Raw genomic sequence first — 57671 nt, forward strand, 5'->3', positions numbered from 1 at the left:
AAATATGTCCCACTCACCATAATAGGCATAACCCACGGAACCATAATCAGTGCTTGCAAAAAACCTTTAAGCGGAAATTCGTAATTGAAAAGAAGAGCAATCCCAAAACCAATTGTCATTTGAAAAAACAATGATAACCCCGTGAAAACAAGAGTATTCTTGAAAGCTCCCCAAAACAGAGGATCCTTCAGCACCTCTAGGTAATTAGAAAACCCTATATACTTCGCTGTACCTCTTATGTAGGTTATTAGGTTTACATCTTTAAAACTCAAGAGTAAGCTATAAATGGTGGGATACACTCCAAAAGCAACAACAAAAAGGACAGACGGTAAAAGAAAGACAAAAAGCGCTTTTTTTCTCTTTATTTTCATGAACTCCCCTCCCGATAAAATGAAGGGGAGGGAGGATATACCTCCCCCTTATTTTCCTTCCATCATCCTCTTACGGGTGTTGTCCAAAATTTCTCTAGCCATTTTCTTATATTTCTCGAATTCCTCCTTTGAGAACAGTTTTCTTATATTAGCTGCAGCCTCTTTAAATGCTTCTTCGGGTGTCTGGACTCCCGTCAAAGCTCGCTGAATGGCCATAATAACTTCGTGTGATACGTCTGGATACTTGTCGATCCCGCCGACCAAAGGTCTTGGAATAGCGTATTTTGCTTGCTCTATGAACGACCTCAGCTCCGGTCTGAGTTGTGCGATTTTTTCTGCGTAAGAAGCTCTCGTGGGAATATGTCCTGTCCATTTTTCATAGAATTCTCCTACTTTCTCAACATAGAAGAGTTTCAAAAATTCCCAGGCGTATTTGAGTTTCTCGGAATCTATGGTAGCAGAGATACCGTAGCATTCCCCTCCGAAAGGTACTAGTGCTTTCATGCCCTTTTTCGGAACAGGAAGAGGAGCTACCTCGACATCACCCAATTCTTTCAACACATCAGGTGTCAGATGCCAGCCAAATTCCCAATTTCCGTTAACCATCATCGCAACTTCTCCGTTAATGAACCAGATAGTGAGGTCACCCTGTCCGCTCACATTGACCACATCTCGTGGCATGTAGCCTTCCTCCACTAGCTTGACCAAGAATGAAAGTGCTTCTATTGCTTCTGGTTGATCCAGTTCAAAGAGACTCCCACCATTAGTCCATAGGAACGGCTCGAACTGCCACGTTCCTTCTTCACTTGCCGTTGCACAGAGAGCAAAACCATAGATTCCGAGTTTTTCTTTGATCTTTTTACAAGCTTCTAGGAGTTCATTCCAAGTTTCTGGCACTTTTGTTACTCCTGCTTTTTCCAAAAGACTCCTTCTGTAGAAGAGCGCCAGGTTGTTCGTATGTAACTGTAAGGCGTATATTCTGCCATCCTTACTTGTCACTAATCTATGACCCTCAAAGAAATCAAGCCAGAATTCTTCTCCGAGGTCGTTCATTACCAGATCTGTAATATCTTTGAAAACTCCTGCTTCAATTAATTGTGGTACCCAAGGGTTGTCAGCCATGATGATTTCGGGCAGTGTTCCTGTGAGTGACTGTTGAAGAATGGTTGGGAGGAGTTCTGCAAAGGGTATATAAACGTGCTTCACTTCTACTTCTGGATATCGTTTTTGAAACTCCGGAATTAAGACATTTTCAATGAATCGGGCAGTTCCTTCCCCTGGATGGAAGTAATCCTGAATGGTTATTGTAATCTTTGCTGAAAATAGGAGAGGAGTTAACACTAAAAATGATAGAAACAGTATCAAGAACGTTCTTACCCTCATGCGACCACCCCCTTAGAATGATTGGAAGCTCTTTCTGGTCAATTATATCCACACTAATTCTGCTCTGCATTGTCAAGACAAAATATTGACATATTGACATGATGTTATGACTTTTGATATACTACACGCAAAAGGGGGGATTTTAATGATCAGAAACCTGGAAGTTAAAGAGTTGTCAAACGAGCTATTTAAACCGTATGGAAGCGTAATAGATCCCGAAAAGTTGGAACCAAAGATGAAAGAAGATATTTTCACATTCTGGGATGGCTTGGCAGAGATGAAAGTGGACGGAATTTTAACAGTGGGTTTCTTAGAAGTTTACGAGCGCTCGAAGGAATTCAGCAAGATGGAGAGACACATCAGAACAAAGGAAATATTCTTTGTCATTGATAATTCCGTGATAGCTCTTGTGGGGAAACCCACTCCTGATCAAGATTTTCCAGATCCAGAAACTGTGAGAGCTTTTCTCGTCAAGCCGGGACAAGGAGTTCTGTTGAAAGAGGGAACTTGGCACTGGATACCTTATCCTCTTGCAAAAAAAGCAAGGCTTCTGGTTCTTTTCAAGAAAGGCACTCCCGACGAGGATCTTGAAATAAAAGACTTGCTCGAAAAGGGCCTTTCGTTCAGGATAAATATCTGAAATTTCCACATAGGGGGGGTTGTCATGAGAAGAGTTTTTCTGGTGCTTGTCCTCTCCATATTCGTGGCAAGCGTACTAGTAGGGGGTCCTGCGTGGTTCGAAGAGTTCAAAAAGGCGCATCCAAACCTTGATGATGAAGCGCTGAGAAAGGAGCTAGCGAAAACCTATGCCAACGCAAAGCCTGGAGAGAAGTTCGCAATAGGTTACATAACTTGGGGACTGGCTCAGGAGTATCTCATGATATGCTGGCAGGCCGTAGAACAAGCGTGCAGACAGCTTGGGCTAGAATTCATAGGTGCCGTGGCGGAAACTGATGCTGCGTGGATAGAGACAACAGAGAACATGATAGCCGCGGGTGCCAAAGCAATAATCTACAACTGTCCATCAGCTGCGGTTATGCCAGAACTTGTTAGAATTTGTAACGAAAACAAGGTATTCATGGCTACGTTCTTCGGTTACACTGGTGATTTCCTCCCGGGCGATTTTGGACCATACTGGGTTCTTGACAACACTCCCATGTCCGATGAACAAACGTACTTCCCGGTCATGATCCTCATGGAAAAAATGAGGCAGAATGGAAAAACCAAACTGTTGCATCACCAGGCTTCCAAAACAGTTGCCACCGTTTCAACCGTGTACATAAACCTGGGTGTCTTCATGGCTTGGAAAAATTATCCAGAGATCCAGCTTCTGGGCCACCAGTACGGAGAGTGGACCTACGAAGGAGGAAGAAAGGCAGCTCTCGCCTCCCTCGCCATCAGAAAAGACTACGAGGGACTCTGGGGAGCCAACGATTCTCAGACAATGGGAGCTCTGAGAGCTCTCGAAGAGCATGGATTGAAGATAGGACCGTTCACAGCATCTAGGGATATGGAGTACAGCACCGCCTTAGAGATTATGAAAGGGAATTTCCTGTGCACTTCAGGTTTCGACATTCCATACTTTGCTGGGAGAATGGTACCCATGCTTTACGACATGTGTGTGGGAGAATGGTACCCGCTGCCGGAAGAGATGATACAGGCTCCCAGACTAACTGTTTACGGAAGGCTCGAAGAAATCGAGCCACTTGCTAAAGCGGCCGGAATCATAGATCATCCGAGTTTCGCCATGGCAGATCCTGGAGAGTACTTCGACAAGATATTGGCGGAGATGAAGAAGGAGAAACCAAATTATCCTTTCGATTTCAGACTGATGTCGCTTGCAAAGTGTAAAGAACTGGGATTGAAATACGACAGACACGCAGGGGCGGAGCAGTTCGGCATTAAACACCTTGGCCGGTTCGATTACTACTACCCTGTTCTGAGTCCCAGATTCGGCGGAAGCTTTGAAGCATTCAGAGCTCATGTTAAAGCCCTTCACGAGTATTTCCTCGACTTCAGCTGGGCGGACACATGGGAAGAAGCCGAAGAGTATGCAAAACGCTTCCCGCCCGAGCTGAAAATTGAACCAGTCTGGTGATGAACCGGGAGGGGCAACCCCCCTCCCGTTGATCGGAGGGAAGTTATATGATGAAAGCAGAAACCCCCTTGCTGGAGGTATGTAACGTCAAAAAGACGTTCGATGGGAGTGTGGAAGCCCTCAAAGGAGTGAGTATCTCTGTTTTCCCTTCTGAGGTGCTCGGAATAGTGGGAGAGAACGGAGCTGGAAAATCCACCCTCATGAAAATTCTGGCAGGAATTTTCCCACCGGATTCCGGGGAGATCTTTTACAGAGGAGTGCCTATTTCTTTTCCCAGGAATCCCAAGGAAGCGGTCCGAATGGGTATCGCTTTAGTTCCTCAGGAGCAGGGAGTCGTACCTCATTTGAAAGTGTATCAGTTTGCACTTCTGGGTCATGAAGAAAAATTTTCCACAGTATTTGGTTTAAAAAAGAAAGAGATGAAGTCTGTGGTTCGAGAAATTTTGAAAGAGTTGAAGATAGACTGTGATGTAGACTCGTATATGTACGAGCTTTCCCTCTCTACTCGCAAACTGGTCGAGATAGCAAAAGCATTTCTTTCAATTAACCTTGAGTGCGAAGAAGAGAGATACCCTATCATCATTCTTGATGAACCAACGGCTCCACTTGCGATTGAACAGAGGGAAAACCTGTTCGAGTTTATTATGGAATCAAAAAGAACCGCTTCCTTCATATTTGTTTCACATATCATCCCTGAAATACTCAATTTTGCAGACAGAGTTTATGTATTACGCGACGGTATGTTAATCGCTCATCATGATTTAAGGAAAGAAGCTCTCACGGAAGAAGACCTGTTCAGGGAAATTGTGGGAAGAAGTTCTTCCGAGTATATGAGAAGAAGTGCTTTGAAAAAAGTCCAGAGAGAAAGAGAAGAGATCCTCAATGTCCAAAATATTTCGAAGAGAGGCTGTTATTACAATATTTCGTTTACTCTGCACCGTGGGGAGTGTCTGGGGCTTTTTGGGGCGTCCGGATCAGGAAAAGCAGATATTTTGCATACGCTAGCGGGAATTCAAGATTTCGATGAAGGCATCATCAGAGTTGAAGGTAAGGTGATTAAAAAAGGAGAGGCGCCATATGTGAGACTCGAGAAATACGGAATAGGATACTTCTCCGGTGAGACGGGGAAAGAATTGTTCCTGAACTGGTCTGTTGCCCGAAATATCTCCACATTGAACCTTGAGAAAGTGACCAATTATTTTGTTATCGATTCTAGAAAAGAGGAGGAAATCGCGACTCGTGTGGTGAAAAGGTTGAGAATAAAATGCCCTTCTGTTCACACCGAGTGCTATTCCCTGAGCGGAGGTAACAAGCAGAAAGTCTCGGTGGGAAAGTGGATGGAAAAGAGCCCCAAAATACTACTTCTCGAGGATCCAACCATAGGAATAGACGTGGGAGCAAGAGAGGATATATATGACGCACTTTTGGAAATGAAAGAGAAGGGTATCTCGATGATACTGGTGAGTGATGATCCGAAGGAGTATTTGCTGCTTTGTGACAGGGTACTTTACATAAAGGGAGGAAGAGTAGAGAAGGAACTCTTGCCTGAAGAACTGGAGGTCATAATGAAGGAGGAATGAGGTGTGCGGTTTTTCAAATTCCTGAGAGATAACTTCGTATTATTGGCACTGATCGCCTTAATTGTGGTTTTCTCCTCCGCATACCCGGATAAATTCTGGTCTCGTATGAATCTCTCCTCAATAGTTAGGCAGTTCCTCAGGCTTTCTCTTTTCGCTTTGGGACCCACCATTGTGATCATCACGGGTTCCATGGATCTGTCGTACATCGGTATATGGATGTTAGGGGGTATTCTCACCTGGTACCTCCACTCCCAGGTCGGACCCCTGGCTATCTTGGTCTATCCCCTGATAGGAGCTCTCACCGGTCTGATAACCGGTTTCTTACAGGTGAAGGGAAAGATCCCTTCCTTCATTCTCACCCTGAGCATCACAGTCACTTATTGGGGGATAACCGCCTGGATGTCAGGAGGATACCCAAGAGTCGTCAGGGGATATCGTTTCATAACGGCTTCCATCATCCCATTCTTTCCGGCAGCGTTCTTCTGGGCGCTCCCCCTGATGTTCTTTGTCATCTTCCTGATGCACCGCACCAGAATCGGCACGTACTTCTACGCAATTGGTTCAAACGAGGAAGGAGCACGAGTAAGTGGAATAGATGTAGAGAAATACAGAATTCTTGCTTTCACTTTGAGCGGATTGATAACAGGTACTGGTATGATCATACTGTTTCCTCTAATGGGAGGATCTGTTCCAACGGAACTTAAACTTGGAAGCCTCATAGATCCACTGATAGCCATCGTATTGGGGGGAACCTCTCTCGCGGGAGGAGTGGGAAGTCCTGCCAAGACCCTGCTCGGTGCTATTACATTCGCTGTTATTCAAAGAGGAATAAGCCTTACCTTCTGGAAACCTGAGCTGATACAGCTGATTCTGGGATTGATAGTGTTGGGTGCCATTTTAACAGGTACCAGAAGGCTGAGGGGGATGATCGTAAAGTGAGATGGACATGGCTGAAGAAGAACATCACAGCCCTCTATTCACTCGCAACTGTTTTGATCATAATTTTCATTTTTCAAGCTTTGAATCCTTCATTTCTGAGTTATGAAGGATTCCGGGCACTCATATATGCCATGTCTTACTTCCTCATAGCCGCATGTGGATTGACTTTCGTCATTTTGATGGGTTCGTTCGATTTTTCAGTGGTGAGTCTGCTCAAACTTGCCGCGATGTTTTGCGCCGTTTTCTTCGATAAATACGGAATGATGGTCATCCCTATCTCCCTGCTCCTTACAACGGCATTTGGTTGTCTCAACGGTCTTCTGGTATCCCTCTTCAGCATTCCTTCCTTCATGGCAACACTGGGTGTTTCCATTGTTCTGGAGGGTATTGTTCTTTATTTCTCAAAGGGAAAATTATTTTTAATCTATGACGAGACCTTCAGGGCACTGGCTGTCAAACAAATACTGGGACTGCCGGCTGTATTTTTCTGGGCCTTGATGGTCTGGGCGATATGTGTTTTTGTGGCACTCTACACTCCTTTTGGAAGAAAAACGTATGCTATAGGGGAAAACATTGTGGCGGCCAGACTTTCAGGGATAGATGTGGAAAAGCACAGAATCTTGGTTTTTACGCTGAGTGGTTTTCTTTCCGGGCTGGCAGGTGTGCTTTACATGGCTCAGTACGGAGGTGGATCTGTCCAGCTGGGAGCGGATATGTCAGTACCCCTGTTCGCCAGTATTGTAGCTGGAGGAACCGCTCTGACGGGAGGTATAGGGGGGCCCCATCTTACGTTGATAGGCGTGATCATCATTACATGGACGCAGACGGGTTTGCTCATGCTGGCCGTCGGAAGAGACGTTCAGATGATCATTTTTGGAATCATCGCCATTGCCCTGGCTGCTGCCACAGTGGATAGAAAGAGGGTAAGGATAGTGAAATGAAAAGAGAAAAAGAGAAAATGTGAGATTCCGGGTGATATTTACTGATAATCCTCTGTCTTCGCTGATAATGTCCAATAAAGGTCCTTTTCACAACTTGAAGTTGAAAGTGATAATGTTATAACATTACTACTGGATCACCGGAGTGGGACACCACATTTTGAGGGGGTGAAGTCTTTATGAGAGGGTTGCTGGTTCTGGCTGTTCTGATGCTGTCGGTTCTGCTGCTGGCACAGGAGATTCCTGAGATCGTCATAGGTTGGGCCCCACCTGACATCACTGGAGTTTTCAAGACCGCCACAGACTTCTTTAACAAAGCTGCCGAAGAGGCCAAGAAACACGGTATTCCTGTGAAGGTTATAACAAAAGCACCACAATCACACACTGCGTTCGCTGATCAAATCAAGATCATTGAGGATTTCATCCAGAGAAAGGTGGATGTTATAGCCATCTCCCCCATCGAAGTTGAGGTTGTAAAACCCGCTCTGAAAAAGGCTAAGGAAGCAGGTATTCCCATTATCGTCGTTAACTTGCTTGAGCCGATTGAAGGGCTCGATGTGGATTGTTACATAGGATTTGACAACACCGTAGCTGGTATGATCTCTGCTTACGCTGTTATCGATTACTTCGGAGGGCCTGGTGTGCTGGGAGAGGGTGAAAACCTCAACGTTCCTCCTGAAGCCTACTTGGATCTCGGTTTCTGGCAGGCAATCTATTCACCTCCGATGATCGAAAAAATCAAGGATAAGATAAAGGCACGTGGAGCCATCATCGAGGGAATAGCCGGTGGATTCTTCTCGACTGCCAGGCTCAGAGGATTTCACGCGGTGATCGATCAATTCCCAGGAATAGAGATAGTCACAACGCTTCCCGCAGATTGGAACAGGGAAAAAGCCATAAAGGTGGCGGAAGATATTCTAACAGCTCATCCAAAAGGTACTCTGGACTTCATATGGGCCGCCTCCAATGAAATGGGACTCGGTGCCATGCTGACGTGTGAAAGAATGGGAAGAACGGAAGTCAAAATTTTCACAAACGACGGCACCCCAGAATCTGTACAGCGAATACGGGAAGGAAGAATCATTGCGGAAACATGGCACGGGTTCCCGGAGTGGGGCTGGTACGGTACCAAGTACGCCGTGATGCTCGCTCTCGGGTTGAAAGATCTGGTACCACAGTTTGTGGATATCAGACCAAGAACAGAGTGGAAAGGAAACGCGGATATGTTCTATCCGAACACTTACTTGGAACCAACAGACTGGGAAGCGATCAAAGCAGAGTATCTTAAGAGACAGAAGAAATGAGAGGGGAGGGATCCCCTCCCCTTTAACCAAGGGGGGAGAGAGATGGATTTAAAGCTGAAGAATAAGGTAGCAATCGTGACTGGTGGAGGCGCCGGGATTGGTGAGGCTACATGCAAACTCTTAGCTGAGGAAGGAGCCATCGTAATAGTAACCGATATGGATGAAGTGAATGGAAAAAGAGTCACTTCCGAGATATCACGGATGGGAGGAAAGGCTGAGTTTTTCAAGATGGATGTGAGCAATGTTGACGAGATTGAAAAGGTGGTAAAAACTGTTGAAAAGGAATATGGAACGATAGATGTCTTGGTGAACAACGCGGGTATCTACGCAAAGGGAAACGTCCTGGAAATCACGGAACAAGATTTCGAGAAGCTGGTGGCGGTGAATGTCAAAGGTGTTCTTTTTTGCACAAAATATGTGGCTGAGGTTATGAAGAGAAATGGAAGAGGAACCATTGTGAACGTAGCCTCAGAGGCAGGTCTGGTCGGAATAAAAGGACAGGTGATATACAATCTGACGAAGGCTGCGGTGATATCCATCACCAAAAGTTGCGCGGTGGATCTGGCTCCATATGGAATAAGGGTTAACGCTGTATGTCCGGGAACCACTATGACTCCGTTGGTCGAGAAAGCCCTGAAGATGGAAAAATCTCCCGAGATGGTGAAGAAACAACTGGAATCTTCTCGCCCTCTGAATCGATTGGGGGATCCTTCGGAGATAGCGGCAGCTATTGTTTTTCTCGCGTCTGATGTGCCCGGGTATGCTACAGGTGCGATTTTCCCGATCGATGGGGGTTACACCGCATGGTGAAGGAACCGATACTTGTTCTGAAGGGAATCACGAAAGAGTTTCCCGGGGTGAAAGCTTTACAAAGTGTAGATCTGGAAGTATTTCCAGGAGAAATACATGCTCTTCTCGGAGAGAACGGAGCCGGAAAAAGCACCCTCATGAAGATCATCAGTGGGATAATAGAACCGGATAGTGGTAGCATCGTACTGGATGGAAAGAAAGTCAGGTTTAGAACACCTAGGGAGGCTTTGAACGCTGGTATAGCTCTTGTGCATCAAGAACTCTCACTGATACCTTCTCTTAGCGTCGCTGAAAACATATTCCTGGGACGGTGGCCGAGGGGGATCTTTGGGATAGACTGGTCTTACATAAACGATCGAGCTCAAGAACTTTTGAAAAAGTTCGATCTCAGGATCAATCCTAGAGCTCTCGTGAGAGACCTGAGCGTAGCAGAGCAACAAATAGTTGAAATCTTAAAAGCGATCAGTCAACCCCATGTGAAACTACTCCTTCTGGATGAACCCACATCGGCTCTCAGTGAAGACGAAGTTGAACGGCTCTTTGAACTTCTCTTCGAGATTAAGAAAGAAGGAAAAGCCATCATATTTATTTCGCACAAACTTGATGAGGCCCTGAGGATAGCGGACAGAATTACTATTTTGAGAGATGGTAAAAAAATAATCACAGCCCCTAGAGGAGAGCTAACAGAGAGAGATGTTGTCTTTTATATGACAGGAAAACACCTTGAAGAGGAAGTGATTACACACGACTCTGTAGAAGGATCCCCCCTTCTATCTGTTCGCAATTTTTCAGCCGGTGTTGTAAAAAACGTGAATCTAGATCTCTACGCCGGTGAAATCCTAGCAATATTTGGACTGCTGGGATCAGGTCGTACAACTCTTGCACGTGGATTGTTTGGCTTAGAAAAAGCGGAGGGAGACATTCTCATCGAAGGAAATAAGGTGAGAATTTCTTCGCCCATCGATGCGATAAATGCTGGCATAGGATACTTACCGGAGGACAGAAGAGAAGCTCTTGTCTTCCAATTTTCGGTGTCCAAAAACATCACCCTTGCTAGCTTCAGAGAAATCTGTAGAAAGGGAATTCTCGACTTTAGAAAAGAGAGGGAACTGTCTTCTTCCCTTGTTGAGAAGCTGAGAATAAAGACACCCAGCTTAGACAAGAGAGTGATGTATTTGAGCGGTGGTAATCAACAGAAAGTTTTGCTGGCCAGATGGATATGCAGAAAACCCAGAGTACTCATTCTCGACGAACCGACCCGGGGAATAGACGTGGGTGCAAAGTATGAAATAAGACAACTGGTCAGGGAGCTCGCAAAAGAAGGAATGGGCATTATTTACATCACTTCAGAAGCACAAGAAGCTGTTGAGGTGGGAGATCGTATTGCTATTATGAGAAATGGTAAGATAATCAAAACTTTGAAAAATATTAACTTATCGAAGGGAGATATTCTTGCAGAGGCGGGAGGAGCTGTGAGAGCATGAAGGAAAACGTTTTGAAAATGACAACCGGAACCAGCAGATTAAAAGTGATGAGCAACATCCTTATTAGAGGAGGATCACTGGTAGGACTTTTGGGATTGGTGATAGTCTTCTCTGTTCTCTCTCCATATTTCTTCACCATCAGCAACTGGCTCAATATTCTCAGACAGGTTTCTGTACTCTTGATCTTAGCATCCGCCCAGACGATGGTGATCATCTCTGCGGGTATAGATCTTTCCGTTGGAGCAATACTGGCTCTTGGTGGGTGCTTGGCTGCTGTTGCGATGAGTTATTGGGGTTGGAATTTCCTTCTTGGCTCACTTCTTGGTGTAGCTGTCGCCACACTGGTTGGATTCTTCAATGGTTCCATCATCACAAAAGGAAGAATACCTGATTTTATCGCCACATTAGGAATGTTGGGAGCTGTCAGAGGAGTAGCACTCCTCATAACAGGTGGTCTGCCCGTACCTTCACATTTCACAGCCACTGCGCTCAAGGGATACCTTCCAGAAGCTCTCATCTGGTTAGGAAGTGGTGACATAGGACCGGTACCAGTTCCCGCCCTGGTCGCTCTCATAATGGTACTTATTACATGGTTTGTGCTATCACGAACATGCCTCGGTCGCTCGATTTATGCGGTGGGAGGAAACAGAGAAGCAGCCAGAGAATCAGGAATAAATGTTGACAAGGTGAAGACGATAGTTTACACCTTGTCGGGATTGTACGCCGGTATAGCAGGATTGGTTATGGTGGGAAGGATGAATTCGGCAAACGCTCTGATGGCAGAGGGTATAGAGCTAAACACGATAGCAGCCGTTGTTATAGGAGGTACCAACCTCTTTGGCGGTGAAGGAAGTGTCCTTGGAACATTGATAGGTGCTCTGCTGATCGGTGTGTTGAGTAACGGCTTGAACCTCCTAGATGTAGAACCTTTCTGGCAGAAAGTAATCAACGGTCTTCTCATCATAATCATTGTTGTGTTCGATCAATGGAGGAGAAGAAGACTCACAGCATGAGGGGGTGCAACGATGGTTAACCTGTGTGTCATAGGTGCTGGAAGGGTGGGAAAACATCATACAAGTGTTATCACTCGCAGAATACCGAAGGGGAGAGTAGTTGGTATTTACGACAAAGATCAGGAACTCACAAGAGAGGTGGCAAGCGAATTCGGTATAAGAGCGTACAGCAGTATTGAGGAAATAGGAGAGGATCCCACAGTAGACGCTGTGATCATCACAACTCCTACATTCACTCATCACTCGATAGCTACCTACTTTATGAGCAAGAAAAAACATGTCTTTTGTGAAAAACCCCTTGCTATCACTTTAGAAGAAGCGTACGATATGAAAAGAGTGCTCGAAAACTCAGGAGTCAAGTTCCAAATAGGTTTTATGAGACGTTTCGATAGTGGATTCAGAGAAGCCAAAGAAATCATAGAGAACGGATTACTTGGCGATATCATGTCCATCAGAAGTATCACGAGGGGTCCTGGTTTACCTCCGGAGTGGGCATGGGATGTCGAGAAAAGCAACGGCTTCCTGGCGGAAGTGAACAGCCATGATTTTGACAGTGTAAGGTGGCTCTGCGACTCCGAGTTTGTGGAAGTATTTGCCTACGGGAAGGCCAGAAAGGAGAAAAAGATTCTTGAGAAGTACCCAGATTTTTACGACACATCGGTGGTCAGCTTTCTCCTGGAAAACGAGACGATAGGAGTCATAGAGGGAAGCTGTCCTGTTGAGTACGGTTACGATGCAAGGGTAGAAGTACTGGGAACAAAAGGGCTGTTGATGATCGGTGATGTTCAGGATCATCAATCAGTACTCTTCTGTGAAACGGCGAAGAAGTCCGTGAGAAAGACTATAGGAGGATGGAGGGACAGGTTCAAAGAAGCCTACATACTGGAACTGGAAAACTTCATAGAGTCCATTTTGAATGATAAAGAGCCTTCACCCAGTATAGAAGATGGAATAAAAGCGTTAGAAGCGGTGATAGCTGCAAATAAGTCCATCAAAGAAGGAAGACCGGTGAAAATTGAGGAGGTACGAAAATGAAGGCCTTTGTTTTTGAAGGTGTTAATCGAGTTGCCTTGAAAGAAGTGAGCGAACCCAAGTTGTGCGAAGAAGGAGCGGTGATTAGAGTTGTCTCTGCCGCAGTCTGTGCCACCGATGTGAAGATATACAAACACGGCCATTTCAAAATAAAAGACGGAGAAAGCAGAATTTTAGGGCACGAGATTTTTGGTGAAATATATGAAATTTCCGATGGTTTTTCTGACAGATTCCCCGCTGGTACAAAGGTGTTTGTGGCTCCGAACATCGGATGTGGTAAATGTAACTACTGTCTGGTGGGTAAGTATAACTTGTGCCCAGATTATGACGCCTTCGGTATAACGCTAGATGGAGCATTAGCTGAGTACATGTTCATACCTGCCAGAGCGTTTGAACAAGGAAATGTTATGAAAGTTAAGGAAAATGAAGATGAGGTGTTTACACCCCTCGTTGAGCCCCTCTCCACGTGCGTTTATAATTTGAACAACATCTCGATAAAACCGGGAGATAAGGTTTTAGTGTTTGGGGCAGGATTCATGGGATCACTGAACGCCCTGGTCGCAAAACACATGGGGGCTTCGTTTGTAGCAGTGGTAGATCCGAAGAGAGAAAGACTCGAAAAAGCGAAAGAGATCGGTATCCATTATCGCCTGGACCCTTCTGTTGAGGATATCAAGAAAGTTTCCTGGGAGATCACCGAAGGTCAGGGCTTCGATGTGGTGATTGTCACTGCGCCACTCCCAGAGGTGCAGGCTCTCTCTTTGGAAATCGTCGCAAAACTAGGAAGGGTGAGTTTTTTCGCTGGTCTCCCAAAAAAATCTAACTTCCCGAGTATCAACACGAACCTGATTCACTACAATCAACTGGTACTCACCGGTACTACAGGAGCAGATGTTGAGTACTACAGAAGGGCACTCGAAATGTTTCATCATCGGGACGATTTAAGGGAGGACATAAAGAAATTAGTGACTTCCGTGGTTACTCTTGAGGAGTTGCCCGAGGCTTTCGAGAGATTGACACAGGGAATTGAATTGAAGGTTGTTGTAAAAACAGAGTGATTGAGGTGGGATGTTTCATGTTCTACATTATGGGGGTTGATTTGGGAACTACGAATGTTAAGGCGGCAATTTTCGACGAAAACGGAAAACACGTAGCAGAAGATTCATTGGAAGTTCCTCTCAGACAGCCCAAACCGGGATGGGCTGAACAAGATTTGAACGAGATTCTGTCCGTGGCAACATCGTGTATTCGAAATACACTCGAAAAAGCAAATATAGATCCATCAAAAATCGTCGGAATAGCCTTTGATGGCCAAATGTCTGGCCTTGGAGCTGTTGATAAAAATCTTGAACCTGTCATGCCCTTCGATTCGTGGTTGGACACACGTTGTACTCCTTATATAAAGAAAATGTACAAATATGCTGATTTGATCATTCAGAGATCCGGTGGTGCTCCTGGCTACTCTCATGGTCCCAAGATTTTAAGGTGGAAAGAAGAAATGCCGGAACTCTTCGACAAAATATCAAAGGTTGTGGTACCAGCAACTTACGTTGCTTCAAAACTCGCAGGCCTGAAAGCGAGCGATGTCTTCATTGACTACACGTATCTTCATTTTTCAAATGTATGTGACTTGAAAAATATTCGATGGGACGAGGAATTGTGCCAAATGTTTGGAATCCCCGCAGAAAAACTTCCTCGCATAGTGAAACCGTGGGAAATCGTTGGAAAGTTATCAAAAGAAGCCTCCTCCAAAACGGGTTTGCTTGAGGGAACACCGATAATAGCTGGATGTGGTGACCAAGCATCTGCCATGTTGGGTGTTGGTATTGTAGAACCATACATTCTATTTGATTCCGCTGGAACAGCGAGCGTTCTGGCTCTCTCGATAGACGATTTCAGGCCAGATATGAAACATAAAGTGTTACTCACAGCTCGTTCCGTACTGCCTGAACTCTGGTATGCGATTGCTTTTATAAACGGTGGAGGGCAAAATTTGAGGTGGTTCAGGGATGTATTCGCATTCTCTGAAAAGGAAGTGGCAAAACACCTGCAAAGAGATCCCTATGAAATTCTTAACGAGGAAGCGGAAAGACTCTCTCCAGGGAGTGATGGTATCATTTTCGTACCTCATCTGGGAGGACGAATGTGCCCACCACAACCACACTTCAGAGGTGTCTGGTTCGGGTTCAACTGGGGCCATAGCAAAGCGGGTTTTTACCGTTCCATCCTCGAGGGTATAGCTTACGAATACAGCTTCTATCTGGAGATCATAAAAGACCTTTTCCCCGATGCGTCCTTCAAATACACCATTGTCGTGGGTGGTGGAGCGAAGAGTGATCTCTGGAATAAGATCAAGGCGAGTGTTCTAGAAATGCCTTACGTAAAAGTTAACAGAAGGGAAGGAGCAGTCTTCGGAACAGCCGTCCTGGCAGGGTACGGTTCCGGGCTCATAAGGGATATAAAAGATTTCATAAAAAGAGTAGTAACAATAGAAAAGACCATGGAACCTGTCGAAGAGTGGAAGAAAGTTTATGAAAGATACAGAAAGTTTTACAGAAAACTTCTCATTGAAACAGATCACTTATTCTTGGAGTTTTTGGAGGGCGAGTGTGACCATGACAGAAGAAATTAAAAAACTCAGTTTCAGTTTGAAAAAGGATTCTCCTGTTCCTCTGTACCATCAGGTCGAAGAGATACTTTACCGTTGGATAACAGAACATATGAAACCTGGAGAGATACTGCCCAGCGAAAAAGAGCTCTGCGATATCTTCCAGGTGAGTAGAAGCGTCATTAGACAGGCGCTAGGGAATCTGGTGAATCGTGGTGTCATAGAGCGTCAGAGAGGAAAAGGTACCATTGTCGCCAGACCAAAGATAAATGAATATTTGATGGCTAAACTGATTGGTTTCTACGCAGACATGAAAGCGCAAGGATTGACGCCTGTCACTAAACTCCTCTCCCAGGAGATCATAGAAGCTGATGATATACTAGCCTACTATCTGGATCTGAACGTGGGAGACAAGGTCGCCAAAATAGAGAGATTGAGATACATAGAAAACGAACCTATTCTTACGGTGACCACCTACATTCCATACAATCTTTGTCCCACTATACTAGAAGAAGACCTTGAAAATAATTCACTCTACGAAATCTTGAAAAGTAAATACAACATCAATCTCATATGGGGAGAAAGAATCATAGAGGCAATCACCGCTGAAAGTCGGGATGCGAAGCTGTTGAAAGTGAAGAAAGGAGCGCCTCTTCTTTTCCTGAGAAGTATAACCTACACCGAAAACAACGTACCAGTTGAATACTATGAAGCGAAGCACAGAGCAGATCGCACACGATTCATAACTCGTCTATTTATGGTGCCTGTTAGCAATGAAACACTCACCAAGGCTCTCAGTGCGCATTCAAAGCTCTCGAAATTCTTCAGTAAGGATTATGAATCCTTAACATAGAGGGAGGGAAAAGCATGGTTTTCAAATGTATCGTGAACGGAAATCTCATCGAATCAAAGACTGGTAGAGTCTATGAGGTAAGAAATCCCGCCAACACCAAGGAGATAGTGGGAAGAGTACCTCTCCTGTCCGGCGAAGAAGTCGAACAAGCCATAGTATCTGCTCATAGGGCTTTTAAAGAATGGAGCACCACGCCTCCCGCAAAGAGAGCCGAAATCATAAAGAAAGGTGTAGAAATAGCGCGGAAAAAATTGGAAGAAATCGCAAGGCTCTTAACATTAGAGAACGGAAAGACCCTGAAGGAGGCTAAAGAAGAGGTAAAAGCTTCTCTTGACTCAATAGAATATTTTGCAGAAGGTGCTCTGAGAATCCTCGGTGAAACGTACCCAACCAACAGCGAAAACAGGTTGAGTATAGTTGTCAAACAACCGGTGGGTGTTGTATCAGCTATCGTCCCATGGAACTATCCTTTGTTACTTCTAGCCTGGAAAATCGGGCCTGCTCTGACAACAGGTTGTACGGTAGTTGCAAAGCCCGCTCATGTTACTCCCCTGTCGACATTGAAAATGGCTGAGTGTTTCTTGGAAGCAGGTCTACCCGCCGGTGTGCTGAACATTGTCACGGGTGACGCAAGAGAAATAGGAAAAGTTTTACTAACGCATCCACTGATCGCGAAGATAGCCTTTACGGGAAGTACGAACACAGGAAGGATGATCATGAAAGAAGCCGCAGATACAGTGAAAAGGTTAACTCTGGAACTGGGAGGAAACTGCCCTCTGGTGGTCTTCGAAGATGCCGATCTCAAAGAAGCGGTAAAAGGCGCCGTGAGGAGAGCCTTCAGGAACGCGGGACAGGTTTGCAATGCCATCAACCGCATCTACGTACATCGGTCCATCTACAAAGACTTTTTGGATCTTTTCCTGGAGGAGACGAAAAAAATAAGGGTGGGAAATGGCCTGAGAGAGGACGTGGACATGGGGCCTTTAACCACCGAGGAGGGGTGGAAGAGGGTTAAAGAGTACGTGGAGGAAGCCGTGGCAAAGGGTGCAAAGATACTGTATGGTGGTAAAAAACCAGAGGGTGAAGAATACGAAAAGGGCTATTTCTTCGAGCCCACGATTCTTGTTGATACAGATCACTCAATGAAGGTGGTGAAGGAGGAAGTGTTCGGCCCCACGGCTCCTGTGATGACTTTTGATACATTCGACGAGGCGATAGAGAAGGCTAACGATACGAATTACGGTCTTGTCGCATATGTTTATACGAAGGATCTGGGGAAGGCTCTCAGGGCTTCCCTGTTGATTGAGAGTGGAACGGTGGGAGTGAACAATGTCTCTGGGGGAGAGTATCCATATCCTTATGGAGGGTGGAAACAGAGCGGATTCGGAGTGGAAAATTCTCATCACGTTTTCGATGAGTACTTGAACATCAAACACATCAGGATTGATTTCTAAGGAGGGAAAAGACATGAAACCGTTTGTGGTCAATTTCAGCGATATTGGTATAGATTTTAAAGGCAATCATATTGTGAGGAAATACAATGACATAAAACATATTTTCAAAACCACAGATCCTACATTGGAGAGAGAAAATCCTGTGATTTACGAGGTTTTTGAAGGGCCCATTCAAGAAAAAGAAGGCGAACTCATGTTTCTAATCACTATTCTTTATCCGGGCACTGTGAACGGAGAATTTTTCATGACAAAAGGACACTACCATACAGTAGAAAATACAGCCGAAGTTTATCTGGGTCTACGTGGTAAAGGATTGATTCTCTGTCAGACGAAAAAAGGTGAATTTGAAGCCGTAGAGATAGGGCCGAACAAGGTGGTATACATCCCACCATTCTGGGCGCACAGGACTGTGAATATATCGGACGAACCCCTGATCTTTTTCGCCGTTTATCCTGCTCACGCAGGTCACGACTATGAAACTGTTGAAAAAGAAGGTTTTAAAAAGAGAATCTTTAGGGGAGATAATGGTATTTTGTTTGTGGAACAATAAAGGCGCCGTCCGGCGCCTTTTATTCATTCAGGATCTTTTCTATCTCTTCCATTACTTCATCTGTGAGTTTTTCTTTGATCTCGACTGCTTTCAGGTTCTCTTCGAGCTGTTCTGGTCTGCTCACTCCGAGAATGACACTGCTGACGTTTTTGTTTTTCAAGATCCACGCGATGGCAAGCTGTGGAAGGCTCGCTCCGAGCTGGTCCGCTATATTCTGGAGTTTTCTGAGCTTTTCGAAGGTTTTTTCGTTGAGAAGACCTCCCTCTTCAAGCCACTTCCTCACCTGCGGGAACGTGGCAAGTCTTGAATTCTCTGGAATTCCGTTGTTGTATTTTCCAGAAAGAAGGCCAGACGCGAGAGGTGAATAAGTAGTCAGCCCCATGCCGTACTTTTCGTAGAGAGGTGCGTACTCTTTTTCCACCCTTTCTCTCACGAACATGTTGTACTGCGGTTGCTCCACGATGGGAGGCATGACGCCCAGTTCCTTACAAACCCTGTGCGCTTCCTCTATCTCCTTTGCACTCCACTCAGAGGTTCCCCAGTAGAGTGCAAGCCCTTCTCTCAAAATGTAGTCCATCGCGAAGACAACTTCTTCCATGGGAACGTTCGAATCGGGTCTGTGACAGTAGAGGATATCCACGTAGTCCATCTGAAGCCTCTTCAAAGAGTTCCAGGTCCCCTCGAGAAGATGCTTCTTCGAAAGCCCCAGATCGTTCGGGCCACTTCCACCCCAGAAGATCTTCGTGGAAACGACGAGGTCCTCTCTTCTGAAGTTCTTGAGTATTTTTCCAAGCATCGCCTCTGCTATTCCACCCGCGTACGCCTCTGCCGTGTCGAAGAAGTTTATTCCACTGTTGAATGCCTTTTTCACCACTTCTGTGGCAGTATCGAGGTCGAGCTGTTTTCCAAACGTGAGCCAGGATCCAAGAGAGAGTTCGCTGATCTTGACACCCCATTTTCCTACTTTTCTGTACTCCATCGAAGACACCTCCTTACAGTAGACTTGAAACGAACACTCTGTTTCCCCCCGATTTCACACAGGCTTCTATAAATGCAAGATCCTTCAGAGCCTGAACCGGACTTCCCAGATCGTTCGATTTTCCCTCCACAACCACGTGATAGAAATCTTCAAACTCTTTCTGGTAGCTGTTTTCCTGTGGAACTCTTATTTCCTCTTCGTTCAGAACGATCCTGTCCCAGGCTATGGAAATTTTTCCATTCGTTCCTGTGATTTCAAACCGCTCTTTTCCCTTCAGAGAGTACGAAACCGTGTAGTTTCCGACTGTGCCGTTTTCGAACTCGAATATAGAGGAAAGAAAATCCATTCCCCCGAGAAGCGGAGAAAGATCCTTCGCAACGGCGGAAACCCATTCTATCTCACCAAGAATCAACCTCATCGCCGCTGCGTGGTGCACACCGCCGTCCGAGAGAAAACCTCCAACGTGTTTCGGTTTCTTCCTCCAGTCGGTGTGGACGTACTCGTTGCTTTCGTCCATCCCCACCCAGATCTGCCAGCTCATGAAAACAGGATCACCTATCGACCCGCTCTCAACGAGCTCTTTCGCCTTCCAGAAGGCCGGAACGTGTCTGAAATTTTCCGCGATGTAGACTGTCTTTTCAGACTTTTTTGACAACTCGACAACTTTCTTTCCCGTTTCCACGTCCGTTGAGATGGGTTTTTCACAGATCACATGGACTCCTTTTTGAAGAGCCTTCTCAATGAACGGGAGGTTCAATTCAACGGGAAGTGTGAGGTCGACCGCGTCAACAAGACCAGAATCCAAAAGTTCCTCGTAGCTATCGAAAACAACAGGATTTCCGACCATTTTCGCGAACTCTTCAGCGTGAGACTTCGTTCTACTCGTGACAGCCGTGATCTCAAAGAGATGGGAAAGGTTCTTCAGAGCAGGAAGGTGCAGCTCTCGAGCGGCGATTCCACACCCCACAACACCCAATCTGATCTTTCTCAAAGGCTTCACCTTCTTTCATGTGGTTTCCAAATACATTATAGTTTGAAAATGTTTTCATTTCAATGTTCAGTGAAGACGTCGATCCAAGGTTTTTCAAATGAAAAAGCGGTGTAGAAGATTATGGAGATGATGAAAAGTACAACTATCACTGTTTTGAAATCTGTTCCGATAGAGTTTCTTTCCAGATTTCTCTCGAAAATTTCCGACAGGATCGCAGCAAGGAAGGTTACCACAAAAGCCCAGGAAAGATCCACAGCAAGCGATTCGATGTGTCCAAAGAACACAGGAAGCATGTACCAGATGAGCACTATGAACCAGGGAAGAAGAACTGTTGATAGGATACGAGGATACCAGAACCCGTGTTTTTTCTTCGCGAAGAAATACTCGATGATATTCGTGAAAAAGTACGCCCAGAAGCCGATCTTGAGATGTTCAAAGACAGACTCGTCAACTCCACAGATGGGCTTTAAGAATTCCCAGCCGGAGAGTTCGTAGCCAAAGTGAAGAACAGCGTAGATACCCAGAAAGATCAAAGCCTTCCAGAGCATCATCACACCTCCCCTATACGAAGCTTGTACAAATTCTAACACCAGAACAAAAAAGGGCGGAAATCCGCCCTTGAACACACTCCTGTTGGTAAAACTCTCACTCTTTCAGAAGGATCAAGACATCGAGCGGTTGCAGCCTCGCCTTTTTTTCATACGAATTTCCTTTGATCAGATCCCTGAACATTCCTTCCGGCAAGTCAACGATCTGCGGTTCATGAGAGTGATTGAAGAGAAAGTAGAAGGTCTTCTCTCCTTTGACTTTCTTTATCACCTCTACACCATCTGGCGGTGTGATCTCTGCTCTGAGATCGTGTTCTCTCTCTATGAACTTCACGAGATCCCATACAAGATCGAAAGACGCGGAAGAACCTACGTAGTAAACCCATCCACCACCGTATCTGTTTCTCAACACGGCAGGTTCGTTCATGTAATAGTCCCTTCCAAATCTTCCGAGCACTTCCGCAGTGGTGGTTTTTATGTAGTCAAACACCAAACTACACTCGTACCTTTTGCCAAACATCAAGATTTCGTTTTTCTCCTCAGGTGGCAAAGCATCTATTTCTTCCACACAGCCCCCCATAAGATCGCGAAGATAACCTGGATAACCTCCCAGAACAACCTGATCGTCTTCATCGACAATACCGCTCATTGTTGTGAGGATCAAGATTCCCCCGTTCGAGACGTAATCTTTCAGCTTCTGTGCAAGTTCTTCGCCCACCATGTAAAGCGCCGGAGCAACGATGATCCTGTATCCCTCAAAATTCTGATCTTTACCAACAACATCGACTCCAAGACCGGTTTTCACAAGTGCCTTGAAATACTTTTCTGCTTCGTTCAGGTACTTGAAGTCTATGTTCGGTGTCAGGGTGTCTTCCATCGCCCACCAGCTTTCCCAGTCGAACAGAAGGGCAGTCTGTGAGACTACTCTTGTGTCGAGAATATCCGATAGGGACTTTATCTCTTCTCCCACTCTCTTCACTTCCTGAAACACCCTCGTCCTGGTGCTGTCAACGTGTGTGATGACGGCCCCGTGGAACTTCTCCACACCACCCCTCGACTGTCTCAACTGAAAGAACATGAGAGTTTCGGCTCCATGAGCGAGAGCGTGATAACTCCAGAGTCTCATCTCACCAGGTCTTTTCTGGGGATTGTACCATCTCCAGCACGCCTGGGAAGGAGACTGTTCCATTAGAACAAAGGGCTGACCTTCTTTCAACCCTCGTATCAGAGAATGTCTCAACGAGATCACAGAGAAATCCTCTCTGTATCCGGGGTAGTTATCCCACGCTGCAACGTCCATGTGTTTTGCCCATTCGAAGTAGTTCCACTCTTTGAACGTGGCTGCGATCAGGTTCGTCGTGACCGGAACGTTCGGGGTGTGTTTCTTTATGGCCCGGTATTCTTCAAGGAAACATTCGAGCATGCTCTGCGTCATGAACCGTCTGTAGTCGAGGAACAGTTCTGGAAGAACGGATTGGTACCTATCTTTTCTCCAGAAAAGAACGCTCCTTGTTGTTGGAACGGGGATTTCCTCCCAGCTCGTAAACGTCTGCGACCAGAACCTCGTGTTCCACCTTCTATTCAGTTCATCGAGGGTACCGTACTTTTCCTTCAGCCAGTTCTGGAACTTTGCCCTGCACGTGTCGCAGTAACAGTAGTTCAGGTATTCGTTGTTCACGTGCCACAGAACAAGTGCGGGATGATCCTTGAAGTGTTCTGCGAGTTTTTCTGCGATATTTCTTGCAAAATATCTGTACTTTTCGCTGTTTGGACAGAAGTTCTGTCTGCCACCTTTTTCTCTTTTCACACCGTTCACGTCTGTGAGGAGTATTTCCGGGTACTTCTGCGTCATCCAGTGAGGAGGAGCGGATGTGGGAGTCGCAAGACAGACGTAGATGCCCTCTCTGTAAAGACGATCCATCACCTTCTCGAAAAACGAAAAATCGTAGGTGTTCTCATCCGGTTGCATCAGAGTCCATGAAAAGACACCGAGTGTTACCACGTTGATCCCTGCTTCTTTGAACATCTTGATGTCTCTTTCAAAGGTTTCCTCATCCCACTGCTCTGGGTAATAGTCCCCACCGTACCAGATCACAGGAAGTTTTGGATTGATCACCCTGTGTTCACCTCCAAAAAACCCCGGCGAGCGCCGGGGTGAATCGTCATTTCTGTTCTATGTAGAACTGTATCGGCATGGCGTTCCATGGGCTGAAGAACGGCGTTGCGGTCACCAGTTCTTCGGGTACATTCTTGAAGTTGTTCTTGACGATAGCGGGAGACACGTCCTCTCCCACAGTCCCTATCATCCAGAGGTTTTCTCTGTGGATCTTCGTCACTTCTTTCATGAGTTCCTTTATCTTCTCTGGATCGGGGGTGTTCTGGATCCCTTTCCAGAGGTCAAGCAGCCTTTCGAGTGGCTCTCTTATTCCCTCAGGAGGCACGATCGCATCTTCCTGCTGGAGGTATTCTTTTAGAGATTCTTCTCCTTCGAGGTAAGAACCTGCCCACTCAGCCCATCCAATGTACCAGGCAGCCGCGTACTCTGTACTTCCGGGAATGATCCACATGGGATCCACAAGGGGCTGACCTGCCCTGTCCATCACCCACGCCTGGGCATCGAACTCGTGTGCACTGAGCCTTGAATCGTAGAGGGACCTCTCAAGGTTTTCTATCTCGACCCACACACCGATCTGTTTCCAATACTCTTTCACCATCGTCCAGACATCAACGTGTGTCTGACCGGTGACCTGTATCGTGAACCTCAGAGGTCTTCCATCTGGAAGGAGTCTGTATTCGTGCTTGTCGTCCCACTTCAGTCCCATCTCATCGAGCAGTTTGTTCGCCCTGTCTGGATCGTACTCGGCGTACGCCTTTTCCCACTCAGGATCGTAGTATGGAGATCCACTCACGAAGGACGCCTGTCTTGGCTCTGCAAGGCCGTTGAAGAGTATCTCGTTGATCTCTTCTCTGTTGATGGCAAGTGAAAGTGCCTGCCTGAATCTCACATCCCTGAAGACTTCACCCAGAGCAGGATCTGGTGGATCAGAAATGTTCAGCATCACCATGCTCACAGAACCGTTGTCGGTACTCCATTTCAACACCTTGTATCCACCGGTCTTTGCGTTCTCGAGAAGGAGCGGCAGAACACCCGGACCAGGTCCCAGAAGACCTATGTGTCTCCACTGCATGTCGATTTCACCAGAGATCGCCTTCAGTATTATGACCTCACTGCTCTGAACGTACTCGTGCCTGATCCTGTCGATGTAAGGCAGTTGATTTCCTTCGATATCAACAGCTCAGAAGTACGGGTTTCTCTCGAGGATGTAGAACTGATCGGTGGGATCAGTCACAGGTTTCCACGGTGTTAGAACTGGTAGATCAAGACTTTCGAGAAAATCGCTCTTGTCGTCGAAGAGATCTACCCACGTGTTGTGCACACCGGGTACCATTTTCTTTTCTATCTCTTCCATCGGTGTGTACTTCGGGTGGAACTGTTTCAGGAAGTGCTTCGGTGCCCCTGTGAATCCTCTGTTTGCCACCTGAAGTAGGAACAGGGCGTAGGGCTGCTTGAATATGAACTTCACCGTGTATGGATCAGGTGCTTCAACCCTATCAAGGAGTCTGTACCAGGCGGGCTTTGCAGGGGTGAGGTCATCGTTTCCCAGGATGTCCTCTATCCAGAACAGAATGTCTTCCGAGGTGTAAGGATGACCATCTGACCACTTCGTTCCCTCTCTCAGATGAAAGACGTAGACCTTTCCGTCCTCGAGAATGTCCCAACCTTTCGCAAGACCCGGTACAAACTTTTCTCCGTTTTTATCCCAGAACACAAGGCTTGCCTGGTTGATCCTGGGAATTCCCCACCTGTCGGATGGTCCCTTCCAGACTCTTCTCCACGTGCCACCGTACTGTCCCACGCTCTCTTCGGGGACCACGACGAGCGGCTCTTTCGGAAGTCTTTCTTCGACGGGTGGAAGTTTTCCCTGTTTTACAAGTTCCGCAAGCATGGGTGCTTCATGGAATTTCTCGATCTTCTTCCCTGTTGCTTTGTAGTAATCTTCGGGTGTTGCATAGACACTCCAGGAAAGCCCTACCACAACAAGCAGCGAGATCATCAAAAAAGCGAAGACCTTTCTCATACGAACACACCCCCTTCGATGAATGATCTGCGAAAGATCGTTTCTTTTTTTCTACCAAACAATTTTCCCAACCATTATATTACCACCATCTCCCTCAGAAAAACAAACACAGAAAAATCCTATTTCCATGGTTTATTCACTGTTATCACAGATTATCGCCGTTTATCGTTCGATCTTCAATTTGAAACCGTATTTCCTGATTTGAAAATTTCATCAAGGAAATCTGTATTTGTATGAAAACATTTTCATGATAATCTTGATTAAAAATCAACTTCGCTTGAGGAGGGATAACATGCGGTTCATGGAGGGACTCTGGAGATTGAGGGAAGGGGTTCAGGTGTTCAGTGCGAAGCAGATATATGAATACTTCCGCGATGGAAAAAAACTTGTTCTTCACGTACCGTTCCAGAGAGTGGTGAGTCGCGGACAAACCCTTCAGGGCCCGGTTTTCGAGATCGAACTTTCCTCGCCGTTTGAAAACGTGATAAGGGTACAATTCAGGCATTTCAAAGGTGTTCAGCAGGGACTTCACTTTGAAACGTATCAGGACGAAAGTTTCGTTCCAGAGATCGTCGAAACAAACGACGGTTTGATCTTTTCCTCGGGGAAAACAAAGGCCGTTGTGAAGAAAGACCCCTTCAGCATTGAGTTCTTCTACGAGGATCGATTCCTCACAAGATCGACCCCCGGATACGCAATCGCCCCGGAAGGAAGGTTCTGTTTTGAGAGGCTCCACCTGAGCGTTGGAGAGTGTGTGTACGGCCTTGGAGAAAGGTTTTCTCCGTTTGTGAAGAATGGACAGAGGGTCATCATGTGGAACGAAGACGCAGGGACGATCTCCGATATGACGTACAAGAACATCCCCTTCTACGTGAGTAACAGAAAGTACGGGGTCTTCGTGAACGATCCCGGAAAGGTGGATTTCGAGATAGCAACAGAACATGTGGAAAAGGTTCAGTTCAGTGTGAAAGGAGAAACGCTGGATTACTTCGTCATTGCGGGAGAAGATCTGAAAGAAGTTCTGGAACGTTACACACTCCTCACGGGAAGACCTGAACTTCCACCTGCCTGGAGTTTTGGACTCTGGCTCACAACGTCCTTCACCACACAGTACGATGAGAAAACGGTGATGGAGTTCGTAGAGGGAATGAAAGAGAGGGATATCCCTCTCAGCGTTTTTCACTTCGACTGTTTCTGGATGAAGGAATTTCACTGGGTTGATTTCGAATGGAACAGGGAAAACTTTCCGGATCCAGAAGGCCTTTTGAAACGGCTGAAAGAAAAAGGCCTGAAGGTCTGTGTCTGGATAAACCCCTATGTATCGCAGTTCTCCAGTCTCTTTGACGAAGGAAAGAAAAAGGGCTACTTCCTGAAAAAATCAAACGGAGATGTTTGGCAAACGGACGACTGGCAACCGGGCATGGCGATCGTTGATTTCACGAATCCAGAAGCCAGAAAGTGGTTCGCTTCGAAACTGGAGAAATTGATAGATATGGGAGTTGACTGCTTTAAGACGGACTTTGGAGAGAGAATACCCACGGATGTGGTCTATCACGACGGATCCGATCCTGAGAAGATGCACAACTACTACACCTACCTGTACAACAAAACGGTTTTCGAAACCATTGAGAGAAAACTCGGAAAGAGAAACGCCGTCGTTTTCGCAAGATCCGCAACGGCGGGAAGTCAAAAATTCCCCGTTCACTGGGGAGGGGATTGTCTTGCCTCCTACGAGTCCATGGCAGAGACCCTGAGAGGAGGACTCTCTCTATCACTGTGTGGTTTTGGTTTCTGGAGCCACGACATCGGTGGTTTTGAGGACATCACAACGGCAGATCTGTACAAAAGATGGGTTGCTTTTGGCCTTCTTTCCTCCCACAGCAGGCTTCACGGTAACTCGATGTACAAGGTTCCATGGAACTTCGACGAAGAGGCAGTAGAGGTTCTCAGATTTTTCACGAAACTGAAATGCCGACTGATGCCGTACATCTTCTCCTGTGCAGTTGAAGCACATAAGAAGGGAATTCCCGTCATGAGACCCATGATTTTAGAGTTTCCAGACGATCCCACCTGTTCTTATCTGGACAAACAGTACATGCTTGGAGAATCGCTCCTCGTTGCCCCGATCTTCAGCGAAACTGGAGAGGTAACTTATTATCTTCCAGATGGAATCTGGACACATCTTCTCACGGGAGAAAGGGTGGAAGGAGGACGATGGAGAACGGAAAGGTACGACTATTTCGGTCTTCCTCTCTTTGTGAGACCGAACACCATCCTTCCCACGGGAAACACAGACAACAGGCCAGACTACGACTATGCAGACGGTGTCACGCTGAACGTCTTTGAAATATCCAGCAAAACGGCGAATGTCTACAACACATCCGGTGATCTCGAACTGTCCGTGAAGGTGGAAAGGAAGGAGAATGAAATACACGTTGAAGTTCTGAGGAACTCAGGGAAACCCTGGAAATTGTTCTTCTGGAATGAAAGAGTTGAAAACTTCGAAGGAGCAGAAATAGAAGAGACAGAAAAGGGAACAGCGGTAATCCTCAGATCTCAGAAAGCCATCCTGGAAGCAAAATGAGGGCGCGTAGCGCCCTCATTTCATCAAAACAAAATCGATACCGGCGATCTCACAGAAGATCCTGATCTCTTCCACGTAGTCTCCATAGACACCGTGGATGTGGTTGGAGGAATACCTGGACAAGAATTCATCTATCGGTGTTTCCATCTTCAAAAACGCGTGCGGCCAGTTGTTCTGTATGCTGTCTGCTATCTCGTAGTTCTTCTCCTCTCCAAAGTCTACAAACTCTCCAGGAACAACCGTGAACCTGTATCTACCACCTTCTCTTGTGAGTCTTCCAAGTGTCACCCTTCCAGGAGCTGCTATGTGTTTCACCGCAGCTCCACCTGCAGGGAAGTAGAAGGTCTGTGGGTAAAACTCCACCTTTTTCATGTTCTCATCCGGCTCGAACGATCTGACCGCAAAGTACGTGGCGTGGTTTCCTGAGTTGCACAGGTCCAGTATGTCGTACTCTTTTACGTAATGCCTCACGTCTGCAAAGAGCACCGGTGTTTTTGCGATCAGTTTGAATATCTGCATCGTGAGTGCACCGTCGGAATCTGCTTCTGTTGCACACACGATCGGTTCGTGCTTTCCTTCCCAATCGTAAGGATCGTTCAGGAAGGCCTCTGTCACGTCCATGGTGACAAAGTGTTCTGTGAGTTCGAGCTGACCTTTTATCCCCACAAAATCCAGTTCCATCTCTTCGATGATCTCTCTTACCGCGTGGTAGCTCTTTATCTGAAGTTCAAGTTTTTCCGGTGTGAGATATTTTCCATCGTAGTGGACCGCTTTCGCTTTTTCCTCTATCCAGAGTCTTCCTTTCCTTGCTCTTTCGTCAGGTATCTGCTGGCTTCTTCGAACGATCTCGAACTGGTCTATGTGTTCTACGTCCACTCCAAAGATCTTGTTCCACAGGTCCACGTTCGGAACAGCCGTGTACATCCCCATCGATCTTCCACCGAACACACCGTACCTTTGCCCTCTCAACTTCTTGTATGTGCTCCCTGCCCTGATGAACGCCAGAACTTTTCTGAGAACCTTTTCGTCTTCTATATCTCCCCACATCCTGTAGTGCTTTGTCCCATCCTGTTCCAGTGCTCCTGCTGCAGAAAGCATTGCCACCATCCCAGGATACTGGGGATTTATGTTGGAAAAGAGAAGAAAAGGCCCCGGTGCAAATTTGCTAGCAAGTACTGTAAAATGTGGAAACGCCCATACCGCGTAGTTGAATATCGTCACCTCTGCTCCCTCTTCTGCCAGCCTTTTTGCCTCTTTTTTCGCTATCGATGGCTTCCACACGACTTCTTTTGCCCTGATGACCTCCACCTCTCCTGTCTCTTCCAGTGTCCTTGCTATTTTGTCTTCGAACCCTTTCACGATTTTCTCCAGCTCTTTGTGTACGTACTCTCTCCCGTCAGAAAAACTGATGAGTCCTACTTTGTACTTTTCCTTCATTCTTCCACCACCTCTAGAACAAGGGTTATGCTGTCTGTTTCGAGGAGTTTTCGTGGAACGATGATTTCCACACCTTCTTCTGTGTTGTGGAATTTCAACCTTTCGCCCGTCAGAAAATGTCTTACCGCCCCAGATAGAGTGATATCTCTGATCGCGACTTTTTCCCCATCTGGAATTCCAAGAAAGATGATGAAGTACCTGTTGTTCTTTCTGGTAAAGCGAATTTCCATGCCATCTTTTGTTTTCGCACAGCACTTCCTCCATACGGAAGAGCCGTATATCACATCACCGTACTTTTCAAGCCATTTTCCAAGACCAAGAAGCCTTTCCTTCTGAAGATCAGGAATGGTTCCGTCTCCCTTTGGACCTACGTTCAAAAGAAGGTTTCCACCTTTACTCACCACATCCACCAGTGTGTACACAAGTTGCTCAACAGAGAGCATGTGTTCTGGGCCCTCGTTCTGGTTGTAGCCAAAGGAAAGTCCTATTCCCCTTGTGAATTCCCATTTATAACCTGGCAGATCTTCTGGATAGTTCACATGGTACTCCGCTGTTTTGAAATCCCAGTGTGGAACACCCCACCTGTCGTTCACGGCACCTTCCGGATGCTTGTTGTAATAGTAAGCAAAGAGATATTTCAAATCTTCTTTGCCCTTCTCGGGCCAGCCCATATCGTTCCAGAGAATATCGGGCAGATACAAATCTATGAGCTCCATGACCTGTTTGTAGGTGTAGTCTGCATACTCATAGGTGTGGGGTCTTATGTAGGAGAAATCCTCCGGATACCTTATCGGCTCGGTCGTAAAGCGCCAGTCCAGACCACCCGAGTAATAGACACCAAATCTCAAACCGGTGTCTCTAACAGCTTTTGCAAGTTCCCTTATGAGATCTCTTCTCGGCCCTTTCTTCACAGCGTTGAAATCCGTGTACCTCGTCCCCCAAAGGCAGAAACCGTCATGATGCTTTGTGGTCGGAATGACGTACTTCGCACCCGCTTTCTTGAAAAGATCAGCCCATTCGTAAGGATTCCATCTCTCCGCCGTGAAGAGGTCTGTAAAGCGATCGTACTCAAAGTTTTCACCGTAGGTTTTCACGTGATATTCCCAGGTGGGACTTCCCTTGATTCTGAGTGAGTTCTCATACCATTCAGCGTACGGGTTCTGAAAAAACCACACATCCATCGACACCTTTCCAAGTTCCCCGGTGGGTGTTGCCCAACCTGGAACAGAATAAAGTCCCCAGTGGATGAAGATCCCAAACTTTGCCTCATCGAACCATTTTGGAAGAGCATGCTCTTTCAGTGATTCCCATGTGGGGTTGTAGCGGGGTTTCATTGCTCATCACCTCTTTGCTATAGATCGTAGCTCTGAACAACCTCCTCATATTTCAATCCATCGTGTATGATGGATTTCAAAACCGTCAGAACTTCCTCCATGTTTTCTCTTTGCCACACGTTTCTTCCGAACATAATTCCTTTTGCGCCTGACTCTATCGATTCCTGGACTGTCTTTAAAATCTGTTTCAAGTCGTCTGACTTCGGCCCTCCCAGCACAAAGACAGGAACATGAAGCCTATGAATTATCCGAGAAAGACGGTCTTCTCCCAAGAACTGAATCTTCAGAATGTCCGCTCCTATCTCTACAGCTATTCTCGCAGCAGATTCTATGAGATCAGGCTCATTTCTTTCTGAAGAATTCTCTTCCCACAGGACCGGCTCGACTACTAGCGGCATATCCCAGCGTTCGCATTCTTCGACTGTTTCAGCAATTACCCGAACAACCTCAGCCTGTGCACTTTTTTCCAATCCCCAGGGGAAGAGAATCTTCACGGCGTCCACTGCCATCTTCACCGCCTGCTCTACAGAGTGTATCAACCTATGGGTGAATACTTTTTCGAATCTCCCTGGAATGGTTGAACCCACTGGGAAATCTATTGTAAGAATTCTGGCAGGGGCATTTTTCCCTTCGAACAGGTGTTCCGTCAGCTTTGCTATACCAGGGCTCAACAGAACTCCGTCCACGCCACAGGATATCGCTCTCTCTAAAGTCTTCACAGGATCTTCTAGTCCCTCTACGTTTCCAAATATTAAACCGTGATCTAGAGCAATAATAAGAGATCTTCCAGATTTCGGATTTAAAAGTTTTGAGAACCTCACTGCTTTCCCACCATACATCTGATTCACTCCTTATTTTAGAACCCGTAAATTCTGTTTCTGAGTTTTAGATACTCGAGGTATTTTTTCTGGAAATACTCACCTTCGTCTGGCTGGAAATACTCGTACTCAAAATTCTGTGAAGCTTCTTTGAAAAACTCTTCCCAATTCTTTTGGCCAATCTTTGCAATTTTGGCTATCATGGCAGCACCAAGGGCAACACTCTCGTGGACAGAAAGGACCTTTACAACTTTGCCAAAGACATTTGCTTTTACCTCCAACCACTCCCTTAGTTGACTGCCACCGCCTGTTGCCACAATCTCGTAGTCTTTCAATCCCAGTTTCTCGAATCCATTCAGACAGCTTCTCATTTCAAAAGCGGTTGATTCAAGAACAGTTGAGATGATAACATCCCGATCATCCGTGTCTTTCAGATTGAAGAATGCACCGCCGATTTCTTCCCTGTCGAACGTGCCACGAAGATAGGGGAAGAAGAAGACCGCGTTCTTTTGATATTTAAATGTCCTGAAAACAGAGTAATCCTCCTTAAGAATTTTGTTGAGAAGCCAGTCGATACAAAATCCACCCGTGGGAAGCCCTGTGAGAAGATAGTATTTACCAGGGATACAGTGAAAACCAGCCTGAAATATACTCGGAGCCTTTTTCAAGTACTTCTTTAGGGTTTCTTTGCTAACTGTCCAAAGTGCAGCCTCTGTCGTACCGGAGGAATCTAGTAACTTGGTTTCATCGTGAACACCGGCAGCATAGGAAGCGGTTATATGATCCTGCCCAGCTGTGGTCACAACTGTGTCCTTTGGAAGACCAGTCTCTTCAGAAATCTCTTTTCTTATTATTCCTCGAGAAGCACCGCTATCAACAACCTCCGGAAGATGCTCTTTCGGAATACCAGATGCCTCCACCAGTTCTTCATCCCACTTCCCGGTGAGTATATTCATCAAAAGTGTTCTTGAAGAGAGCACCCTATCCATCGCAATGTTTCCTGTCAACAAAAAGGCTATCAAACTTGCTACATCAAGCCATTTGTAAACTTCTTTGGCCAGTTCTTTGTTGTTCTTGTAAAACCTCTTCATTTTGAACACCGAGTATATCCACGAAGGCCACAATCCCGTTTTTTTGAATATCACATCCGATGGAACTTTTTTTAGAAACTCCCTGTATTCTTCCAGCACGTTCTTGTTGTACCACATCATCCCGTCCTGGAGTACTTCTCCATCCTGCGAAATTGGAAACACCGTCTCTCCGAGTGAAGAGATGCCGATAGCTTTTATCTTATCTTTTGTGCTCTCTGGAATTGATTTGAGAGAACTCAGAATCTCCACAAAAAGCTTTTTTGATGACAAAAGATCCCCCTCTTTGCTGGAAATCACTGGTGTTTTGAATTTTTTCAAAAACACAACTTTGAAATCATCATCGAACACCAGAACTTTTGTGTTGGTTGTCCCAACGTCTATTCCACAGTACACAAATGATCCCCCACTTTTTAGGGAGCAAAAATTCCTTTCATCAACGCTTTTTTATGAGACGACAGATACTCTCTTACTCCGTTGAGATCCAACCGGTCGGTGACGAGTTTCTCAAAAAGAAACTCCCCTGATTCTATGATCTTCACTGCTTCCTTCATGGTGAACGGATTGAGATAAGAACCGAGTATCTTCATCTCCTTCCGATAGATCTCAAAGGGTGAGATGTCGATGGTTCTGTTCTTTGCTATAACACTGAACTGAAGGAGAGTTCCACCTTTTCCAACGTGATCGAAACACACTTTGAATCCCTCTGCTGTTCCAGAACACTCAACGGCAAGGTCGTATTCACCTTTCGGTTCATCCACCCTCAACTCAAACGTTTGAGTGACGAATTCTGCACGCTTTTCGTCCTTTTCTGAAAGAACAATCTCTGCACCTGGAAAGATCTTCTTGAACACCAAACCAAAGATCACACCTATACTGCCTGCCCCCACTATGAGGATCCTGTCGAAAAACCCGTGCTTTACCATCTTCACTCCTTCGAGAACACACGAGAGTGGTTCTGCAAACACCGCTCTCTCCACCGGTACATTTTTCAAGGGATAAACCTGTGAATTTTCCACAAGAACGTACTCCGCAAAACCACCCGGCTCTGTCACCCCTGTCGCCTGAAGATTTTCACAGAACTGGGGCATTCCTTTTCTACAGAAACTGCACTCTCCACAGGATCTGTTGGGATCTATCACGACCATCTGACCCTTTTCAAAAGCATCGGACTTTTCGACAACACCTGCGATTTCATGCCCTGGAACAACCGGATAGTTCGCGTTCGTTTCTCCTGAGAAGATCTTGTAATCAGTCCCACAGATGCCACAGGCAAGGACTTTCACAAGTGTCTGTCCTTTTCCAGGAACGGGCGTTTCCAGATCCACAACTTCTGAATCACCAGGACTTTCTATGAGAAGTGCTTTCATAACTTCCCCTCCTCACCAGATGGTATACCCTCCATCTATCACAAGATCGTGACCGGTCATATAATCAGAGGCAGGACTTGCAAGAAAGATGACAGCACCTATCAGATCATCCACCTCCCCCAGCCTTCCAAGTGGAATCATATCGAGCCAAAGGGGAACAAGATCTTTCACCTCTGGAGACTCTATGAGAGGAGTTCTGATGTAGCCAGGGCTTATGCTGTTCACCCTTATACCGTACGGTGCCCACTCGGCGGCAAGTGATCTGGTGAGGTGTATCACGCCCGCTTTTGATGCGTTGTAGGCTGTCTGTTTTTGTGGCCTGTTCACTATATGACCCGACATCGAAGCGATGTTTATGATCTTTCCGTATTTTCTCTCCTTCATTGCGTGGAACTCTGCTTTTGCAGAAAGAAAAACCCCTACCATATTCACGTCTATGACCTTCTTCCACCTTTCCACCGGATAGTTCTCTGCCTCACACCAGTCACCTATTCCTGCGTTGTTAACACCTATGTCAAGTTTTCCCCAATTGTCCAGTACCTTCTTCACCGCATGGAAACAATCCGATTCTTTTGTCACATCCCCCACGTAGAAATCTGCTTCTTTGCCTTTTTCTCTTATCTCTTCAACTGTTTTTCGAGCCGTTTCTTCGTTGATGTCCATGATCAAAACGGATGCTCCTGCCTCTGCCAGTGCATGTGCGATGGCTTTTCCAATTCCCTGACCTCCACCTGTTACAAGAGCAGTTCTTCCCTCGAGAGAGAAAAGTCTTTCAAGAATCTGCATGGTTTCTCCTCCCATACCAATCGTTTCAACACAATATTAACACACTGCGGTTGAATCCGTGTAAGTATAATTGAGTTAAAGAGGCACAGGAGGTGTAAGGTGAATGAATGTTCTCTGCACCGGTGAAATCCTCATAGACTTCATCTCAGAAGATCGGGGAAAAAACCTTTCCCAGAGTGAACTCTTCAGGAAGAAAGCAGGAGGTTCTCCACTGAACGTTGCCGTTGCACTTCGAAGATTGGGAAGGCGCGTTTCTTTTCTTGGAAAACTCGGAAAAGATCAGTTCTCCTCGTTTCTTCTCGAAGCGATGAAAAAGGAAGGCATAGACACAACACACGTAGTTGTGGATCCTTCCTGCAAAACAACGCTCGCTTTTGTAGCGAGGGACGAGATGGGGAACCCGGATTTTGTGTTTTTCAGGGAAAATCCGGCGGACACAAATTTGAGACCTGAAGAGGTGAAACTCAATCCGGAGGATTTTTCTTTCCTCCACATCGGATCTTACTCCCTCGTTGTGGAACCTTCCCGCAGCACCTATCTGAAGGTGATGGAAGAATTTCTCAAAGCGGGAAAACCCGTCTCGTACGACCCGAACGTGAGGGCATCACTGATAGAAGATAGAGAATCGTTTGTGAAAGATTTCCTTGAGATTTCATCCAAGGTCGACATCGTAAAACTCAGTGACAAAGATCTTGAATACATCTTCCAGGAAGATCTGGAAACTTCCGTTGAGAAGATTCCGATAAGAGAAGATGCAGTGCTCTTTGTAACAATGGGAGAGAAGGGATGTCTTGTGAAGTACAGAGGTAAAGTGCGTATGGTACCTGCTTTCAAGGTAGAACCAGTCGACGCAACGGGATGTGGAGATTCCTTCACGGCTGCTTTGATACACAAATACCTGGAGAAAAAACCAGAAACGATTGAAGATGCCGTTGAGATGGGAAGGTTCGCAAACGCCGTTGCGGCCATCGTCATCACGAGGGTAGGTGGGGTGGATGCGATGCCCACGTTAGATGAAGTCGAAACCTTTCTATCGAACCAGAAACGTTGAGTTGATACTTCATTAACCAAAAACCAACCGAAATTTCTAAAAATCCCCAGTTGGCTCTTAAAGAAGATGAGAGAAAATAGCCTTTGGGAGGTGGAAAGATGAAGATCTTTCTGGACACGGCAAATCTAGAGGAGATCAAAAAAGGTGTCGAATGGGGAATCGTCGATGGAGTCACAACGAATCCCACACTGATCTCAAAAGAAGGAGCCGAGTTCAAGCAAAGGGTGAAAGAGATCTGTGATCTGGTGAAGGGACCCGTCTCCGCAGAGGTTGTTTCACTTGATTACAAGGGTATGGTGAAAGAAGCAAGAGAACTTGCCCAGCTCAGCGAATACGTGGTGATCAAGATACCCATGACACCCGATGGAATCAGAGCGGTGAAGACACTCTCTGCCGAAGGGATTAAGACGAACGTGACTCTGGTGTTCAGCCCGGCACAGGCCATCCTCGCCGCCAAAGCGGGCGCAACCTACGTGAGCCCCTTCATCGGAAGGATGGACGACCTCTCAAACGATGGAATGAGAATGCTCGCCGAAATAGTCGAGATCTACGACAACTACGGATTCGAGACGGAGATCATCGCTGCAAGCATCAGACATCCGATGCACGTGGTGGAGGCAGCCCTCATGGGTGTGGACATCGTGACGATGCCTTTTGCTGTGCTTGAAAAGCTCTTCAAACACCCGATGACAGACCTCGGTATAGAGCGTTTCATGAACGACTGGAAGAAGTACCTGGAGAACCTGAAGAAATAAAAAGCCCGCTTCCTGCGGGCTTTTTTCATGCAAGCCACATGTTGTCTATGTGAACGACCACCTTGCTTCCTTCGTAGCCCAGTATTTTCTTCAAATCGGAACTTCTGTGGCCAGATATCTTCTCAAGATCCGATGAGGAGTAGTTCACGATCCCGCGGCCCACAAGTTCTCCCTTCTCGTTCACTATCTCCACAACGTCCCCTACATCGAAGTTTCCCTCAACACGAACAACACCGACGGGAAGCAAACTTCCTCCATTCTTGAGAGCCTGTTCTGCTCCCTCGTTCACGTATATCCTCCCGGACGGCTCCGAAAGAAAAGCGATCCATGCCTTTTTTGCCCTCAGTCGCTCCCTGGGTTCAAAGACAGTACCAACGGATTCTCCTCTCACAAACCTGGTGAGGTTGGAGAGATCGTTTCCGTTGCAGATCGTCACTTTCACACCACACCTTGAAGCCATCAGAGCGGCTTCTATCTTGGATCTGATACCACCCGTTCCCCAGCTGCTTTTTCCAAGATCCTTCAACTCCACGGATTCGTCGAACCTTTCGACGAGTTTTCCATATTTGTCTATAACCCCATCCACCGTTGTGAAAAGTACAAGAATATCCGCATCCCACGCTATCGAAAACATCGCGGCGAGCGTGTCGTTGTCACCGAGCGTGATCTCCTCGGTCGCAACGGTGTCGTTCTCGTTCACAATCGGTACAACGTCGAACTCAGAAAGTCCTATCAGTGTGTTTCGGAGGTTGAGGTATCTTTTTCTGTCCGAGAAGGTGTCCCTTGTGAGCAGGATCTGAGCGATCTTGATGCCGTAAAAGTCGAAGGCGTTCTCGTAGACCTTCATGAGTTGTACCTGTCCCACCGCACAGAGAGCCTGCTTCGTGTGAAGATCCTGTGTTTTTTTTCCTTTTCCGAGATAGGTAAAGCCCGCTGCGCGGGCACCGGAGGTGATGATGGCAACTTCGTGTCCCTGCTTTTTCAAATGGGCGACCTCACGGCAGAGTTCTGCGATGTAAGATTTCCTCAGGCCAGAACTTCCAACAAGAAGATTGCTTCCCACTTTCACGACGATCTTCATATCATTCCCTCACATGATAGTCACCGAGAACAACGAACTTGTACGTGGTGAGTTCTCTGAGACCAACCGGTCCTCTTGCGTGGAACCTCTGGGTGCTGATCCCAATTTCTGCACCAAAACCAAACTGTCCTCCATCCGTGAACCTAGTGGAGGCGTTCACATAGACCGCCGCAGCATCTATTTCTGAGACGAACTTTTTTGCGTTCGAGTAGTTCTCCGTCAGGATTGACTCCGAATGACCCGTGGAGTATCTCTTTATGTGTTCGATCGCCTCATCCACATCTTTGACCACCTTCACCGCGATGATGAGATCCAGATACTCGGTGGGCCAGTCTTCTTCCGTTGCAGGGATCACGTCCGGCACAATTTCCCTTGTCTTTTCACAACCGCGAACTTCAACTCCGTGCTTTCTCAACTCCTCCACGATTACAGGAAGGAACTCTTTTGCTACCTTTTCGTGGACAAGGAGTTTTTCAGCGGCGTTACAGGTGCCGGGCCTCTGGGTCTTTGCGTTGATGATCACGGGGATCGCCTTCTTCAAATCTGCACTCTCATCGACGAAGATGTGACAGTTTCCAACCCCTGTTTCCAAGACGGGAACGGTTGCGTTGTCTCTGACGAAGCTGATAAGGCCATACCCTCCACGTGGAATGACAAGGGAGAGATACTCTCTGAGGCGAATCATCTCAAGAACGAGCGATCTGTCCGTGTTCTCTATGAACTCGATGGAACTTTCCGGAATCTCAGACTCTCTGAGCGCTTCTTTCATAGCGGAAACGATGGCTTTGTTCGAGTTCAGGGCGTCGGATCCTCCTCTGAGGAGGATCGTGTTTCCACTCTTCAAAGCGAGGATGGATGTTTCCACGGTGACGTTTGGCCTGGACTCGTAGATGATCCCTATGGGGCCTATGGGCACCCTTATCCTTGCGATTCTGAGGCCGTCTTCTCTCACCCAGGAGTCGATCACTTCTCCGACTGGATCTTTCAAACTGATCACCGTCTCGCACGCCTTTATCATCTCATCGATTCTCTTGTCGTTCAGAGCAAGTCTGTCCACCAGGGACTCCTTCACACCACGTGCACGAGCATTCTCCACATCTATTCTGTTTGCTTCGAGGATCTCCTTTCTCCTTTCGTCGAGTTTTCTGGCAATTTTCCTTATAGCATCGTTCTTTTTTCTCGTCTCGGCGTTTCTCAGAACGTCCCAAGCCTCCCGGACCTTTCTGGCCTTTTCGAGGAGTTCTTCCACAGCCCTCACCCCCTAAACCTTCGGAAAGGTGCCGTGTTTTTTCAGATAGTTCACGATCCCGTCTTCTTTCAGGATCCCAAGGAGAAACTTTGGTATCGGATTGAACCTGTACTCCTTTCCTGTGGTGAGATTCTTCAGCACTCCATTTTCGAGATCTATCTCCAGTTCGTCTCCCTGGTTGATCTCATCGACTTCCTTCAACTCTATGACGGGAAGCCCCACGTTGATGGCGTTTCTGTAGAAGATCCTCGCAAAGGATTTTGCCACGATACAGGAAACTCCGGCGATCTTTATGATGCGTGCGGCGTGCTCTCTGGAAGAGCCAAGGCCGAAGTTCTTTCCTGCCACTATGATGTCTCCCTTCTGAACTTTCTTTGCAAAATCTTCCATCGCATCTTCGAGGACGTGCTTTGCAAGTTCTTCGAGGTTGTTTCTCAGGTGAAAGTACCTTCCCGGTGCTATGTGATCGGTCGATATGTTGTCTCCGAACTTCCATACCCTTCCCCTTATCATGCTCTACCCTCCCTCAGATGAACCTTCTGGGATCTGCTATGTACCCGGCAACTGCTGTGGCTGCCGCTGTTGCAGGAGATGCAAGATAGATCTCTGCGTTGGGATTTCCCATCCTTCCCTTGAAGTTCCTGTTCTGAGTGGAAAGTACTCTTTCCCCATCTCCGAGCACTCCCATGTGGATTCCCACACAGGGACCACATCCCGGTGGAATGATGGCGGCTCCAAGTTCCACGAATCTTTTGATGATACCCTTTTCTAGGGCATCCATGTAGACTTTCCTGGATGCAGGCCCAACGATGAGCCTCACATCCGGGTGCTTGCCGTGTTTTTCCAGGATCCTCAGGGCGATTTCAAGGTCCTGGAGTCTTCCGTTGGTACAGGTTCCGATGAACACCTGGTCTATCTTTATCTTTTCCTTCTCCACCTCACTCACTTTCTTCACGTTGTCCACGTAGTGAGGCAGAGACACAAGAGGTTCAAGAGAAGATGCATCTATCTCCAGTTCCATCTCGTAGGTTGCATCCGGATCTGCCTTCAGTTCCCTGAAGTCTTCTTCTCTTCCCATTTTTTTCAGAAATTCTCTTGTTTTCTCATCGGACGGCATGAGACCTGCCTTGGCTCCCACTTCTACCGCCATGTTGGAGATGGTGAGTCTGTCTTCCACGTCCATGTTCTCGATACAGCTTCCGTGGAATTCAAGCGCTTTGTAGGTTGCTCCATCGCTCCTCAAGATGCGTGCGATCTCGAGAACGATGTCCTTTGCGTAGACTCCTTCCTGGAGTTTTCCTTCTATCACGATCTTTATCGTCTCAGGCACTTTGAACCAGTTCTGACCAAGGCCAAACACGATCGCAACGTCTGTGGAGCCCATTCCTGTCCCGAAAGCGCCCAGTCCACCCGCTGTACAAGTGTGCGAATCTGCACCAGTGACGAGGTCTCCTGGTTTCACGTATTTTTCCGCAAGAATCTGGTGGGAAATGCCATCTCCCGCATCGAAGACAGTGACTCCCATCTCTTTGCCGAACTCTCTCATCAATTTCTGTGAGTTCGAAAGCTCTTTTCTTGGACTCGGAGAGGCGTGATCGATGAACAAAAAGGCCTTTGGAACTCTCACCTCTCTGAAGCCAAGCTCTCTGAACTCCTTTATCATCAAAGGACCGGTTCCATCCTGGGCCATGGCCACATCCACTCTGGCAAGGACGATCTCTCCAGCCTTCACATCCCTTCCAACGTGTTCGGAAAAGATCTTCTCTGCAAGCGTCTTACCCATTCTCATCCCTCCGCTCGATGGGAATGTATTCGATGTTCAAAGGACCAACATATTCACTCGTTGGCCTGATCAGTTTGTTGTCGCTCACATACTCAATCACATGGGCCGTCCAGCCCACGACACGTGCGGTGGCGAACAGGGCGGTGAACATGTTCCTTGGGAACCCGAACTCCTCAAACAGGATACTGGAGTACAGATCCACGTTGGGATATATGTTCTTTATCCTGTTTGAAACTATGTAATCTTCAAGTTTACTGGCAATTCTGAAAAGCCGGCTGTCCTGAAAATGCCTCTGTAGAACCTCCTTCAGGTAGACCGCCCTCGGATCGTACGTCTTGTAGACTCTGTGTCCAAAACCCATGATTTTCCTTTTCTCTTTCAGACACTTTTGAACGAACTCTTCCACCCTGTCTTCGTTTCCGATCTCCTCGAGCATGGGCGGAACCTTTTCGCTTGCTCCACCGTGGAGAGGCCCTTTGAGAGCACCGAGAGCTCCAACGATACACGAGTAAAGATCGGAGAGGGTGGAGGCTATCACGAGGGCAGCGAAGGTGGAGGCGTTTATATCCTGCTCCATCAGAAGAATGAAGGCAGATTCCAGAAGGCGAACCTTTCCGTTCATCTCTCCAAACATCATGTAGTAGAAGTTCTCCACGTGCGACAGATCTTTCCTTGGCTTTATCGGTTCCTCTCCTTTTGAATACCTGTAGTAATACGCGAGAATGGTAGGGAAAACACTTGCGATCTTTATCGCTTTCTCCTTGAGATCTTCATCCACCCCGTCCGTTGAACCGTGTATTGAGAGAAATATCTTCAGAACATCGATGTAGTGAAGATTTCTGGGAAGATGGTAGAGTATGTTAACTGCCTCATCAGAAAGGTCTCTGTATTCTGCCATCTTCTTTTTGAACTCTTCCAGTTCGCTTTTGGTGGGAAGCTTCCCGTACCAGAGCAGGTATGCCGTCTCTTCAAAGGTCGATTTTTCCGCCAGTTCTTCGACCGGTATGCCCCGATAGTAGAGTCTCCCGTTGATGCCATCCAGATAACATATCGAACTTTTGCATACCTTGACACCTTCCAGTCCTTTTTGTATCAAAATAACACCTCCATGCTGTATAACTATACACCGGGATGATTAAAAATGAAGGAGGGCTTTGGGAAATTTTATCATACGAATTTGAAGTTGAAGTTAAACCATCACACATAGAAAATCTGGCATTTTAATGCTTTGGTTTGAGAAGAAGCTTTAACATTTCCGCAGAAAAATTGGTAGAATATGTTTTGAAGACATTAAGCACGGGGAGGGGTTGAAGTGGCTGAAAAATTAGGGATACTCGTTGGAGGAGGACCGGCACCTGGTATCAACAGTGTGATCAGTGCTGTCACCATCGAAGCCATAAACAACGGTCTTGAGGTGATCGGCATCTACGATGGTTTCAAACATCTGGTGGAAGGAAAAACGAACATGGTGAAAAAGCTCACCATCGAAGATGTGTCCAGAATTCACATCGAAGGAGGTTCCATCCTCAGAACCTCAAGGGTGAACCCCGCAAAATCCGAAGAGACACTTGAGAAAACCATTCAGGCCCTGAAGAAACTGGGAATAAAGTACCTCGTCACGATCGGAGGGGACGACACTGCCTTCTCCGCGAGCAAGGTGAGTGAAAGATCCAGAGGAGAAATAAAGGTGGTCCACGTTCCAAAGACGATAGACAACGACCTTCCTCTTCCAGAGAACATGCCTACCTTTGGCTTTGAGACGGCACGACACGTGGCAACAGAACTCGTCTACAACCTCATGCAGGACTCAAGAACAACAGACAGATGGTACTTTGTGGCGATGATGGGAAGGGAAGCGGGACACCTTGCCCTCGGCGTGGGAAAAGCTGCGAGTGCAACGATCACCATCATTCCCGAAGAGTTCAGAGAGGGTGTGACTCTCGAGGAGGTATGCGACGTTCTCGATGGAGCGATCCTGAAGAGAAAACTTATGGGAAGAAACGACGGGGTTGCGGTCATAGGTGAAGGAATCGCAGAGAAGATGGATCCGGAAGAACTTGCCAACATTCCAGGAGTGATAGTGGAAAAAGATCCACACGGCCATCTGAGGCTCGCTGAAATCCCACTTGCAACGATCCTGAAGAGGGCCATAGAGAAAAGGTTCGCTGAGAGGGGAGAAAAGATCCATATCGTCGATGTCACGATAGGTTACGAGCTCAGAAGCGCAAGACCCATTCCGTTCGACATCGTCTACACCAGAACACTCGGATACGGCGCTGTGAGATTTCTCCTTGGAGACTACTCGGACCTTCCGGGTGGCATGGTGTGTGTTGTCGGAGGAAGGATAAAGATCCTGCCGTTCGATGCCTTCATGGACCCGAAGACCGGTAGAACCAGGGTGAGACTGGTGGATGTTCGATCGGAAGATTACAGAGTAGCAAGAAAATACATGATAAGGCTGGAAAAGAAAGATCTCGAAGATCCCGAAACTCTCGAAAAACTAGCAAAGCTCGCAAAGATGGAACCTGAAGAATTCAAAAAGAAATACTGGCACACGACAGAGCTTCCATAAAACTTTTATGAGCCCCATCTTGGGGCTCATTATCTTTCTACAACGAGACCGTATTGGCTTGTGAAGAGCTCGTAATAAAAGCCTCGCTTTTGAATCAACTCATCGTGTTTTCCCATCTCCACAATTTCTCCGTCTCTTAAAACGATGATCAGATCTGCGTTTTTTATCGTGTTCAATCTGTGAGCTATGATGATGCTGGTCTTCCCCTCCATGAGTTTCCACATGGCCGACTGTATGCTCTTTTCTGTCTTCGTGTCGACGTTGCTCGTGGCCTCGTCCAGTATCAGAATCTTCGGGTTTGCAATGAAGACCCTGGTTATGGCAAGAAGTTGTCTCTGACCCTGACTCAGATCTTCGCCGTTGTCTGTGAGAATCGTGTCGTATCCCTCCGGAAGGTGCTTTATGAAGTGATCCGCATGTGTCAGTTTCGCCGCCTCTTTTATCTCCTCATCCGTTGCATCGGGATTGGCGTACCTCAGGTTCTCTTTCACGGTTGTTGAAAACAATATGGTATCCTGAAGAACGATTCCTATGTTAGATCTCAGAGAGCTCTTTTTTATCTTCCTTATGTCCACACCGTCGATGAGAATCTGTCCCTCATCCACTTCGTAGAATCTCATGAGAAGGTTCACTATGGTCGTCTTTCCAGAACCAGTGGGCCCCACCAGGGCGACTCTTTGACCGGGTTTTATGTGGAAGGTTATGTTCTTGAGAACTGGGGTTTTTTTGTCGTAGGAAAACCAGACGTTTCTGAACTCAATTTCTCCCCTCACATCTTTCAGTTCGATGGCTTCGGGATCATCTTTTTCTTCCTCGATATCGAGAATCTCGAATATTCTCTCTGCACTGGCGAGTGCCATCTGTATCATGTTGAACTGGTTCGAAAGTTCGTTCAGCGGTCTGGTGAACTGTCTGGAATACCCTATGAAGGTGGCAATTGTACCCACCGTGATCGTCCCTCTGAGAGCGAGCCATCCTCCAAAACCGCTGATCAGAGCAAACCCGAGGTTGTTGACCATGTTCATCAGAGGTGGCAGAATCCCCGAAAAAATCTGTGCTCTTGTTCCAACTTTTCTGAGAACTTCGTTCACGCGGTTGAACTTTTCTATTTCCTTTTCCTCACGGGTGAACAGTTTTATAACGGAAAGTCCGGAGATGTCCTCTTCTATTATCCCGTTGAGTTCGCCCAGGACCTTCTGGTTTTCGTAGAAGTACTTTCTTGTTCGGCTGGAGACAATCCTGGTGATCAGAACGGTCAGAGGAACGATGGAGAGTGTGACGAAAGAGAGGAGAACGTCGACCCTGAACATCATGATCACAACACCGATGAGGGTCACGATCCCAGAAAACACCTGGACAATGCTGTTTCCAAGAACGTTGTTTATGTTGTCCACATCGTTTATGAGTCTGCTCATGATGTCTCCGTGGGGTGTTTTATCAAAAAAACCAACCGGTATTCTCTGGAGCTTCTCAAAGAGCTCCTTTCTCATGCGAAAGACAACGTCCTGGGAAAGTCTCAGCATGAGTTTTCCCTGAAGCCAGAAGAGAAGAGAGGTGAGCACATAGATCGATCCAAGAACAAGCGCATACCTTGGAAGTCGATCGAACGCCCTTGGGACGAAGACCTCATCGATCGTTTTTCCTATTAGGTACGGCGAGAGTATCCCAAAAAAAGAAGATACCGTGACGAAAACAAAGACCAGTATCAGTGTGAGAGCATGTGGTCTCAGATAACCAAGAAATCTCTTCAAAGTGGCTTTTGGATTCTTCAATGTCGGCTTTTCCAGGACAGGACCGTGTGGTCGCCTTCTGAACTCAGGCATCGTTCACCACCCCGTTTCCAAACTGAGACTCGTATATCTCTTGATAAGGCCTGCAGTTCTTCAGGAGCTCTTCGTGAACGCCAAACCCGGCGATCTTTCCCTCGTGGAGAACCAGAATTCTGTCGGCAAGGAGCGCCGTCGGGATCTTCTGTGTGATGATGAACGTCGTGCATCCTTTTGTGTAGCGCTTTAAACCCTCCAGTATCCTCTTTTCCGTTATGGGATCGACGGAACTTGTGCAGTCATCCAGTATCAGAATCCTGGGTTTTTTCACGAGGGCCCGTGCTATGGAGAGCCTTTGTTTTTGGCCTCCCGAGAAGTTCCGCCCACCCCTTTCAACACGAGAATCGTAACCTTCGGGCAAACTGGCTATGAAATCGTGTATCTGGGCTATCTTCGCCGCTTCGATGATCTCTTCGTCTGTGGCATCTTCTCTGCCCCACTTCAGGTTCTCCTTCACGGTACCGGAGAACAGGATGGTCTCCTGAGGAACAACGGATATGTGTTTCCTCAGATCTTTCAACTTCACTATTTTCACATCCGTCTCATCAACCTTCACACATCCACGATCCGGATCGATGAGCCTTGGTATGAGGTTCATGAGGGTGGTCTTTCCGGAACCCGTCTCCCCCAGAACGGCAATGACCTCTCCTGGTTCTACAGAGAAGTTCACGTCACTGAGGACTGGCTCTGCCTCTTCGAAGTATCCGAACTCAACGTCTTCAAAAGAGACCTCCCCTTTCACACTGGAGAGAGCCAGAGCGCTTTCTGTCTCTTCGATTGCGGGTTTTTCGTTCAGCACCTCAAGAACCCTCTTTGCCGAAGCACCCGCTCTGACTATGAAGTTGAGTATGTTTCCGATCATCATGAGGGAAAACATGATCTGCATGAGATAGTTCGTGTACGCCATGATGCTTCCTATCTCCATCTGGTTGTTTTTGACCAAAATACCTCCAAACCAGAGAACACCGATCATTCCCATGTTCACTATGAAGATGAAAAGAGGCAGAGCAAAGACGATCAAAGAGAAAGCGTCGATGATAGATCTTCTCAGAGATTCGTTTGCCCTCCGGAAATTTTCATTTTCGTGTTCTTCTCTGCGGAATGCCCTGACCACCCTGATTCCCATGAGGTTTTCTCTCACAACCCTGTTCACTTCATCGGTGCTCTCCTGTATCTTTCGAAAGAGAGGACTTCCCTTTCTGGTGAGCCACACGAAAAGAAGTATTATGGGTGGTATCAAAAAGAGGAGGATGGAAGAAAGTCGGGCGTTGATGGACACCGCCATCACTATTCCACCCACAAAGAGCAAGGGAGCCCTCACAACGATTCTGAGAAGCATCATCACCAGATTTTGAAGCTGTGTAACGTCGTTGGTGAGGCGCGTGATCAGAGAAGATGTGTGGAATCTGTTCACGTTGGAGACAGAAAAGCTCATTACCTTCTTGAACAAATCTTTCCTCAAGTCGGCACCGAAGTTCTGACTGGCATAACTCGCAAAGATGGTGCAGCCAATTCCTCCAACCGCTCCTATCAGCGCCACCACAAACATCAGCGTTCCTGTCTTCAGAACCATAGAAAGATCTCCTCGGGCTATTCCCTCGTCGACGATGCGCGCCAGAAGCGTTGGCTGTGCAAGATCACATATCACTTCCACGACCATGAAGAGGGGTGCAAGAACGGCGAACAACCAGTAAGGCTTAAGATAGCCTGCAAGCGTTCTCATTTTTCATTTTTCCCTCCATAAACGATGCTGTACACCTTCTTTTCGAACTCTTCTGTGATCTGTTTTAGTTTGCTTTTCTGGTCTGAACTCAGGTTCTTCACGTTCTTGAAGATCACATCCATCACATTCCTTATGGAAGATCCGCATATTTCAGAGAACATCCTGAACCTTTCGGCAAACTCCAGCGCTTCTTTTATCTCCTTTTCATGTTCTTTCAGAAACTTTCTTCCTTTCTCGCTCAAGCGGTAGATCTTCTTTTTTCCCTCTTCGTGTGTCTCTATGTACCTTTGTTTCCTGAGAGAGGAAAGAACGGGATACAGTGCACCGGGACTTGGCGGCTCTGCCCCCATGATCTGAGAGATCTTCTTCATTATGTGGTACCCATGAGATGGCTCCTGGGAGATGACATGAAGAACAAGAAACTTGAGGTGTCCTTTGATATCTCGCATGATTATCACCAGATATATCTTTAGATTATTCGTTCAACAGAAATTATAACCGATATCCAGGAACGTTTCAAAATATCTCTCTGGAGAAACTCTTCAAAAGTTTCATTTCGTCGAAAACATCCAGGATGGTGAACCTGTCTCTGATGGTGTTTGAGAGTCTCACGATCTTCGAGAGAAATTCTCTTCTGTACTTTCTGATCATCGAAGTCACATCTATCGTTTCAAGGGCTTTTTTGAGAAGCGGGAGAAATTCACTGTAGATATCCTCCAGTGCTTTTCTGATCTTTTCCAGATCGACTCTTTGAAATCTTTTCCCTTCGTAGGTCTTCAGAAATTCCATCACTTTCTTCTCATCGAAAAGCTCCAGAAGTTCTTTTCTTCTCTCGTCTATGGGGAAATCCTCCACGGGTAGGTTCTTTTCTTCCATCAACACCTCGTACGCCTTCATGGAAACAAAGACCCCTATCATAACGGTCAGACCATGGAACGGAGGGAGTTCCCCCCTTTCTTCATGGAACATCTCTATGAGATGAGATACCATGTGCTCGGCACCGGATGCTGGTCTTGAACTTCCCATGATCACCATGTTCAAACCAGAGACGAGTTGGGCATTCATGAGAGTCCTGACAGCGATCTTTTCTCTTTTCAGGATGTCTTCGGATCTCAGCAGGACTTCTTTCAGAAGGTCCTTTATATCATCCCAGACGAAATCGCAAATGTACTCGTTGTTTGTGATATGTGAAAGAATCCAGTCCATTCTCGCCGGGACCTTCGCGATGATGTCTCCGACACCTGCTCTCAGAAGATCGATCGGTGCATTTCTCAAGATATCAATGTCGATCAGGATCTTTCTTGGTGGTATCGCCTTGAACGTCTTTTTCACACCATCCACCAGAACGGGGGCAACGGTGGAAGTGTACGCATCGACGGAGGGAGCCGTGGGAACACATGAGAACTGTTTCCCGGAAAGGTACGCAGCGTACCTTGCTATGTCGGTGAGGCTGCCCGATCCGATCGAGACGATTTCCGGAAAGTCACCGGACTCTTCGATCACCCTATTCACGTTTTCCACGGTGGTGAGAGGCCTTTTCTCTGCAAAGACAAAAGACCGCCTCTCTGGCAGATTCACCAGAGAAGCGGTGTTCAGATCCGCTATGAAAAACGCTTCCGGGAAGATGTCCGGTGCGCTTTTTATGGACGACTCCACGATTTCTATGTCTGGAACCTCATGAATTCTTCCGCAGGTGCACTCAAAGGTCTTACCGAGAATGTCCTTCATTTTTTCACAGCCTCGCCATCAGATCTTTTGTTCTCTCGTAGAGCTCCCTGTATATCTCGTAGTACCTGTCGTATACCTTCTTGTTCTCTGGATCTGGCTCCACAGGATCTTTGTACTTCACCCACTCTTTTATCCTCTCCGGTCTGTCTATGACTCCTGTTCCAAGTCCCGCAAGGAAGGCATCTCCGTAGGGAGCCTCCACAAGGCTTGCCACCTGTCTCATCTTGAAACCGGTGACGTCCGCGAATATTTTAACCCAGACGGAGGATTTCGAAACACCACCGACGATCCAGCATTCGTCGTTCAGTTTCAGACCAGCCTTCAGTCCCTCTTCCATGTTGTGTCTCAGAGCGTACGCTCCACCCTCCATCAGCGCTCTGTAGAGGTGCGCTCTTTTGTGGTACAGTGTGACTCCAAAGAACACACCCCTTGCGGTGGGATCCCAGATCGGTGACCTCTCTCCCATGAAGTATGGAAGAACAACGATGCCTTCACTTCCGGCGGGAATATCCTTCACTTCTTTATCGAAGAGTTGATACGGTGATATACCCGTTCTTTCGCCGACGATCGTCTCGCTTTCTCCGAACTGCTCCTTGAACCATCTTGCAAGAGCTCCCGTTGTAGCGGATCCTCCGAACGTGTAGATCCTCTCGGTATCGTAGACCACGTACGGATAGTTCACAAGCCCAAAAGCAAGTTTTGATCCATCGTGCACGGTTCCCCAACAGGTGGATGTTCCCACCATTGCCACGTGTTCTCCTTCCTCGAGTGCACCGGCAGAAAGCTGTGCCACAGGAGCGTCTATTCCCCCCGCAACCACAGGTGTTCCCTCGAGAAGACCACACAGTTCAGAAGCTTCCTTCGTTACCCTTCCAACCACGTCCGAAGATTTCACGATTCTTTCTGGTAGAAGCTCGATCGGAATGCCCAGTATGTCGCACATCTCCTTTGACCAGTTGAGTTTTCTGATGTCGAAAACGCCTCCGAGGTTTCCCGCAGAAGAATAATCTATGACGACTTCTCCTGTCATCTGGTAGATCACGTAATCTTTTGGGGTGATGAACTTGTAGATCTTCTTCCATATCTCGGGTTCGTTGTTTCTGATCCACATGATCTTGGTGAAGCCAAAGTAAGAATCCACATAGTTTCCTGTGATCTCGAAGAGTTTTTCCCTGGGAACGTTCTGTTTCACCCACTCTGTTTCCTTCACCGCCCTTCTGTCCATCCAGATGAGACAGGGCCGCAGAGGTTGCATGTTTCTATCGACGGGTATACCGGATCCCCCGTAGAGTCCACTTATTGCGATCCCGGCGATCTCCTTTTTTGGAACACCGGACTTTTCCACCACTTCCTTCACTGTTTCAAACACTGCCTTCACCCACACATCAGGCCACTGCTCCGCCCAGTTCGGCCTTGGTGTGATCACTTCGTACTCCCTGAGGGCTTCTGCAAGCACTTCTCCTTTTTCGTTCACAATAACAGACTTTGTTCCCTGCGTTCCTATATCACTTCCGATGAGGTACATGCTCTCCCCCCTCACTTCTGCCCGTATTTGGTGTGGTACTGGTTGTAAAGACGATCGACCTCTTCAGAAGGTAGAGGTTCTGGTTTTCCTGCAAGTGTTGCAAAGTATGCCGCTTTTGCAACTTCTTCCAGAAAGATGGCCTTCTTCACAGCGTCCTCTATGGAGGTTCCCACGACCATCACACCGTGTTTTCTGAGGAGAACGGCACCGGATCTTCCGATCACCTTCAAAACGGCTTTCCCTATCGCCTCAGATCCAACGGGAGCGTACTCCGTCAGGGGAATCTCCTCACCGAACACGTCCGCGTGGGCTGTGCAGAGGACGGGAATGGGTTTTTCGAGGATCGCCCACACCATGGCGAACGTGGAGTGGGTATGGATCACAGACCTTGCCCAGTCCAGGTGTCTGTACAGATAAAGATGGGTGGCCGTGTCGACGGATGGTTTTTTCTCGCCTTCTACCACGTTCCCCTCCAGATCCACCACGACGAAATCTTCCGGTTTCAAGACGGTGTAGGGAACACCAGAGGGCTTTATCAGGACATGTTCTCCTATTCGCACACTCACGTTCCCGCTCGTGTAAGCAACAAGACCGTATTTCTCCAGTATCATGTGGGCATCGTAAAGATCTTTCCTTTCCTTTTCGTACATGGTTTTTACCTCCTTTATGGGTAAACGTACGGTCAAAATTTTTCGTGCGAAAAGTTCTCATTCTTTATCAACCTGCTACTTTCATTCTTCCGTTGAAAATCTGTAAACAGTAACCTGCCTGTACTCTTCCCCCGGTCTCAGGATGGTAGTTGGAAAGTTTGGATGATTCGGAGAATCAGGAAAGTGCTGAGTCTCAAGGCACAGACCGGAATAGGAACCGTAGTATCTTCCACATTTTCCTTTTACGTCAAGGAAGTTCCCCGTGTAGAGTTGAAGACCAGGTTCCGTTGTGTACACCTTCATGACGCGGCCGGATTTTCTGTCCTTCAAAACGGCCGCTAGTTTCAACTCTCCATCTTTGCCGTTCAGAACGTAGTTTATGTCAAATCCTCTGACTGGTGTGTCTTTCAGCGGTTCGATCGCATCTTTCAGTCTTCTGAAAGACCTCAGATCGTACGGTGTCCCTTCGACCGGTGTGATCTCTCCCGTGGGTATGAGATTTTCATCAACGGGGGTGTAGTGATCGGCGTTTATCATGAGTTCGTGGTCCAGAATCGTTCCTTCGCCAGAGAGATTGAAGTAAGAGTGGTGTGTGAGGTTCACAATGGTGGGTTTGTCCGTTGTGGCATGGTATTCTATCCTCAACTCGTTTTCGTTCGTGAGAGTGTAGATAACGGTGAGATCCAGGTTCCCAGGGTAGCCCTCCTCACCATCGTGACTGAGATACTTCAGAACGAGAGAAGGCCCATCGGGTGTCTTCATGGGAATTGCTTTGAAGACCCTCGTGTAGAACCCCCTCACGCCACCGTGGAGGGCGTTCGGCCTGTCTCCATCGTTCAGTGCGAGTTGATACGTGACCCCGTCGATTTCGAACCTTCCACTGGCTATCCTGTTTGCATACCTTCCCACGATTGCCCCAAAGAAGAAATTGGAATTCTTCTCCTCGTACTCCTGAAAGGTATCGAACCCCAGCACAACATCAGAAAGGGTGCCAGATTTATCTGGCACCCACAGCTCTCTCACTATCGCACCATAGGTGATGATCTTCACCATCGCACCGTTTCTGTTTATGAGTGTGTACTGATGAACGGGTATTCCCTCAGATGTTGTCCCGAAGAACTCCTTCTCGATATGGCACATCAGATAGTCCATTGCCTTCTCCCCCTGAAAGCAGATTTCTCTACTCCAATTCTATCTCAATCACACTGCAGGAGAAAGGTTTAAAAGTATGTTCAAATTCGGTGTCAACCGTGATGGTCTCAGAGGTGATGTCAACGACGTTTGGATTCTCCATGGTGTTTCTTGCGTTCACATCTGGTCCTGTGAGCGTGTAAACTGTGGCTTTTTTCTGTCCCAGACCTTCCACTCTGATAGGAACTTTCAGGGCATCTTCCTTCCTGTAATTTACAACGGCTATGACGAGTTTTTTACCGTCTTCCGAGACGGAGGCAGCCGCATCCAGGAAGGGAACGTTTTCAACGGAGAAGGGCATCTTGTTGATGAACATGACTCCCTCTACACTGTATGTCTCCGATTCAACGTGGGTCTTGACGAGTTTTTCTCCGGAATGATTCACGATGAGTTCGAAGGCCTTGTAGACAGGTGTGAGAATGAGACCGTCTTTTTCCGTGTGTATGGCACCGAGGGCGTTCACAAGCTGTGCGAGGTTGGCAAGCGGTACGATGTCACTCATCTTCTGAAGGAGTACGAGTACCCCGCACGCGAAGATACCGTCCTTGAGATCGTAAGGTTCTTCGAGTTTGTTGTCGGAAACTCTGTACCACACGTTCCACTCGTCCAGGGCGATCTTCACACCCCTCTTTCTTGCAACCTCCACCGTGTCGATAAGCTTCTTTACTCCGATGAGTCTTTCTTTGAGGAGATAGACCGTGGAAACCGTTTCGTAGTAGTCGTCAGATCCCGTGTAGAAGTGATAGGATATGTAATCTATCACATCACCTGCTTCCTGGAGAACCTTCAAGTTCCAGATGGGATCATCACAGCCGACGGCGATTGCTTTGATGGTCGGATCGAAAACCTTCATCCATTTTGTGTATTCTTTGGCAGCCCTTGCGTATTCGTCTGCCGTCATGTGGCCTATCTGCCACTCGCCCCACATCTCGTTTCCTATTCCCCAGAACTTCACGTTGTAGGGTTCTGAATGTCCGTATTTTCTTCTGAGTTGAGCGTAGTAGGTGTTTCCTTTCCCGTTGCAGTATTCAAGCCAGTGAAGGGCCTCATCGAGCGTTCCCGTGCCCATGTTGATACAGATGTAGGGTTCTGCTCCTATCTCCCGACAGTATTCGATGAATTCGTCCGTTCCAAACCTGTTCGGTTCTTCCTGCTGCCACGCTAGGTCGAACCTGACGGGTCTTTGATCCTTGGGACCGATACCATCCTCCCAGTGGTAGTTCGATGCAAAGTTTCCACCCGGCCATCTCAGATTCGGAACCTTTATCCTCTTCACCGCTTCCAGCACATCCTTCCTGAAACCCCTCTCATCCGAAAGCGGTGAACCTTCTTCGTAGATTCCTCCGTAGATACATCTTCCCAGATGTTCCGTGAAATGACCGTAGATGTGTCTGCTGATCGGCTTAACGATCTTTTTTGGATCGACAACGATCCTGTAGGCCATACTCTTTTCCCTCCTCACTCCAAAAAAGTTGGTGTTATCGAAATACCTATGATCGACCATTGACGGCGGAAGAAGTGAAGGCACTGTACTATCAGGGAAAAAAGTAGAATTTCTATACCTTGAAAAATCAAAGGCCCCATTTTGGGGCCTTTTTTATGACTTCAATAACCACACCACCATAGCACCGGGCTGTCTGTTCGCCCACATGTGGTAGGGAACAAGGGTGAATTTCGCCACCTTTTCTTTAGGTTCAGATATCTTTCTGTACAGCGCTCCTTCCCAGTCGGAAGTGACAAGTGCCTTCCCCGTTCCCCTGAGAAACACAGCATCTCTGTCGAGTATCTTTGCTCTTTCTTCTTCCAGATCCTCTGAGCCCACCCCAAGCGTCCACACGTGAAAGTTCGGATTGTCCACCTGCTCAGCACAGTAGATAACTGGCCCTCTCTTCACCGCCACTTTCCCCAAATTGTCCCTCACGAACGGATGAGATTCTACGAGTTCTACCCTCATAGGAAGTGAAAGTTCTATTCTATGGCCTCCCTTCCAGTTTCGATTCAGTTTCACATAACCGTTCTGTGGCTCAAGATCGAGAGTTTCTCCATCCACTCTGATAGAGAAATCATCTGCCCAGGTGGGAATTCTGAGATAAATGGAGAAAGGCTCTTCGATCTCAGTCTCGATCGAAAGAACTATCTCACCACTCCAGGGGTAATCCGTTTCCTGCTCTATCTTCACAGTTGATCCTTTGAATGACACCTTTGCTGTGCTTTTTTCGTACAGATGGACCTGCACTCCATCGTTTGATGTGGTGTACATGTATCCCGGGAAGGAGGCGATAAATCTTGCAAGGTTTGGAGGGCAGCATGCACAGTCGAACCACTTCTGTCTTCTTGTTCTTCCAGAATCCTCCAGCGGATTGAAATAGAAATAATGTTTCCCATCGAGGGATATTCCTGAGAGAAGGCCGTTGTAGAGAACCTGTTCCATCACATCTGCAAATTTTCCATCGCCTGTTGCAAGAAGCATCCTGAAGTTCCACATGAAATTCGCTATGCTGGCACAGGATTCAGCATAGGACCTTCTGTTTGGAAGCTCATACTCTTCACCGAAAGATTCCCAGTCGTGTCTTGAACCAGCACCCCCTGTGATGTACATCTTCTTCGTCACGAAATTCTCCCAGAGTCTGTTGAGAGCCTGCCAGATCTTCTCGTCACCCGTCTCAAGATAAAGATCGGTGGCACCAGCACAGAGGTAAAGTGCCCTCACAGCGTGTCCTGTGATCTCTTCCAGTTCCACAAATGGTTTATGATCGATGAAATATTCTGGCCCAGGGTTTCTTGGTACACTGGCTAGCCCTTTTCCACGTGCGTAGATGAAGTATCTTGCAAGATCCAGATATTTCTTCTCTCCTGTTTCTCTGTAGAGTTCAACGAGTGCCATTTCCACTTCGGGATGTCCTGGTGCTCCTTCCTTCTTTCCAGGTCCAAAGGTGTTGTAGATATGATCCGCAAACCTCTTTGCCACATTGAAGAGTGAGTCCTTACCGGTTACCCTTCTGTGGGCAACGGCAGCCTGAATCAGGTGTCCTGCGTTGTAGAGTTCGTGGTTCCATGCAAGGTTCGTCCAGCGCTCTTTTTTCCTTTCTCCAGAAAGGTATGTTCCAAGGTAGCCGTCTTCATCCTGTGCTGCTTTCACCTCTTCTATCACGCTGTCAAGGATCTTCTCCAGTTCTGGTAGTTCTCTGTTTGCCAGAGCAAAAGAAACCGCCTCGGACCATTTGTAAACATCTGTATCATCGAAAGGAAAGAAAGTTTTGTAAGAACCTTCCATCTTTCCGGAAGCGATCCTGAAGTTGTCCAGTCTTCCTGTGCTTTCCAGAAGATCGTATTGAGTGGGAAGGGTGACGTTGACAAGAGTTTCGAAGTACTTCCCCATGAACCCTTTCACCTTTACAGAACCAACAGGTACTGTTTTGAGTTTCGCATAAGGACTTCTGGAAACGTTGACGATCCTGGACATGAACAAACCTCCTTTGCCTTTTATCCCTTCACCGCACCGAAGGTGAGTCCTCTGATGAGATATCTCTGGGCGATGAGGGCGAAAACCACAACTGGAAGCATGGTGACGATACCCGCGGCTGACAAAGGTCCCCATGCAACCCTCCAGCCCGTGATGTATCTTCCAAGGAAGATGGGAAGCGTCTGTGCCCGGGCGTCGTTGGTCAACACGAGAGCAAGAAGGAACTCTCCCCAACTCTGAATGAGCGAAAGAACAGCGACCGCTGCGAGCCCCGGGGCACTGAGGGGAAGAACCACGTAGAAGAAGGCCTGAAACGGCGTTGCTCCATCGACATAGGCTGCTTCGTCTATCTCTCTTGGAATCTCCCTGAAGAAGCTTATGAGAAGCCACACACCAAGGGGTACCACTATAACAAGATGGGAAAGTATGAGTGCCCACCAGGTGTTTATGAGTCTCAGCTTTGTGAATATCACGTACAGCGGAACGGCAGAGACGATGGGTGGAAGCATCCTGATGGAAATGATCCACTCCGCAAGGAACGGTCCCCCAACCCTGTACCGGGCGATGGCGTAAGCAGCAAGGGCACTGATCACCGTTCCTATGAGAGCCACGGAAACACCGACAACGATGCTGTTCCTAAGGTACGGAAAGATGTTCTCAATAGAACCCGTCGTACCACCGAAGACTTCTGTTTCTTTTGCTCCAAAGAAGTTGGAAAGGGTGGGTCTTGTCGGAAAGAACTTTGGTGGCATGGTGAACCACTCGTTCGAAGGCTTGAAAGCCGTGATAACAAGCCAGTACACGGGAAACAGAAAGAATATCAGACAAACAGCAACAAGGATGTATCTTACAACTTTAAAGATTTTCCTCATTATTCTTCACCCCCGAATCCCAGTTGCTGCCTCATCCTCACAAGTCTGAAGACCACATTCACAAGAACTATGGCCACAATCAAAAGCAACACACTCAACGCTGAAGCATAGCCAATGTTCCATCCAAACGAGATTCCAACTTTGTATATGTAAAAGCTGTAGGTGTGGGTTGCAGAACCCGGGCCACCCCATGTTGTCATGAAGACAATATCGAAGGTCTTCAGACAGTCGATGATCCTCAAAACAAGAGCAACAAGAATCAAAGGCCTTAGAAGGGGAAACTCCACGTGAAGAAACACCTTTCCCCAGTCAGCACCATCCACACGGGCTGCATCGATGAGATCCTGAGGGATGGACTGAAGGCCTGCATAGATCATGAGGAAGATGAAAGGAGTCCACTGCCAGATGTCTATTATTATGATTCCAAGCTGTGCGTAGAACGGATCACCAAGCCACGAGATCTTGGGAACACCAAAGAGCGATAAAAACCAGTTCACTGGACCAAAAGCGAAATTGTAAAGCATCTTCCAGGCAACACCAGAAACGGCAGGTGGAATCATCATGGGAATGAGAAGAGAGGACCTGATGATCTTTTCTCCCCTAACTCCTCTTATCAGGAAGGCTATGAGAACACCGAGGACAAGTTCCACAGGAACTGCTATCGAGAGAAGTTTTATGGTGAACTTCATGGATTCTATAGCGGTTGAGTCTTTGAAAATCTGGAAGTAATTTGAAAGACCTATGAAGTGTGTTTCGGCACTTCTGGACAGGTCGTAGTCTCTGAAGGAGGCCCAGATCATGAAGCCAAAGGGATATATCGTCATCGCAAGAAAGAGTGCAAGGACAGGAAGGACCATCAACCAGGGAACGACTCTTCGCTTCATATGGAAAGGGGGCAGACGCCCCCTCTTCACCTCCTTATTTGCCGAGAATCTCTTCCCACTTCTTTGCAAGATCGTTCAGCGTTTCCATGGAGAGTGGAAGTTCTCCAGAGAGGATCTTGGAGAAGGTCTCAACGGTGATGTCTTCGAGTCTTGGTTCTTCCGGAATCCTTGGTCTGTGAGTCTGCGTGACGTACGTCACCTCAAGGGCTGGTACCCTGGGATCAGCAGCCCTCACTTCTGGATCTTTGAGCGTCGAGATTCTGGCTGGTGCGACGGCAAATTTCAGGAACTTGTTCTTGTCAGCCCATTTGCTGGTGGCAAAGACGATGAATTTGAACGCCGCTATCTTCTTCTCTTCGGGTATGAATTTGTTGATACCGAGGGCCCACTGACCGCTCACGGAACGACCCGGCATGGGAATGATGCCAACTTTGTCTTCACCGAGTGTGCTCTTGAAGATCAGATACGGTCCTGTCCATTGAGGAACCATGGCAACGAGTCCCTGGTTGAAATATTCGATCGTTTCACCGTAGTCGGATCCGAGAGGATCCGGACTGTACGGCATGAGTTTCTTCATCATCTCGAGTGCCTTCAGTCCCTCTTCACTGTTGAAAGCAGGTTTATGGTCGGCGGTGAAGTACTCTCCGTACTCAAGATCGGCGGTTCCGTGTCTCATGATACCAAGAGGTGCGTTCCTGTATTCTCCAAAGAACAACAGGTACATGTAGAAGAGTGTGTGGGTTCTCGGGAACATGAGGGCGATTCCGTATTCAGTTGGAGAGTTCTTGTTGTATTTCTTGGTGAAAAATTCGGCTATGTCCACAACT

48 protein-coding genes and 1 pseudogene (2 of these 49 only partly in view) are annotated in these 57671 nt (G+C 47.2%); 19 read left to right on the forward strand and 30 right to left on the reverse strand.

Annotated features, from left to right (window positions below; all coding sequences use genetic code 11):
* Both CTN_RS01765 and CTN_RS01770 read right to left on the reverse strand, forming a co-directional pair.
* On the reverse strand, positions 1 to 371 hold the 5' portion of the coding sequence (locus tag CTN_RS01765) for a carbohydrate ABC transporter permease (RefSeq protein WP_015918852.1). 505 nt of this gene lie to the left of the window's left edge; 371 of the gene's 876 nt are visible here — the first part of the coding sequence; its start codon is at positions 369 to 371; its stop codon lies off the left edge, out of view.
* 48 nt (positions 372 to 419) lie between these two features.
* Positions 420 to 1754, reverse strand: a complete 1335-nt coding sequence (locus CTN_RS01770; RefSeq protein WP_015918853.1) for an ABC transporter substrate-binding protein — start codon at positions 1752 to 1754, stop codon at positions 420 to 422.
* Positions 1755 to 1899: 145 nt separating this feature from the next.
* Between CTN_RS01770 and CTN_RS01775 the strand changes: the two genes are divergently transcribed.
* The 15 genes from CTN_RS01775 to CTN_RS01845 all read left to right on the forward strand — a co-directional run bounded on the left by CTN_RS01775 (position 1900) and on the right by CTN_RS01845 (position 18417).
* Positions 1900 to 2394 (forward strand): ureidoglycolate lyase, encoded by a 495-nt coding sequence (locus CTN_RS01775; protein WP_038066552.1) that lies wholly within the window; start codon positions 1900 to 1902, stop codon positions 2392 to 2394.
* 24 nt (positions 2395 to 2418) lie between these two features.
* On the forward strand, positions 2419 to 3852 hold the full coding sequence (locus CTN_RS01780) for a sugar ABC transporter substrate-binding protein (protein ID WP_015918855.1): 1434 nt from the start codon (positions 2419 to 2421) through the stop codon (positions 3850 to 3852).
* A 47-nt stretch (positions 3853 to 3899) separates the two neighbouring features.
* The gene (locus CTN_RS01785) at positions 3900 to 5432 is read left to right on the forward strand and encodes a sugar ABC transporter ATP-binding protein (RefSeq protein ID WP_015918856.1); all 1533 of its coding nucleotides are present in this window, start codon (positions 3900 to 3902) and stop codon (positions 5430 to 5432) included.
* Positions 5433 to 5435: 3 nt separating this feature from the next.
* Positions 5436 to 6371, forward strand: a complete 936-nt coding sequence (locus CTN_RS01790; RefSeq protein ID WP_015918857.1) for an ABC transporter permease — start codon at positions 5436 to 5438, stop codon at positions 6369 to 6371.
* On the forward strand, positions 6368 to 7312 hold the full coding sequence (locus CTN_RS01795) for an ABC transporter permease (RefSeq protein ID WP_015918858.1): 945 nt from the start codon (positions 6368 to 6370) through the stop codon (positions 7310 to 7312). Before CTN_RS01790 ends, CTN_RS01795 begins: the two co-directional genes overlap by 4 nt.
* Positions 7313 to 7488: 176 nt before the next feature.
* Positions 7489 to 8613 carry a sugar ABC transporter substrate-binding protein gene (locus tag CTN_RS01800; protein WP_015918859.1) on the forward strand — a complete coding sequence of 375 codons (1125 nt, stop codon included), beginning with the start codon at positions 7489 to 7491 and terminating at the stop codon, positions 8611 to 8613.
* Positions 8614 to 8655: 42 nt separating this feature from the next.
* Positions 8656 to 9423: an SDR family NAD(P)-dependent oxidoreductase gene (locus CTN_RS01805; RefSeq protein WP_015918860.1), complete on the forward strand. Its 768-nt coding sequence runs from the start codon at positions 8656 to 8658 to the stop codon at positions 9421 to 9423.
* Positions 9417 to 10907, forward strand: coding sequence for a sugar ABC transporter ATP-binding protein (locus CTN_RS01810; RefSeq protein WP_015918861.1), 1491 nt, complete (start codon positions 9417 to 9419; stop codon positions 10905 to 10907). Before CTN_RS01805 ends, CTN_RS01810 begins: the two co-directional genes overlap by 7 nt.
* A complete protein-coding gene (locus CTN_RS01815; protein ID WP_015918862.1) occupies positions 10904 to 11920 on the forward strand; it encodes an ABC transporter permease in 1017 nt (338 codons plus the stop codon). The genes CTN_RS01810 and CTN_RS01815 overlap by 4 nt, the downstream gene beginning before the upstream one ends.
* Before the next feature lie 12 nt (positions 11921 to 11932).
* Positions 11933 to 12955 (forward strand): Gfo/Idh/MocA family oxidoreductase, encoded by a 1023-nt coding sequence (locus tag CTN_RS01820; RefSeq protein WP_015918863.1) that lies wholly within the window; start codon positions 11933 to 11935, stop codon positions 12953 to 12955.
* A 44-nt stretch (positions 12956 to 12999) separates the two neighbouring features.
* On the forward strand, positions 13000 to 14010 hold the full coding sequence (locus tag CTN_RS01825; RefSeq protein ID WP_244857409.1) for a zinc-dependent dehydrogenase: 1011 nt from the start codon (positions 13000 to 13002) through the stop codon (positions 14008 to 14010).
* 17 nt (positions 14011 to 14027) lie between these two features.
* Positions 14028 to 15584, forward strand: coding sequence for an FGGY-family carbohydrate kinase (locus CTN_RS01830; RefSeq protein WP_038066558.1), 1557 nt, complete (start codon positions 14028 to 14030; stop codon positions 15582 to 15584).
* Positions 15568 to 16413 (forward strand): GntR family transcriptional regulator, encoded by an 846-nt coding sequence (locus tag CTN_RS01835; protein ID WP_015918866.1) that lies wholly within the window; start codon positions 15568 to 15570, stop codon positions 16411 to 16413. The genes CTN_RS01830 and CTN_RS01835 overlap by 17 nt, the downstream gene beginning before the upstream one ends.
* Before the next feature lie 14 nt (positions 16414 to 16427).
* The gene (locus CTN_RS01840) at positions 16428 to 17867 is read left to right on the forward strand and encodes an aldehyde dehydrogenase family protein (RefSeq protein ID WP_015918867.1); all 1440 of its coding nucleotides are present in this window, start codon (positions 16428 to 16430) and stop codon (positions 17865 to 17867) included.
* 13 nt (positions 17868 to 17880) lie between these two features.
* Entirely contained in the window at positions 17881 to 18417 is a 537-nt protein-coding gene (locus tag CTN_RS01845; protein WP_038066562.1) for a glucose-6-phosphate isomerase family protein, read from the forward strand.
* Positions 18418 to 18436: 19 nt separating this feature from the next.
* Here the strand turns inward: CTN_RS01845 and CTN_RS01850 are convergent, their stop codons facing one another.
* The 5 genes and pseudogenes from CTN_RS01850 to CTN_RS01870 form a co-directional block, all read right to left on the reverse strand.
* Entirely contained in the window at positions 18437 to 19396 is a 960-nt protein-coding gene (locus tag CTN_RS01850; protein ID WP_038066565.1) for a potassium channel beta subunit family protein, read from the reverse strand.
* Positions 19397 to 19409: 13 nt separating this feature from the next.
* Positions 19410 to 20387 carry a Gfo/Idh/MocA family protein gene (locus tag CTN_RS01855; protein ID WP_038066570.1) on the reverse strand — a complete coding sequence of 326 codons (978 nt, stop codon included), beginning with the start codon at positions 20385 to 20387 and terminating at the stop codon, positions 19410 to 19412.
* A 59-nt stretch (positions 20388 to 20446) separates the two neighbouring features.
* Positions 20447 to 20935: a DUF6512 family protein gene (locus CTN_RS01860; RefSeq protein ID WP_038066572.1), complete on the reverse strand. Its 489-nt coding sequence runs from the start codon at positions 20933 to 20935 to the stop codon at positions 20447 to 20449.
* Between the two features lie 97 nt (positions 20936 to 21032).
* Complete coding sequence (locus CTN_RS01865; protein ID WP_015918872.1) at positions 21033 to 23051, reverse strand: beta-galactosidase; 2019 nt, start codon at positions 23049 to 23051, stop codon at positions 21033 to 21035.
* Between the two features lie 46 nt (positions 23052 to 23097).
* Positions 23098 to 25074: pseudogene (locus tag CTN_RS01870) on the reverse strand (ABC transporter substrate-binding protein).
* 292 nt (positions 25075 to 25366) lie between these two features.
* Between CTN_RS01870 and yicI the strand changes: the two are divergent.
* Positions 25367 to 27658, forward strand: a complete 2292-nt coding sequence (gene yicI, locus CTN_RS01875; RefSeq protein ID WP_038066575.1) for an alpha-xylosidase — start codon at positions 25367 to 25369, stop codon at positions 27656 to 27658.
* Between the two features lie 15 nt (positions 27659 to 27673).
* Here the strand turns inward: yicI and CTN_RS01880 are convergent, their stop codons facing one another.
* From CTN_RS01880 to CTN_RS01905, 6 genes are read right to left on the reverse strand one after another with little or no spacing between them, the layout of a single operon-like run.
* On the reverse strand, positions 27674 to 29095 hold the full coding sequence (locus tag CTN_RS01880; RefSeq protein ID WP_015918876.1) for an L-fucose/L-arabinose isomerase family protein: 1422 nt from the start codon (positions 29093 to 29095) through the stop codon (positions 27674 to 27676).
* Positions 29092 to 30429, reverse strand: a complete 1338-nt coding sequence (locus tag CTN_RS01885; RefSeq protein WP_015918877.1) for an alpha-L-fucosidase — start codon at positions 30427 to 30429, stop codon at positions 29092 to 29094. Before CTN_RS01885 ends, CTN_RS01880 begins: the two co-directional genes overlap by 4 nt.
* A gap of 17 nt (positions 30430 to 30446) precedes the next feature.
* Complete coding sequence (locus CTN_RS01890) at positions 30447 to 31268, reverse strand: class I fructose-bisphosphate aldolase (protein ID WP_038066578.1); 822 nt, start codon at positions 31266 to 31268, stop codon at positions 30447 to 30449.
* A 17-nt stretch (positions 31269 to 31285) separates the two neighbouring features.
* Entirely contained in the window at positions 31286 to 32731 is a 1446-nt protein-coding gene (locus CTN_RS01895; RefSeq protein WP_015918879.1) for an FGGY-family carbohydrate kinase, read from the reverse strand.
* Between the two features lie 17 nt (positions 32732 to 32748).
* Positions 32749 to 33705 carry a mannitol dehydrogenase gene (locus CTN_RS01900; protein ID WP_015918880.1) on the reverse strand — a complete coding sequence of 319 codons (957 nt, stop codon included), beginning with the start codon at positions 33703 to 33705 and terminating at the stop codon, positions 32749 to 32751.
* A 12-nt stretch (positions 33706 to 33717) separates the two neighbouring features.
* Complete coding sequence (locus tag CTN_RS01905; RefSeq protein WP_038033430.1) at positions 33718 to 34491, reverse strand: SDR family NAD(P)-dependent oxidoreductase; 774 nt, start codon at positions 34489 to 34491, stop codon at positions 33718 to 33720.
* A 103-nt stretch (positions 34492 to 34594) separates the two neighbouring features.
* On the opposite strand from CTN_RS01905, the gene CTN_RS01910 reads away from it, so the two are divergent.
* Positions 34595 to 35542 carry a carbohydrate kinase family protein gene (locus tag CTN_RS01910; protein ID WP_015918882.1) on the forward strand — a complete coding sequence of 316 codons (948 nt, stop codon included), beginning with the start codon at positions 34595 to 34597 and terminating at the stop codon, positions 35540 to 35542.
* Between the two features lie 98 nt (positions 35543 to 35640).
* On the forward strand, positions 35641 to 36297 hold the full coding sequence (gene fsa / locus CTN_RS01915; RefSeq protein ID WP_038066581.1) for a fructose-6-phosphate aldolase: 657 nt from the start codon (positions 35641 to 35643) through the stop codon (positions 36295 to 36297).
* Positions 36298 to 36322: 25 nt separating this feature from the next.
* Here fsa and proB read toward each other — a convergent pair whose 3' ends face one another.
* The 5 genes from proB to CTN_RS01940 are packed head-to-tail and all read right to left on the reverse strand — an operon-like array spanning position 36323 to position 41506.
* A complete protein-coding gene (gene proB, locus CTN_RS01920; protein ID WP_015918884.1) occupies positions 36323 to 37378 on the reverse strand; it encodes a glutamate 5-kinase in 1056 nt (351 codons plus the stop codon).
* 1 nt (position 37379) lies between these two features.
* Complete coding sequence (locus CTN_RS01925; RefSeq protein ID WP_038066583.1) at positions 37380 to 38627, reverse strand: glutamate-5-semialdehyde dehydrogenase; 1248 nt, start codon at positions 38625 to 38627, stop codon at positions 37380 to 37382.
* A gap of 12 nt (positions 38628 to 38639) precedes the next feature.
* Positions 38640 to 39140: a 3-isopropylmalate dehydratase small subunit gene (locus CTN_RS01930; protein ID WP_015918887.1), complete on the reverse strand. Its 501-nt coding sequence runs from the start codon at positions 39138 to 39140 to the stop codon at positions 38640 to 38642.
* A 13-nt stretch (positions 39141 to 39153) separates the two neighbouring features.
* Entirely contained in the window at positions 39154 to 40410 is a 1257-nt protein-coding gene (locus CTN_RS01935) for a 3-isopropylmalate dehydratase large subunit (RefSeq protein WP_038066586.1), read from the reverse strand.
* Entirely contained in the window at positions 40403 to 41506 is a 1104-nt protein-coding gene (locus CTN_RS01940) for a citrate synthase/methylcitrate synthase (RefSeq protein ID WP_015918889.1), read from the reverse strand. The genes CTN_RS01935 and CTN_RS01940 overlap by 8 nt, the downstream gene beginning before the upstream one ends.
* A gap of 216 nt (positions 41507 to 41722) precedes the next feature.
* Here CTN_RS01940 and pfp point away from each other — a divergent pair, with 216 nt between their 5' ends.
* Entirely contained in the window at positions 41723 to 42982 is a 1260-nt protein-coding gene (gene pfp, locus CTN_RS01945) for a diphosphate--fructose-6-phosphate 1-phosphotransferase (RefSeq protein ID WP_015918890.1), read from the forward strand.
* Positions 42983 to 43011: 29 nt separating this feature from the next.
* On the opposite strand, the gene CTN_RS01950 is transcribed toward pfp, so the two are convergent.
* From CTN_RS01950 to CTN_RS02005, 12 genes are all read right to left on the reverse strand, one after another.
* Positions 43012 to 44805, reverse strand: a complete 1794-nt coding sequence (locus CTN_RS01950; RefSeq protein ID WP_015918891.1) for an ABC transporter ATP-binding protein — start codon at positions 44803 to 44805, stop codon at positions 43012 to 43014.
* Positions 44798 to 46531, reverse strand: a complete 1734-nt coding sequence (locus CTN_RS01955; RefSeq protein WP_015918892.1) for an ABC transporter ATP-binding protein — start codon at positions 46529 to 46531, stop codon at positions 44798 to 44800. The genes CTN_RS01950 and CTN_RS01955 overlap by 8 nt, the downstream gene beginning before the upstream one ends.
* Positions 46528 to 46980, reverse strand: a complete 453-nt coding sequence (locus CTN_RS01960; protein WP_038066589.1) for a PadR family transcriptional regulator — start codon at positions 46978 to 46980, stop codon at positions 46528 to 46530. The genes CTN_RS01955 and CTN_RS01960 overlap by 4 nt, the downstream gene beginning before the upstream one ends.
* Positions 46981 to 47047: 67 nt before the next feature.
* The gene (locus CTN_RS01965) at positions 47048 to 48259 is read right to left on the reverse strand and encodes a sn-glycerol-1-phosphate dehydrogenase (protein WP_015918894.1); all 1212 of its coding nucleotides are present in this window, start codon (positions 48257 to 48259) and stop codon (positions 47048 to 47050) included.
* 4 nt (positions 48260 to 48263) lie between these two features.
* Positions 48264 to 49784, reverse strand: a complete 1521-nt coding sequence (locus CTN_RS01970; protein WP_038066592.1) for an FGGY-family carbohydrate kinase — start codon at positions 49782 to 49784, stop codon at positions 48264 to 48266.
* Positions 49785 to 49795: 11 nt separating this feature from the next.
* Positions 49796 to 50434, reverse strand: a complete 639-nt coding sequence (locus CTN_RS01975) for an L-ribulose-5-phosphate 4-epimerase (RefSeq protein ID WP_038066595.1) — start codon at positions 50432 to 50434, stop codon at positions 49796 to 49798.
* An 81-nt stretch (positions 50435 to 50515) separates the two neighbouring features.
* Positions 50516 to 51586: an aldose epimerase family protein gene (locus tag CTN_RS01980; RefSeq protein ID WP_015918897.1), complete on the reverse strand. Its 1071-nt coding sequence runs from the start codon at positions 51584 to 51586 to the stop codon at positions 50516 to 50518.
* A 28-nt stretch (positions 51587 to 51614) separates the two neighbouring features.
* On the reverse strand, positions 51615 to 53069 hold the full coding sequence (locus tag CTN_RS01985) for an alpha-N-arabinofuranosidase (RefSeq protein ID WP_038066600.1): 1455 nt from the start codon (positions 53067 to 53069) through the stop codon (positions 51615 to 51617).
* 153 nt (positions 53070 to 53222) lie between these two features.
* On the reverse strand, positions 53223 to 55088 hold the full coding sequence (locus CTN_RS01990; protein ID WP_041437457.1) for a glycoside hydrolase family 127 protein: 1866 nt from the start codon (positions 55086 to 55088) through the stop codon (positions 53223 to 53225).
* A gap of 20 nt (positions 55089 to 55108) precedes the next feature.
* Positions 55109 to 55960, reverse strand: coding sequence for a carbohydrate ABC transporter permease (locus CTN_RS01995; protein ID WP_015918900.1), 852 nt, complete (start codon positions 55958 to 55960; stop codon positions 55109 to 55111).
* Positions 55960 to 56844 carry a carbohydrate ABC transporter permease gene (locus tag CTN_RS02000; protein WP_038066605.1) on the reverse strand — a complete coding sequence of 295 codons (885 nt, stop codon included), beginning with the start codon at positions 56842 to 56844 and terminating at the stop codon, positions 55960 to 55962. Before CTN_RS02000 ends, CTN_RS01995 begins: the two co-directional genes overlap by 1 nt.
* Positions 56845 to 56878: 34 nt before the next feature.
* Positions 56879 to 57671, reverse strand: partial view of an ABC transporter substrate-binding protein gene (locus CTN_RS02005; protein WP_038066608.1) — the 3' portion only. Its footprint extends 518 nt past the window's final position; the window shows 793 of its 1311 coding nt (coding positions 519-1311); its start codon lies off the right edge, out of view; the stop codon is at positions 56879 to 56881.

Source organism: Thermotoga neapolitana DSM 4359 (assembly GCF_000018945.1).
GTDB classification, from domain to species: Bacteria; Thermotogota; Thermotogae; order Thermotogales; family Thermotogaceae; genus Thermotoga; species Thermotoga neapolitana.

Bases quoted from the DNA above. Each gene is read 5' to 3' on its own strand.
- CTN_RS01770 (WP_015918853.1), bottom strand. From the start codon at position 1,754: ATGAGGGTAAGAACGTTCTTGATACTGTTTCTATCATTTTTAGTGTTA.
- CTN_RS01775 (WP_038066552.1), top strand. From the start codon at position 1,900: ATGATCAGAAACCTGGAAGTTAAAGAGTTGTCAAACGAGCTATTTAAA.
- CTN_RS01780 (WP_015918855.1), top strand. From the start codon at position 2,419: ATGAGAAGAGTTTTTCTGGTGCTTGTCCTCTCCATATTCGTGGCAAGC.
- CTN_RS01785 (WP_015918856.1), top strand. From the start codon at position 3,900: ATGATGAAAGCAGAAACCCCCTTGCTGGAGGTATGTAACGTCAAAAAG.
- CTN_RS01800 (WP_015918859.1), top strand. From the start codon at position 7,489: ATGAGAGGGTTGCTGGTTCTGGCTGTTCTGATGCTGTCGGTTCTGCTG.
- CTN_RS01805 (WP_015918860.1), top strand. From the start codon at position 8,656: ATGGATTTAAAGCTGAAGAATAAGGTAGCAATCGTGACTGGTGGAGGC.
- CTN_RS01810 (WP_015918861.1), top strand. From the start codon at position 9,417: ATGGTGAAGGAACCGATACTTGTTCTGAAGGGAATCACGAAAGAGTTT.
- CTN_RS01815 (WP_015918862.1), top strand. From the start codon at position 10,904: ATGAAGGAAAACGTTTTGAAAATGACAACCGGAACCAGCAGATTAAAA.
- CTN_RS01820 (WP_015918863.1), top strand. From the start codon at position 11,933: ATGGTTAACCTGTGTGTCATAGGTGCTGGAAGGGTGGGAAAACATCAT.
- CTN_RS01830 (WP_038066558.1), top strand. From the start codon at position 14,028: ATGTTCTACATTATGGGGGTTGATTTGGGAACTACGAATGTTAAGGCG.
- CTN_RS01835 (WP_015918866.1), top strand. From the start codon at position 15,568: ATGACAGAAGAAATTAAAAAACTCAGTTTCAGTTTGAAAAAGGATTCT.
- CTN_RS01840 (WP_015918867.1), top strand. From the start codon at position 16,428: ATGGTTTTCAAATGTATCGTGAACGGAAATCTCATCGAATCAAAGACT.
- CTN_RS01845 (WP_038066562.1), top strand. From the start codon at position 17,881: ATGAAACCGTTTGTGGTCAATTTCAGCGATATTGGTATAGATTTTAAA.
- CTN_RS01850 (WP_038066565.1), bottom strand. From the start codon at position 19,396: ATGGAGTACAGAAAAGTAGGAAAATGGGGTGTCAAGATCAGCGAACTC.
- CTN_RS01860 (WP_038066572.1), bottom strand. From the start codon at position 20,935: ATGCTCTGGAAGGCTTTGATCTTTCTGGGTATCTACGCTGTTCTTCAC.
- yicI (WP_038066575.1), top strand. From the start codon at position 25,367: ATGCGGTTCATGGAGGGACTCTGGAGATTGAGGGAAGGGGTTCAGGTG.
- CTN_RS01880 (WP_015918876.1), bottom strand. From the start codon at position 29,095: ATGAAGGAAAAGTACAAAGTAGGACTCATCAGTTTTTCTGACGGGAGA.
- CTN_RS01885 (WP_015918877.1), bottom strand. From the start codon at position 30,429: ATGAAACCCCGCTACAACCCCACATGGGAATCACTGAAAGAGCATGCT.
- CTN_RS01890 (WP_038066578.1), bottom strand. From the start codon at position 31,268: ATGTATGGTGGGAAAGCAGTGAGGTTCTCAAAACTTTTAAATCCGAAA.
- CTN_RS01900 (WP_015918880.1), bottom strand. From the start codon at position 33,705: ATGAAAGCACTTCTCATAGAAAGTCCTGGTGATTCAGAAGTTGTGGAT.
- CTN_RS01905 (WP_038033430.1), bottom strand. From the start codon at position 34,491: ATGCAGATTCTTGAAAGACTTTTCTCTCTCGAGGGAAGAACTGCTCTT.
- CTN_RS01910 (WP_015918882.1), top strand. From the start codon at position 34,595: ATGAATGTTCTCTGCACCGGTGAAATCCTCATAGACTTCATCTCAGAA.
- fsa (WP_038066581.1), top strand. From the start codon at position 35,641: ATGAAGATCTTTCTGGACACGGCAAATCTAGAGGAGATCAAAAAAGGT.
- proB (WP_015918884.1), bottom strand. From the start codon at position 37,378: ATGAAGATCGTCGTGAAAGTGGGAAGCAATCTTCTTGTTGGAAGTTCT.
- CTN_RS01930 (WP_015918887.1), bottom strand. From the start codon at position 39,140: ATGATAAGGGGAAGGGTATGGAAGTTCGGAGACAACATATCGACCGAT.
- CTN_RS01935 (WP_038066586.1), bottom strand. From the start codon at position 40,410: ATGGGTAAGACGCTTGCAGAGAAGATCTTTTCCGAACACGTTGGAAGG.
- CTN_RS01950 (WP_015918891.1), bottom strand. From the start codon at position 44,805: ATGCCTGAGTTCAGAAGGCGACCACACGGTCCTGTCCTGGAAAAGCCG.
- CTN_RS01955 (WP_015918892.1), bottom strand. From the start codon at position 46,531: ATGAGAACGCTTGCAGGCTATCTTAAGCCTTACTGGTTGTTCGCCGTT.
- CTN_RS01960 (WP_038066589.1), bottom strand. From the start codon at position 46,980: ATGCGAGATATCAAAGGACACCTCAAGTTTCTTGTTCTTCATGTCATC.
- CTN_RS01965 (WP_015918894.1), bottom strand. From the start codon at position 48,259: ATGAAGGACATTCTCGGTAAGACCTTTGAGTGCACCTGCGGAAGAATT.
- CTN_RS01970 (WP_038066592.1), bottom strand. From the start codon at position 49,784: ATGTACCTCATCGGAAGTGATATAGGAACGCAGGGAACAAAGTCTGTT.
- CTN_RS01975 (WP_038066595.1), bottom strand. From the start codon at position 50,434: ATGTACGAAAAGGAAAGGAAAGATCTTTACGATGCCCACATGATACTG.
- CTN_RS01980 (WP_015918897.1), bottom strand. From the start codon at position 51,586: ATGGACTATCTGATGTGCCATATCGAGAAGGAGTTCTTCGGGACAACA.
- CTN_RS01985 (WP_038066600.1), bottom strand. From the start codon at position 53,069: ATGGCCTACAGGATCGTTGTCGATCCAAAAAAGATCGTTAAGCCGATC.
- CTN_RS01990 (WP_041437457.1), bottom strand. From the start codon at position 55,088: ATGTCCAGGATCGTCAACGTTTCCAGAAGTCCTTATGCGAAACTCAAA.
- CTN_RS01995 (WP_015918900.1), bottom strand. From the start codon at position 55,960: ATGAGGAAAATCTTTAAAGTTGTAAGATACATCCTTGTTGCTGTTTGT.
- CTN_RS02000 (WP_038066605.1), bottom strand. From the start codon at position 56,844: ATGAAGCGAAGAGTCGTTCCCTGGTTGATGGTCCTTCCTGTCCTTGCA.